The following is a 55,939-nucleotide window of genomic DNA, read 5'->3' as shown; positions in this document are numbered from 1 at the left end:
CGACGATCGAGGATGCCGTGAGGTCGAACGGCGTCTGGGTGTCGCCATCTTCGTGCCAGCCCATTTCGGCGATGTCCAGATTGCTGTCGTCCTCCGATCCCGAAATATTCAGCCGATAGGACTGATAGGCGGTCTCGTTCTGGAATTCATAAAACCGCACCTCGCCGCGCGACCAGCCGGTCTCCGCCGTCCGGCTGTCGAGCGAGATCCAGTTGGTGCCGTCAAAGCCCTGGAAATCCCAGGCCACCGCTGCCCGAGGATTGCCGCTCGCCCTCGCCCTTATCCAGTAAGCGTCGCAGACCTTGGTCGTGGCGCCTGCAAAATCATAGGACACGTCGCCGGTGGTTGCGCCAAAGCTGAGGTTTGTTCCGTTGTCGCGGTCGAACACATGAAAGGCGGTGCCGGCGGTTGCAGCAGCGGTCCCGGTTGGCAGCGTGTCGCTGGTCATTTGCGGATGGACAGCACCGGTCTCGGCGGGCGTCAGCGTGGTGGCGCTTGTGTTGATGTCGTCATACGGCCCGTCGAGAAAGACGAACTCGGCGAGCGTCCATGTGGTGTGCGCCGTGCGGGTGAGAACCTGCGGCAGGTGGTTTTTGTGGGTGATCCACATCTGGTCGGCGGACTGGACGAATTGCAGGTCGAACAGATCGGCTTCGAGATAGGGCGTCGCCACTTCCACCGTGCCGACGCGGGCGCCATAGGCATAAACCCTGATGTAAAGGTTGCCGAATTCGAGCGCATAGGCCTGATCCGCCGAGAAGATGAACGGGATCAGCCGCGTCGCTTTGGCAGAATCCTTCACCTCGGCGCAGAAATAGGTGCCGCCCCGCTTGCGGATGCCACCATGCGGGAGCGTCAGAAAGTTTTCGCAGCGGGAGAGTGCCGCCCGATAGAGATCGAGCGAGGCGCGCGCGTGCAATCGCGGACTGATCTCGCCACGGACGAAGGTGTCCTGGATGGGATAGAGCGTCGGCATCAGGCGCGCCAGTACCTTGTATCGCCGCGCTGGATCGCCCAGGACGACGTTGAAAACCTGCCGCCACGCTGGATGGCGTTGGCGTGGAACGCCGCGTCCAGCGCCGCGCTATAGGCGCCGCGGGCGATGTCGATCATGCCCGCCTTGTGGGTCAGCGGATGCGCGATCTTGACGGCAAGCGCTGCAACCAGCACTTCGGTGAACGTCGCGTCCCAGTCGTTGGGATCGGTGAGGTTGGCGACGTAGCGGATGATCAGCGGCCCCGGCCGGTCGCAATAGATCAAGCCGGCTTCCTGGCGCCACGCGATCGGCACGCCATCCGGCTCGCCATTGTGGGTCAGCGGCAAAACCCGCAGGCAGTCCACGGGCAATCCATAGGCAAAGTTCAGCGTGCCGGCGCCACTGCCGGTATCGGACCCGGCGACGACAGCCGCCAGGATTGCGAACACCCAGCCATGTTTCATCAGCTCCGCCTCGCGCGTCAGGTCGAAATGCAGGTTGAGCAGGCGGGCCGGTTTGACATCCTGGTCAAGGCTGTCGACCGGCGCCTCGTCGAGGACGCCAAGCGCCATGTTGGCGATGTCGAGCGGGGTGATGGCCATGGTTTGGCCTCCATCTGTGTGGATCGGGAACGCGTTGATGGTGGGGGAAGGGAAAGGTCGCGTTCCGTCGCGCCCCCCTCTGGCCTGCCGGCCATCTCCCCCACAAGGGCAGGGCTGTCCGGGGAAAGTTTTGAGTGAATCGAAATGCCACATGTGCATGCCCCGTAAAACGGGGTTTGTCCGTCTTTTCTCTGGTTGTCGAGACTCAGAAAAGGAACGGGGCATGCGCTTTGCACCTAGCATCTTCGGGCAGCTTCTTGAACCCATCGATCGGCGTCAATTCCAAGCAATTGTGGATCGCCACGACGGGGATGCGTACGACAAATCGTTCAGAAGCTGGGATCATCTGGTGGCGCTGATCTATGCCCAGTTCTGCGGCAGCAGCAGCTTGCGTGGCCTGGAAGCCGGCTGGAACGCCAACAGCCAGCATCATTATCACCTGGGCAGCGGTCCGTTGATGCGTTCGACCTTGTCGGATGCCAACAGACGGCGTCCGGTCGCCATCTTTGCCGAGGCGTTCGGTCTGGTGGCGAACCTGCTCGACAGGCAAATGCGGCGCGAGGGCGAAGCAATGCTGCGGCTGATCGACTCGACCCCCATTCCGCTCGGCAAACTGTGCGATTGGGCCAAGTCGAACGGGCGCATTCGCGGCATGAAGGTGCATGTCGTCTATGACCCGAAGACCGACTGTCCGCGCGTCCTCGACATCACCGACGCCAACGTCAACGACGCCCAGGTCGGTCGCCAGATCACGATCGAAGCTGGAGCGACCTACGTGTTCGACAAGGGCTACTGCCATTATGGCTGGTGGACGGCGATCGCCGAAGCCGGATCGATCTTCGTGACGCGGCCCAAATCCAACATGAGGCTGGCGCTGCTGCGTGATCGCCCTATAGCCGAGCCGCAGGGCGACGGCTTCCTGGTTGTGGAAGACAGTGAGGTAAGCTTGGTCAGCAAGGCTGCTTGCAAGCTGCCGATGCGGCTGCGTCGCCTGCGCGTTCAGCGCGAAACGGGCGACACCATCACGCTTTTGACCAACGATCTGGAGCGCTCTGCCGTCGAGATTGGACGGCTTTACAAAGGCCGCTGGCACATCGAGCTTCTGTTCCGATGGATCAAGCAGCACCTCAAGATCCGCAAGTTCCTCGGCAACAACGGCAATGCAATCCGCCTGCAACTCTTTGCCGCAATGATCGCCTTTGCGCTGCTGCGCATTGTCGCGCGCACCCGCCGCGTCACTATTCCTATCTTGAGGTTCACAGAACTGGTCGCTCAATACTTGTTCGGGCGGCGGAAACTGCACACCATCGATAAGCCGCCACCGGTCAATCCAAGCCGACCAAGGGACCGAGCCTCTCCCAATCAGATGGCCTTCATTTATGAATAACTTTCCCCGGACAGCCCTGCCACAAGGGGGGAGATCGGCAGTTCAGGCGTGGCGGCCATTCCTGCAACGTTGGTGGTTGGCGAAAGCGGCAATGACGGCCAATCTCCCCCCTTGAGGGGGAGATGTCCGGCAGGACAGAGGGGGGTCGTATCGCGTAAAGCGTGTCAGCCGAAGTGTGCGCTCGTCGGCCGCCCGCGCGACTTGGCAAAGGCGCTGGCTGGCAACCTTTCGGCGCCTCTCGCCATCGCCACACCCCGCTCAAGCGCATCCTCAAGGCTCGTCGTGTAGTAGGCGGTGTTTTCCAGACCGCTGAAGAAGTTGATGCGGTGAAGTTCGCCCTTTTTGCTTATGACAATGCCGGCTTTTCGAAGCACATCCTGAACTGCCTTGTAGGTCATATCCATGATCACCCTCCCTTGCAAAGACAAGGCAGCATCGCCCTCTTGTGTAACCGTTTGGTGGCGGCGATTGATCACTGTGCAACAACCATTCGACCCCTTCCTGTGACCGTTTCGCTGCCCCTCACCTGCCTGCCGGCATCCTCTCCCCGTATAGGGACGGGGAGAGGGGACGCTGTCATCGACGGTTTCGCCAATCACAAACGTTGCAGAATGCACGCCTGGCTTGCGGCCAGCCCCCTTCTCCCCGTCTCTATACGGGGAGAAGTGCCCGGCAGGGCGATGAGGGGCAGCGCTGATTTTCGACAAATTGGTCTCACCAGAAGCCCACAAACCACCGCTTGCAGCCGCGCGTTCCAGCGCGAGACAGGACTGCGACGCCCCGCCCTCGCCTTATCAGGCCTCGGTCGTCTTCAGCGCAATGAACGTCATGTGCTTGACGCTCGACGCCGTGCGGTCCCAGTTCGCCGCCAGCGCCAGCTCGGCATCGGTGGCGAATTCGCCGGCGGTCGAGGCGTCGAGGAAGCGGGTGCCGGGCACATGCGCGACAAAATGCCGGCGGGCGACCATTTCGGTGACGCCGCCGCCATGGCCCTGGCGCGGCTTGCGGTCGAACTCCAGCGGGCCGCCCTCGCTATTGACCGGCAGCTCATTCCACAGGATTGCCTTGTCCTTGAACATGAACGCCGTGTAGACGCCCGCCGCGACCGGGATGTCGTCGTCGATGACGGCCCGCAGCCCCATATAATAGGGGATCAGCGGCCCGCCCTGCTCGGAAGGCGGCACATAGTCGATGAGGTCGGCGAGCTTCAACGCCTTCATCTGCTTGGAGTGCATCCAGATCGTCTTGAACTTGTCGGCGCGGTCGCCCATCAGATAGGCGGCCTCGATGATGTCGGTGTCGACGATGGAGGCGCCGGTGATGCGGACGAGGTCGCCGGCATCGTTGGCGACGTTGTCGGCCAGCACCCCATTCAGGATGCCGAGCAGCGTCAGCTTGTTGGCGCGCTGCCAGTAGTCGGTCTGGCGGCGCACGATCAGCTTCTGCGGGTCGTCGCCGGCCAGGATCGAGGTCAGGTCCGGAATGCCCCACGCCTGGGCGCGGACATTGCGGGCGGCGACCTCGCGGCGTGCGCCGATCTTCTTCATCTCAATCGAGTCGGCCGGATCGTCGTTGACCGGCTCGGACGGATCGTTGCCGAGATCCTTCCAGCCTGGCATGTCGACGGAACGCCCGCCCATGGACAGCTTCGAGGCGATGGCCGGGTCGGAAAACAGGATCCCGGCCTGGTAGATCTCGAGCGACTGGACGTGCTCCTCGAACGAGTATTGTGCATAGACGGACGGAACGATCGCGTCCGCGATGCGGGTATAGGCGTCTGCAATTTTTTTCTTCCTTCAGGGGTTGTGATTGGCGGTGGCGCCCCTTCACCCGGCCTCCGTTTCGCTGCGGCCACCCTCTCCCCGAGGGGAGAGGAGGTCGCCAGCGCCGGTGCCAGCCTCTTCTCCCCTCGGGGAGAAGGTGGCCGCGAAGCGGCCGGATGAGGGGGCTTCGGATGCGGTTGCCCTATTTCAAAGAGGGTTATTCGGTATCCACAGATCCGGGTTCTCGCCGGCCTCGCGTGCCAGCCGCCGGGCGCGGACGGGGTCGCCTCTGACGAGCGCCGAGATATCGGTCAGGTTGCGTTCGCCGGCGGCGTTGCGCTTGAACGGATTGCCTCCGCTCAGGGCTGCGCCGCCGTCGATCGTGTCTTCCCGGAACATCGCCTCGCCGACCGCGTGGAACGCCTTGGCGATCTGCGGATCGGTCAAGGCGCCGTCAGGCAGAAGGATGCCCTTCGCCTTATAGGCATCGACCAGGCCGAGCTTCTTCATCGCCCGGTTGGCGACTTCCAGTCGCTGGCGAAAGCCGTCGCTGTCAGTCGGTCCCCAATCCCGGACCAAATCGTCGTGAGTGGCCTCGACCGAACGGGCAACGGCGATCTGCTGCGCCTTGGCCTGCTCGGCCATGTAGCCGACGAAGCGGTCGTGATAGGCTTGCGCCACCTTCGGCGTGGCGCCGGCCTCGACCGCCCAGCCCTTGGATGCATTGGCAAGCTCGTCCGAATAGGCGAAGTCCTGGGGAAGCCCGTCGGGGCGCCTGTACTCGACCTTGTCGGGCGAAGTCAGCGGGCGCATCGCCTCAGGCAGCCGGGCATAAAACCTGTCCCAGTCTTCCGCAGCTGCGTCGGCCGCGGGAATGCGCAGGCTTTCGCCCTGCTGCCGTTCCAGCTCGGCATAGGATGTGAGAACCCGGTCGAGGCTTTCAGGCTTGGTCCAGCCCTTGGTTTCAGCGAGCTTGCGGTTGCCTTCGGAAAGACCGTCAAACCAGCTGTTGCCGGCCGGCGGGGCGTTGTCCCCGGCGGCCGGTGGGCCTGCAAGTGGCCCTGCAAGGTTGCCCGCCGATGGCGACGCCACCACGGACCCGGCGTCTGCCAGATCTGTCATGAGAAGATTCCTTCTTGTTGTTTGCAAATGGAAACGAGCACTGGCCAGTTCAGCCAGGCGTGTTATTGGATTGTTGAGGGATCGGCTGGACCCGGCGGAATCGTTGCCGCCGCAGCCTGATTCTTTTCGACAGAACCTGACCCTATCGTCTTGTTCGAGTACGATCTTTCAGCGCCGGAGGCGCACGCACCGTCAAGACGAAAGAAACCATGTCTCATTTCGTGACGAACGGTTGCCGCGGTTCCGCCGCAATGCAACCGCACTTGGCAAACACTTGGCAAAACCAGCCAGTGTATTAGTTCATAGGCTTCAAAGGAGTATCAGACGATGACCATGTACAAAGCCATTGCCGCCCTGCTTGTGACTGCCGCGCTGGCAGGATGTGCGCAGACCGAAGGCCAGCAGCGGGCGACCACCGGCGCTCTGGTCGGCGGCGCCGGCGGCGCTCTCGTCGGCCAGGCGATCGGCCGCGACACCAAGAGCACGGTTATCGGCGCAGCCAGCGGCGCCCTGCTGGGGGCGGTCGTCGGCAGCGCGACCACGCCACAGCGGCGCGGCGAACAGCTCTGCCGCTATCAGGACCGCTACGGCCGCATCTACACCGCCCCGTGCGACGACCGCTACTACCGCGGCAATTATTGATAGCCCAGGCGCTGGTCTCCCCTTCTCCCCTTGTGGGAGAAGGTGGCCGCGAAGCGGCCGGATGAGGGGTGTTCCAGGGAACGCCGACGCCTCATTTCCTCCAGCACCCCTCATCCGTCTCGGCGCTAAAGCGCCGATCCACCTTCTCCCACAAGGGGAGAAGGGAAACACCCTACCTCCCCTCCATCCGCGCCGCCTTCTCCAGCGCCGCCAGCTCCGCTTCGTCCAGCGTCAAAAACCCCATGATGTGCTGCACCACTTCGGCGCGCGCGTTGCTCAGCGCGCTGTGCAGCTCGAAGCCGTTCGGCGTTCTGGTCTTGGCCAGCCACTCGCCGTAGGACGGGCGGCGGTAATAGCCGGTTGCCGCCGTCAGGTCGGCCAGCACCATCTCGCCGTCCTGGCCTGAGAACACCCTCAGATAGGCCCTGGTCAGCGCATCTTGCGCCTTGGCCGGGCCGCCGGCCTGGCGCGAATGGGCGAAGCGTTTGCCGCTCATGCGCCGCCCTCCTGCGGCACCAGCCCGCCAAAACTGTCGAGCAGGCCGCTGTCGCGCGCCTGGACCGCCGCCGGCACCGCATCCCTGGCAATCTTGCCGGCGGTGGCGATCGCCGCCATGCCGGCCTGCGCTTGTTGAGCCCTGGCTCTGGCGTCGCGAATCCCCGCCACCTCGTCCTGGCGGCGAAAGATGCGCTGCGGGCTGCGGCCGGCGCTCTGCACGATTTTTAGCGCCTCGTCACCGTCGATATTGTCCATCACGCTGGGGTCGAACTGCGCCATCTGCATGGCCGTGGTCACCACCTGGATGGTGTCGCGCGCCTCGGCCGAGCGGCGCAGTACGTCGAGCGGGCCGGTGAAGGTCGGCCGCACTGCCTTGCCGGCGAGGCTCGCCGGCGGCAGGAACCGGCTGTCTTCCTCATAAAGTCCCTTGTCCTCGAGGATAGCGAGCTCGCGGTCGAGATTGGCGGCAAAGCCGGCCTGGATGATCGAGCCGGAGGGCCCGAGCAGCGCGCCCTTCTCTTCCTGCCGGATCAAGGCTTCGGTGGCCGTCATCTGCGGGTTCTGGACCAGTGTCTGGAACAGGTTGACGAACATCATGTCGCGGATCTCCTCGGCCCGGCTTTCCGCGTAGTTGAACGCATGGGTTGGATTCTGCCCGGTAACGATCGGCGCAATCAGCGGCCGGCCATTGTCGTCGATCAGGCCGGGATAATTCTCGCCGGGATTGAGCACCGGCACATAGTCGAGCCGTGCCTTCGACGCGGTCGCCGGATCGGTGATCTGCTGCAGCGCCCTGAGGCCCGAGCGGCGCACGGCGTTTTCCTCGCGCACCGTGGTCAGCGCCTCGATGGTCGGCGAGATGCCATAGGGGTCGCCCTCATGGCGGCGCCAGTTGAAGCAGGACACCGGGAACGAGCGGAAACCGCTCTCCCTGACGATGACCTCCTCGTCCTCGATGACGTGATAGGAGGCGAACGCCGTGTCGAGATACTGGTAGGTGCCGGAGAGCCGGTACATCTTGCGCTCGTCGCGCGGCTGGATGCACTGGATCAGCGAAATTCTGGTTTCGCATTTGGCCGGGTCGTCGACCAGCATCTTGATCCGCGCCGGCAGCCTGTCATAGCCGAGCAGCTGCGCCGCCTGCCGTGCCGTGCGCTCATAGCGGCGGTGAAAAATGTCGACCTGGCCCCAGCGGTTGCGCGAGAGAAAACCCTCGACCACCGGGATCGAGGCATAGCGGATCAGCGTGTCGGGCGCAAAGCCTTCTTCGGCATAGAGATAGGCCGGGCCGTAGCGGACCACATTGCGCAGGCAAGCTTGGGTGGCGGAGACAAAATTCGAATTGGCCGAATAGCGCAGCGCAAACAGGAAATCGCGAAGCGCTTCCGCCCATTCCTTCTCCTCGTCGCTCTCCTCGTCGTTCACAGCGGCGGTCGACAGCCCGTGCCATTTCTCCGACTGCGGAATGATCAGGCTTTCCAGCCCCGCAGCCAGCCGGTTGGCGGCCGAGTTGATGGTGTTGGCGTAGACACGGGCGCCGCGCCGCTCTTGCCGCTCGGCCTGCGGTTCCGCGCCCCGGCGCCCACTCCAGACATCGGGCGCGTCGGGGTCGCAGAATTCCGACACCGCCTCCCAGACAGCCTCATACCGGCTGCGCTCGCTCTCCAGTTCCGCCTGTCGCGACAGGATATCGTGGGCGCGGGAATCGCTGGTCATGGCATTTCCTTGTGCTGTTCGAAGCCCCGATATTGCCAAGGCCAGGTCGAATTTTGTTCGCTTTTGCGATGTTCAAGGGGGCGCGGCGGGGATTTAGGAGATCGATTTGACAATGACGGAAAGCCTACCCGGCGCCCTGAAGCGGCGAAGCAAGCAGGTTGCAAAGCGACTGATCGGCTACGATTCCCGCAACTGGCTGCGCATCAGGCAGATCGAGGCGTTCACCGCGTTTCTTGAGGCCGACGGCCGCAAATCCTCTGACGTGATCGAGATCTCGCCCGGCTGGAACCGCCACTGGAAGACGACGTGCTCCAACTATACATCGGTCGATTTTCCCGACTTCGACATCTGCAAGGACCGCACCGACCGGCAATATTCCGTCGTCATCGCCGACCAGGTGCTGGAGCATGTGCAGCGCCCGTTTGCCGCGGCACAGAATATCCACGCCATTACCCGGCCGGGCGGCTGGGCGATGGTGGCGACGCCATTCCTGTTCAGGGTGCATGCCAGGCCGCACGACTACAACCGCTGGACTCCCGCCGGCCTGAGGCAGGTGATGGTCGAAGGCGGCTTCCCGGAATCCGCGATAGAAGTGTTCGGCTGGGGCAACAGAGCCTGCGCCAAGGCCCATATCGGCGGCCCGGTGCGCGCCTACGGCCTATGGCGCGATCTCAGCAACGACGAGGAATATCCGCTGATGGTGTGGGCGTTCGCGCGCAAAATGTAATCTCCCCCCTTGAGGGGGAGATGTCGCCGAAGGCGACAGAGGGGGTCGCCGCGCGTAAAGCGCCAACTTTGATCTGCCGCAGGAGGCCGCGTCCGGTCGCGCCGACCCCCCTCTGTCCTGCCGGACATCTCCCCCACAAGGGGGGAGATTGGTAGCTTCGACGTTTCGCTAGCCTTCCAGCGTTGGTGGTTGGCGAAAGCCGAAGTGACATCCAATCTCCCCCCTTGAGGGGGAGATGTCCGGCAGGACAGAGGGGGGTGTGCTTGGCACTGCCCTTGTTGCCAAATCACACCCCCAGCAGCACCCGGCGCCGGCCGGCGAGCTCGCTCGGCGACAGATCGGTCTTCACCGTTCCGGCGGTTCCCTGGCGCTGCTCGAGCTCAGCCCTGAGTGCGGCTTCGCGCGCCTGCACCTCCTTGTCGGCAATGGTCGGTGTCGGTGGCAGCGGCTTCAGCGGCGGCGGCTTTTGAAAAAGGCACATGGTTCCAGCTTTTCCTTGTCCAGTCGTAGAGCAAAAAATCTTCGCCGTTCTTGCCATAGCCCGGCAGAAGGCAGCGTTGCGTGGCGCCGAGCCGACCAAGCCAGCGCAGCGCCAATTCATTCGTGGCCAGCGCCCGCGCTTCGACCCGCCAGGCGCCGTGCGCGGCAACCTGCGGACCGAGCACGCCGCGAAAGAACTCGGTAATGCCAGGCACGCAGCGCTTCATGCGGCGCGTCCCCCAGCTCCAGGCGATCCACAAGCCTCCGCGCTGTTCGGCGGCGCCAAAGCCGGCTTCCGGATTGCCGTTCAGCTCGGCGACGTAAGCAAACCCCTGCAGCGCCGTCAGCGCCAGCAGCGCCGGCGACCATTCGTCGAACTGGCAGTCGATCTCCGTCCGGTCCTCGGGGCGCAGGTTGGCGGCGATGTAGCTGAGGTCGCGCAGGGTGGCAGGGATGATACGGACGGTCATGCCTACCGGAACGCTCCCAGCGGATCGCTCTGCCCTGCCTTGCGCCGTGCCGTCTTGAACTCAGCCGGGTCAACCACCGCTTCCCTCAGCATCATCACGCCATAGCGTGTCGCCGCCATCAGATCGTCGCGCAGTTTTACCACCTGGCCGTCTTTGCGGTGGTAGAGCCGGAACTCCTCGAACCAGGGCAGAAGCGTCGAGAACACCTTGAAGCGGCCGCTCTGCATGCGGTCGAGCATCTCCATCAGCCCGGCTTCGACAGACACCGAACCGTCGGCGAACTGCGCATGGCTGGAAAGCATGTTCAGCCCATGCGCGGCATATTGCCGGGCAAGTGCGACGCCCGCACCTTCCAGCGTCTCGCGGCGGCCGTCGCGCGGCCACGCCCAGGGCAGCCATTCGCCCCACGGTTTTAGGGTCAGCGCCTGCATGGCCGGCGTTTGCTGCGAGGCGCGGCAGGCTTTTGCGACATAGACGACGTCGGCCTCCGTATCCCAGGCGAGCTCGACAGCAGCGGAAGGGTGGTCCCAGCCGAAATCCAGCGCCCCGAGCCGCGGCCAGTAGCGCGGCAGCCGGAACGGCTCGCAGGCAATCAGTTCCTCCGCCACCGGAAAGATGCGGCCGGAGCCCAGCACCGGAATGCCCCTGGCCCGCGCCTCGCGCTCATGCGCCGGATAGGCCGATACGATCGCGGCGCGCTGCTGCGGCGTGTAATGCTCGGCATCGTCGATGGTCATGAAGGTGACGTGGCGTGTCATTTCTTCGCCCTCGCGGCTTGAATCATTTTGGCAGAGGCGGGACGTATGGTGTTGTTTGGCGAAAGCTTTTGAAAGCTTGGGTTCCTCGTCCCGCGAAGCGGGGGAGAGGTGGCTCGGCGAAACCGAGACGGAGAGGGGGAGGCCCGCCCAGACGGAATGGTCGAAGAAGTTTCGCTTACTGGGACCAGCGCCCTACGAAGGCCCCTCTCCGGCCGCGGAGCCTGTCCTCGGGCTTGCCAAAGGCAAGACCCGTGGGCGGCCACCTCTCCCCACTCTGTGGGGCGAGGAACCAAGTCTTGCCCCCTCACCCCATTCCCGCCACCGCTTCCGCCGACAGGAACAACAGCACCACTTCCGACATGCCGAGCAACGGCGTGAAGGTGACGATGGTGATGCCGCCGGTGGCGTTGGTGCGGGTCAGGCCTTCGGAATAGATGTCGAGCGGTGGTTCCTCGTCGAACCAGACGCCGTGCAGCGTTTCGCCCTGCCACTTTTCGCGGCCCTTCTCAAAACTCTTGAACGACAGCACCGATTCATCGGCCTGCACATCGCCGCCGCCGCCATGGCGCACGACGGCGCTGTCCAGCCCATGCGGCGCGCCGCGCCCCATGATGGTGCTGACAATGGCGTCGGCCGGGATCATGCCGGTGCCCCACGCCGCCGGCTGCTGCGGCGGGCCGATCAAGATGCGCTGCGGGTTGTCGCGCGTGCCCTCGGCGGTGACGCCGGCTGCCCACAGCCGCACGGCCGTGTCAAAAACCTTGCCTTGCCACCACTCGGGATAACGGCCGGTGAGATGCATCGCCCATTCGGCGCCGCCCGCCCTTGTCTTGCCGAGCTGGTTGCCGGCCATGAACAGGCGTTCCCGGTTGATAGCACCGGCGGCATGAAACTCGGCCTGTCGCGGGTAAGGCCGGTAGGCGGCAAGCTGGTTAGTGCGCCGCCTCCGGTCCAATTCCCTGAGCAGGCTCAGATACTCGGTTTCGCCGTCGCGGCCCGGCTTTGCGAGGCCCGGTTTTGCGAGGCCCTGTCTTGCGAGGCTTGGTCTTGCGACGCCCGACTTTTCGAGAAACGGCCGCAGGACGGCTTCGAGGCCGCGGATGCGCTGCCTGATTTCGTCATCGCTAAGTGCTTCCAGACTGTTGATGTTGAGATGCAGATCCTTGGGCAGCACCGACAGCACGATCTTCAGGTACTGATCGGGCTTTTCGCTGCGGACCTCGGCGATGACACCGGCGCCATGCGCCCGGAAATCGGCGCGGATGGCTTCCAGAAAACCATCGGCGAGCGTTTTTTTCGCTCGCTTCGGCCGGCCGGAAGGCCTGGGTCCGGTCACATCGGCCGGTTCGTCGTCATCGGCCGCGACCGGCTCGACACGACCGTTGCGCACATCGGGCGCGCCCTCGAACTCGCCAATGGCACTGACGACCTCGCGGCCGTCATCGTCGGTGATGATCGTGGCGTAACGCTTGGACATGGGGGGCTCTGGTGGTGTGGTGTGCAGGAAGCGTCGCGTTCCTTCGCGCCCCCCTCTGTCCTGCCGGACATCTCCCCCTCAAGGGGGGAGATTAGCAGCTTCGGGCGCATCGCCCGCCTTCAAGTGTTGGAGATTGGCGAAAGCTAATGCGACATCCAATCTCCCCCCTTGAGGGGGAGATGTCCGGCAGGACAGAGGGGGTCTGTCCCGCCGACATCTGAGTATCGGCAACACAGGCACAAAGGTTCGAGAAGGCTCGGCATAAAAAACCCGCCTTGGCCGGCGGGTCGTTGGCGCAACTCAGCACCATGACTATATTCCTAGCATAGCTGCCGTCACAAAGCAAGCGAAATCCGCGGGCCGGCCTAAAATTCGGCCGCCCGCCGCGCTATGGTGCAGCTGTCCGGATCGGAACCGGCGCTCGCGCGTTTGCAATTTTGCCAATGGGAGCAAAGCCATGAATGTCGCCAATCTGCAACTCGAGGGCCTGCTGATGGCCGTCGCATCGATCAATCAGGTGCTTGTCCGCAAGGGCGTGCTGACGGTCGAGGAGATAGACATCGCCTTGCGCAAGGCCGAAGCCAGCGAGACCAACGAGGAGCGCTCCGAAGGCATGTCGGCGTCGAGCCGCGATGCCGTCAACTTCCCGATCCGGCTGCTGGAGTTGGCGAACCAGTGTCAGCCGGAGGCTGACATGCCGTCCTTCTCCAAACTGGCGCGCATGGTCGGCCGGATGAAGGAACCCTACAACGACCAGATGTGACGTCGCGATGGCCCACCGTCCGGTCGGAACGCCGCTTGCCAGCCGAGCTTACGATCACTTGGCCGATGCAGGCTTCCAGGTCAGCACACGGCCCGGGCCATGCACGGCTGCAAACAGCAGCCCGGCCAGGAAGGTAAAATGATCGACGAAAAAGCCGAACTCAGCCTGGTTTCCAGCCCAGTGCGACGGGCCGTGGAAGGCAAAAGCGAGGAACAGCACATAGGCGCCGGCGACGAGAGCGGCCTGCGAGAACAAGACGCCGGTCAGGAAGCACAGGACGAGGACGACTTCGAGCAACGCCGCGCACCAGGCCAGAACCAGCGGGAACGGAAATCGCCGGCGGCGGCGATGTAGCCCGCGGTGGCGCCCATGTCGATGAATTTGAAGGTCACCGCCATCAGGAAGACGGCTGCGAAGATCAGGCGGCCAATCAGGATTGCCGCGGTCTGCCACGGCGTTTGAGCGGGTGATTGAGCGGGTTCCAACGACATGACGTCCTCCAGGGTTGCGACGGTTTTCGCCCCAAGGACGGACGGAATGCGGTGATCCCGACATCAGGACTCGAATAGCTTTGCCGGGGAGAGAGGCGGCGGGTCGCATTAGCAGGACCGGGTTCCACGCCATGCGTGACTTTGGGCACCGCCGCGTTCCTTCGCGCCCCCCTCTGTCCTGCCCCTCTTTGCCAAAATGGTGGCATCTCCCCACGAGAGGGGAGATTGGCAGCTTCGCGGACAGCGTCCCTTTTTGCAAGGTTGGTGGTTGGCGAAATCATTGATGAAGGCCAATCTCCCCCCTAGTGGGGGAGATGTCCGGCAGGAGAGGGGGGCGCTGTCCTGGGCGCTGTCCCTCCGCGATCAAAAGGTTCTGCACCGCAGCAGCGCTCCGAGGTAGAGTAGAGTTTCCAAACAGTCTCTAAGGCGTGTAGCCCAGCGCGACCAGCACCGACAGCCCGGCAGCCAGGCCAATCGCGATAACAATGCCGAAATGCCGTTCCAGGAATTTGCGCCCCTGCCAGTCGTATCGCATATCTAAAACTCCGCCGCGTAATCTGGGGCAGCGTGTTCAGGCGTCAAGGCCGGTCTTTTGCAAGAATGCTTTGGGACGAGATACGCCTGAAATTTCTCGCGCTAAAGCTGAGCTTCGATGGCAGCCTTGTCTACGACAGACCATACTTCCACAATTGTTTCGTTGCGAAATTCATAGATAACATTCTCGGCAAAGGAAACTCTCCTCCCATTTACAGGGAGGCCGAGGAACCTTTCTTTCGGCGTGCAGTCGAACCCTAGCCGGCTCGCTATATAGGGCGGATCGGAAATCAGCATCTGGACGTTGAAATAAAGGTCCGGAATTTCAGCAAAGTCTCTCTCCAGCATTTTGCGATAACCTGATAGACCGAGCCGCCGACCGTTGTGGATCACCTCATCATCGACGAACTGTCCCAGCTTCGGCCAATCCTGCTTGTTCAGGCAGGCAATGTAGTCGCGGTAGACGTCGCAGAGCTCGGTTTTAATCACGGCGATCGCTCCTGTCTCTACGAGCCCTGCTGAAAAGGCAGTGTCTCACATGCTCAAGCAGATGGCGGCATGAAGTTGCTTCATACGCGGATGAGAAAATGGTAGACAGCGCCCACTTCCTCTATTCCCGCTTCGTCTAATGGTAGGACAGCGCCCTTTGAAGGCGTGAATCGTGGTTCGAGCCCATGAGCGGGAACCAGCAACGCCCGCGCCAGGCAACCGATCGGCCCGGTATACCGTCCTTTCACCGGCAAGGTGGTCGGGCGGACCAGGCAACCCTATAACCAACAGATATGACGGAGGACGACATGGCCGACGACAAATCCAAGGGCAAGCAGGACCGCAAACCGGCCGCCGGCGAGGCGCCTTACGACGTAGCGGCGTTCGCGAGAAAATACGGCATACCACCCAGCGAGGCCGCGACCATCATCAAGCGGTACGGGCCCTCGAGAAAGAAGCTCGACGCGCATATGGCGAGCCGCAACGCCTGATCCGCATCCGGCGGCGGCTGCAGGATAGGTGTTGCGATTATATTAGCCTGAGCGCATATTTTGTCAGCCGGTGAACCAAGCCGGTCAGGCTCGGCGCCAGCCCCCCTCGATCCCCTCGACGCCGAGCCGCTGGGGGATCGGCGGCTCTGGAGGCGAACCATGCCCATGTATCTCTCACGATTCAGCTATACGCCCGAGACTTGGGCGCGCCTGATCGAAAACCCCGAGGATAGACGCGAGGCAGCCCGCACCTACATCGAATCGGTGGGCGGAAAGCTGCACGGGTTCTGGTACGGCTTCGGAGAGCACGATGGCTGGAACCTGTGGGAGGCGCCCGACAACGTTTCGATGGCATCTGTCATGCTTGCCATTGGTGCGGGAGGAGCGCTCAGCTCGTACGAGACCACCGTTCTCCTGAGCGTCGAAGAGACGATGCAAGCCCTTGGCAAGGCAAAGTCGGTCCGCTATCGCCCGCCGGGAAAGCCCTGACCAGTCTGCGGCTTGCGCGGCTAGGCACGCCGTCCGGCTGGCGCCTGCCGGCTCGCCCCTGTCGCGCTCGCCCCCGTCGCGCTCGCCCGGATCGCGATTGCCCGCGCCACGATCGCTTGCAGCGGTTCCGGCCGGTGCAGCAGAAATCCCTGGCCGAAGGCAATGCCCATATCAGCGAGGATGTCGAGCGCATCCTGCGCTTCGATCTTCTCCGCCACCACCGAGCAGCCGAGGCTCCTGGCGATGCCCGATATCGCCGAGACGATTTCGCGGTCGAAGCGGCTGTCCACAATATGCTCGATGAACGAACCGTCGATCTTGATCGTGTCGACGGGAAAGCGCCGGAGATATTCGAACGAGCTCATCCCCGCTCCGAAATCATCGAGGCTGACGCGGCAGCGCCGCTCGCGCGCCTTGCCGACGAACTGTTCGGCAGCAGTGAAATTGGTGACCGCGGCAGTTTCGGTGATCTCAAAGCCAATGCCGGAATGCGGCGCCCCGGTCTCAGCGATGACGGCGTCGACGAAATCCCAAAGCTGCGGGTCGCTCAGCGTCTGCGCCGACAGGTTGAAGGCGAGCGTCAGCGCCCCTGACTTCAGCGCCGGACCATGAAGCGACAGCGCCGTCCTGATGATCCAGCGATCGAGCCGCGAGGCGACGCCGAACCGCTCCGCCGCCGGGATGAACTCGCCCGGCGGGATCAGCCGCCCGTTGCCCCCGGCGAGCCGCGCCAGGACCTCGACATGGCGGCTTTCTTGCCAGGGTTTGCCGAGCTGGTGGATTTCCTGGCCGAACAGTTGCAGCCTTCCGTCCGCCATGGCGTCGACGGTGTCGGCCGCCAGCCGCGCCGCATTGAGGCCGCCGGACCCTGACGTCGTCTCAGGCGAGAACACAGCAAAGCGATTGCGCCCGGCGGCCTTGGCCGCGTAGCAGGCGTCGTCGGCGCAGGCGAGCGCGTCGGCCACCGCGGTATTCGCATCGGCGACAAAGGCGATGCCGATGCTGGCCGCAAGCTTGCGCGACGTCACCGTCGAGCCGAGGTCGGCATCGCGAACCGCCGCGAGAACGGCGCCGGCGAGACGCTCGGCTTGCGCTGCGTCGCAATCAGGCACCAGCAGCGCGAACTCGTCGCCGCCGAGGCGCGCGGCATGCACCGGCGGCGGCAGACAGCCTACAATGCGCTCGGCGACGCGCTTCAGGGCAAGGTCGCCGGCGGCGTGGCCGGCGAAGTCGTTCAGTGCTTTGAAGTAGTCGAGATCGACGTAGAACACCGCGAGCCGGCGCGCCGTTGCGATGTGCTCGGCCAGCAGCCGGTCGAAAGCGGCGCGGTTCAGAAGGCCGGTCAGCGCGTCGTGGCGGGCGGCATGGGCAAGTTCCTGCTCGCGTTGCTTCGCCTCGGTGATGTCGCGCACCGTGCCCAGGATCTGGCCCGACGACCGGGCATCGGCGATGAACCGTATCAGCGATTCGACATGCCGGATTTCGCCGTCGCGCTTGATGATGCGGTATTGCACGGCGACGACTTTTTGGCTTTGCAGCGGCGCCAAATGGGCCCGCTCGGCGTCGGCCCGGTCGTCCGGATGCAGATAGCTGTGCCAGAGGTCTGGCGACACCTCGTCGGTGTCGGCGACAAGCCCGTAGATGTCCCGCGTGCGCTTGTCCCAGTAGCTTTTGCGTGCAGCGAGATCGTGGTGCCAGATGCCGGTGCCGCTGGCCGCCAATGCCAGGCGAAAGCGGACGTTGACCTGTTCGAGCTCTGCTTCTGCTTGCTTCTGCTTGGTGATGTCGGTCTGGACGCCCATCAGCCTGACCGGCCGGCCTTCGGCGTCGCGTTCGACCACTCCGCCGCGATCGAGAACCCATACCCAATGACCGGACTTGTGCTTCAGCCTGAGCTCGGTCTCGATCGAATCGGTCAGGCCGGCAATGTGGCGTTCGCCGCTGGCCACCGCCCGCTCGCGATCGTCGGGATGCGTCAGCCGCAGCCAGAGATCGCTTGTCTCGGCAAGCTCGCCCTCGCCATAGCCGAGCATCTGCGACCACATCGCCGAGTAGAAGCAGTCGCCGCTCCTGAGATCCCAGTCCCAGACGCCAAGATGCGCGCGTTCGAGCGCCAGCTCCCAGAACTCCCCGTCGCGATTTTTCTTTTCGGCCATGTCCCGCCCGCCTCGTCGCGGCCCCCGCCTTGTCGCGGCCATTGTGCGGCAAAAGCAAAGAAGAAACCGTTACTGCGCAGCGGCCGGGGTGGACTGCCAATTTCTCTCGCCCTGACACCCACGAGAACTTTGCGGCAATGGCAGCCACAGAAGCGACGACGCCAGCCCTCACCTCTTGCCTTGCGGGTAGATCGTCTCACCGCGCTTCAGCATCTCGACGAAGGCGGCGATCTTCTTCTTGCGCCCAGCCTCGGTCTTCAAATTGTGGATGCGGAAGGCGAGCGCGAAGCGGTTCTGCGCTGAGCCTTGCCAGCATCGCCTTGGCCTTGGGCTCGGCGTCTATTGCAGCTTGCAAATCCGCGGGGATTTTCATGTCCTTGCCGCTTCCATAGGCGCGCGCCCAGCGGCCGTCGGCCTTCGCCGTCTCGATCTGTTTGAGCCCATGCTCGGTCATCCGGCCCGCCTCGATCAGCCGGGCGACGTTGTCGACGTTGATCTGGCTCCAGATGCTCTTCCTGCCGCGCGGCGCGTAGCGCTGCAAATAGCTCTTGTCGTCGAGCCCCTTGCGCACGGCATCGATCCAGCCCCAGCACAGCACGACGTCTATGGCCTCCTTGGGCGTGATCGAAGCCAGTCCCGATCCGACCTTGTGGATCTTGATCCAGATTTCTGTCTCGGTGTCGTGATGCTTGCCGAGCCAGGTGTAGAAGCTCTCGGCATCGCTGAATTCGCGGACCTTGGCGGGGTCGACCTCGACCGGCGCCATCAGCGGGTCTCGCTTTTTGCGGTCATCATCGTTCCTCGTCGTCGCTGCTCAGTTCCGATCGAATGGAGCAACGCCAACCTCGTTGCAAGGCTGGCGGGACAGCAAAACAGCCAATCTCCCCCCTTGTGGGGGAGATGTCCGGCAGGACAGAGGGGCGCGCTGTCCCGCGGCGTTCCCAGCTATCCCAGCCTCACTGCAGCTGCGGTTTCTTGAGAAAGCTGTTGCGGTCGGCCGACTTGACGCGCAGCCAGGTTTCGCGGCCGTCGCGCACAACCCGCAACGGGATCTCCGCGCCCGCCGGGTTCTGCCACAACTTGCGGTAGAAGTCGGCGAGCCCGTCGACTTCGCCGTCGCGGACATCCGAGATGATGTCGCCCTGGCGCAGGCCGGCTTCGGCGGCCGGGCTGCCTTCGGCGACGCTCATCACCACGACCTCGCCATTGCTTTCGGCGGAGAAGGCGCCGAGCCACGGGCGCGGTGGCTTGGCAACCTGGCCGCGTGTCAACAGGTCGTCGAGAATAGGCGGCAGAAGGTTGATCGGCACCACCATGTTGATATCGGCGATCTCGCCGGCGCGGCTCATCTGCAGACGCAGCGAACCGATGCCGAGCAGCCTGCCGTCCTGCCCGATGAGTGCCGCACCACCCCATGACGGGTGAGCGGGCGCGGTGAAGATCGCCTCGTCCAGCAGATACTCCCAATAGCCGGCGAATTCCTGCTTGGTGACGATGTGTGCGCTGACCGCCTGGCCGATGCCGTCGGCGAGCACCACCGGGTCCCCGGCCATCGCCCTGGCCGCGTCGCCGAAAGCCACCGCGGGCAGGCCGAGCGGGGCCAGCGCCTGCACCAGGCCGAAGCCCGTTTCCTGATCGTAGGCGAGCGCGTGCGCGGGAATCACGCGCCCGTTGTGGTCGGTCAGCCAGACTTCTTCCGCCTCGGTGATCAGGTAGCCGATGGTGAGCACCAGGCCGTTGTCGCGAATGACCACGCCGCTGCCTTCCCGGCTGGTGCCCAGCGCATTGGCGGTAAAGGCATCATCCGGAATCGAAGCGCGCACCGTCACGATGGACCGCAAAATCGTATCGATGGTCATGCTTTCAATCCTGGCCATGGTCACGACCGGCGTCAGAGGCCCGATCTTATCTATAGGTATGGCGCACGTGACGAGGCGCAAGGGCCGAACAATCGCGCAGGCAGGCCGGCATCGACGATAGTTCAATACAAGTTGAACTTCCCGCAGCCCGCACTATTTGTATCTATGCAAGCTGATCCTCCTCAAGCCCCTCCCCGCTCACCTCAAAGGCCTCCCGAGATGAACCAATACACACCGCCGAAAGTATGGACCTGGAACAAGGAGAATGGCGGCGCCTTCGCCAGCATCAACCGGCCGATCGCCGGCCCGACGCATGACAAGGAGCTGCCGGTCGGCAAGCATCCGCTGCAGCTTTATTCGCAGGCGACACCAAACGGCGTGAAGGTGACGATCATGCTGGAGGAGCTGTTGGCGCGCGGCCACAAAGGCGCCGAATATGACGCCTGGCTGATCAGGATCAATGACGGCGACCAGTTCGGCAGCGGCTTCGTCGAGGTCAATCCCAACTCCAAGATCCCGGCGCTGATGGACCGCAGCGGGCCAAAGCCGATCCGCGTCTTCGAATCCGGCTCGATTCTGCTGCATCTGGCCGAGAAATTCGGCGAATTCCTGCCGACCGAGCAGCCGGCGCGCGCAGAAACCCTGTCATGGCTGTTCTGGCAAATGGGCTCGGCGCCCTATCTCGGCGGCGGCTTCGGCCATTTCTACGTCTATGCACCGGAAAAGTTCGAATATGCCATCGACCGCTTCGCCATGGAGGTGAAGCGCCAGATGGATGTGCTCGACCGGCGGCTGGCGGTAAGCGAATATCTCGGCGGCGACGCCTACACGATCGCCGATATCGCCGTGTGGCCTTGGTATGGCGGGCTGGCCAAGGGCCGCATCTACAACGATGCCGGCGAGTTCCTGTCGGTGCAGGAATACAAGCACGTGCAGCGCTGGGCCGACGCGATCGACGCACGGCCGGCGGTGCAGCGCGGCCGCATGGTCAACCGCGCCTTCGGCGAGCCGGCGATGCAATTGCACGAGCGCCACGACGCCAGCGATTTCGACACCAGGACGCAGGACAGACTGGCGGCGGAGTGACCAGAGCGACGGAACTGGAGCGGATAGGCGCTGCGCAGTATCGGGCATATGCGCTCGGAGATATGTACTGGTTGACTAAAGTAACGGAACGTCCAATGCACATTCCCAGAACCGAACATGTCCGCTTTTAGGGGATTTAGACCATATAGTCTATCTGATGAACATCATGGTCTAGGCATGTTTATATTTGTGCGGGCTGACACTGAATCTCGAAGCTGCATGCCGTCTCGACGGTCCAGTACTCCCGGGTCGCGGTCACTGTGTGTCTTTCGTTCGGCCCTATAAATCAGCCGGACGACGGACAAAAAATATCCAACCTGCAGAACGATCAAGGCAAGGACGGTCCAACCGAGCGCCTTCCAGATTGAACCCGTTGCCAAAAAAGTCGAGAGCGCCACGACGAACGACGCGGCCGTCATCCCCACCAGGAACTGTGGAAAATTCATCGCTTTTCGAGGCCGCCCCGGAGCTTCTAACAGCCGCGACGACCACCCTTGCCCATTTACCCCGGACCAACGTTTTCACCCTTTGGATGGTTGCGCAAGTGGCAAATGGATGAGAGGTGTGCGCATGCTTAACGCAATCTATGGTTGAGACGCTTCCCGGCTGGTGATGTTCGATTCAAAACAGAGCTGATCTATAGCGGGAAGGCACAATGGAAATTTGTTGCGCGCGGGGCGCGCCGGGCGCAACGTAGATATCAGCATGGGGAGAATGGGGCGAAGGGGGGATGACATGGCGCTCAAGGTAATCGGCGCGGGATTCGGACGAACGGGCACATGGTCGACCTTTGCCGCGCTGAACAGGCTCGGCTTTCCCTGCTATCACATGCAGGAAGTGATCCTCAACAAGGCCAACAAGGGCCACCTCGACTTCTGGCGCAAGGTAGCGAACAGCAAGCCCGGCACGCCGCACGACTGGGACCGGGTGTTTGCCAACTACACGGCGACGGTCGACAATCCCGGCTGCTGCGTGTGGCGGGAGCTGCTGGCCGAATACCCTGACGCCAAGGTGCTGCTGACGCTCCACCCGCGCGGCGCCGAAGGCTGGTACGACAGCACGATCGACACGATCTACTTCACGGAGAACCTCTGGCAATTCAAGGTTTTGGAGTGGCTGACGCCGTTCGGCCGAAAATTCGGCGACATGTCGCGCAAGTTGATCTGGGGCCGCGTGCTGGCCGGCGTGATGGACGACCGCGAGCGGGCGATCGCACGCTACAACGCCTACACCGAGGAGGTGAAGGCAGCCGTTCCGCCGGAAAAGCTGCTAGTGTTCACGGTGACCGAAGGCTGGGGGCCGTTGTGCCGCTTTCTCGGCGTGGCGGAACCGCAGGAGCCGTTCCCGAACCTCAATGACCGCTCAAGCGTCAAGAAGGTGATCCGCGACGTCATCAAGGGATCCTACATCATGCTCGGGCTGTCGATCGCGGGGGTGGTGGCGGTGCTGGGCGGGGTTTTGTGGTGGCTGGGGTAGTGGCCAGGGGGACCTTGACGCCGGCGCGCCGGCGTCAAAATTACGACAGGCGCAACACCGCCGCTCAGGCCGACATGGCCAGCGGCCTTGCGCTCTTGTTGGGGATCTGGATGTCGATCTCCAGCGTCGACATCGTCTCGCCGCGATCCATCGAGACCTGCAGATAATCCTGGTCGATCTGCACATGCCTGGCGATGACGGCCATGATCTCCTCGCGCAGCACCGAGACGAGATCGGGCTGGCTGCGGTTGCGGCGCTCATAGGCGAGCAGCACCTGCAGCCGCTCGCGCGCCACCGGCGCGCTGCCGCGCCGCTTGAAGAGGTCTAACAGGCTCATGCTGCCCTCCTTCCAAAAAGCCGATCGAGAAAGCCCTTGCGCTCGAACGGCACGACGACCGGCAAGTCCTCGCCCTCGAGCCGTTTGGCCGCCTCGATATAGGCGCGGGCGGCGGAGTTGGTCGGATCGCTGAGTGTCACCGGCGATCCGAGGTTGGAGGCCTTGAGCACGTCCTGGCTCTCGGGAATGATGCCCAGCAGCGGCGTCGACAGGATCTCGAGCACGTCGTCGATCGACAGCATTTCGCCGCGCGCCGCGCGCGCCGCATCATAGCGCGTCACCAGCACATGCTTGGCGATCTGCTCGCCCCGCTCGGCCTTGACGGTCCTGGCGTCGAGCAGGCCGATGATGCGGTCGGAATCGCGCACCGAGCTGACTTCCGGGTTGGTGACGATGACCGCCTCGTCGGCAAAGCGCATGGCAAGCTGCGCGCCGCGCTCGATGCCGGCCGGGCTGTCACAGAAGACGTAGTCGAACACCGAGCTTAGCTTTTCGATCACCTCGCCGACGCCCTCCTCGGTCAGCGCATCCTTGTCGCGCGTCTGCGAGGCCGGCAGCAGGAACAGCGTCTCGACCCGCTTGTCGCGGATCAGCGCCTGCGACAGCTTGGCGGTTCCCTGGATGACGTTGACCAGGTCGAACACCACCCGCCGTTCGGCGCCCATGATCAGATCGAGATTCCTCAGACCCACGTCGAAGTCGACCAGCGCCACCCTCTTGCCGGTTCTCGCGACGGCGGCGCCAAGGGCGGCCGTCGAGGTCGTCTTGCCGACGCCCCCCTTGCCCGAGGTGACCACCACAACTTTGCCCATCTATGCCTCCTTATTGTTGTTGGTATTGTTAAGCGTTTGATTTATGCGATGCGCTTAAGTTTTTGTTTTTATTCCAAATCTCTGTGTATACATTCGGGCGACTGCATTAGCTGAACGGCGCTATGCGCAGCGTGTCGTTTTCCAGGAACGCCTGCACCGCTTTTCCGCGCAAGGCCGGCTCCATCTCCTCGGCGGTGCAATACCAGCCATCGACCGACAGCAGTTCGGCCTCGTTTTTGCGGCAGAAGATGCGCGCCGCCGAATGGCCGAGCACACCCGCCGACGCCCGCCCGCGCAGCGTGCCGTAGACGTGGATCGAGCCGGCGGCGACGATCTCTGAACCGGAGGCGACGGAGCCGAGCACGATGACATCGCCATGCGCGTGGAAGATCGACTGGCCCGAGCGGATCGGCGACTTGACCATCAGCGTGGCCGGCGCGTCGGGCACCCTGTCTTCTGGTTGCCTGTCTTCCGAGTGCTTGCCCGGTTCCGCCCTGCCTGCCGCCGCCCTGCCCGCCTCTGCCGGCCTGCCGGCAGCCTTTTGGTCGGCCTGCATGAGCAGCCCGGCTGTGGCTTCCTTGGCGCCGATCAGCACAGGCGGCAGATTGGGCTCAAGCGCCGTGTTGCCGTCGAGTTCGATGGCATAGATGCGGATGCCGCGCAGGCCAAGCTCGGCAACCAGCGCTTCGATCTGGCTGACCGCGGGCTTCAGCGTGTTGAGGTTGAGCACCACCGGCCGGCCGGCAAAATAGCCGGGAGAATTGCCGATCCAGCGGTCGAGGCTTTCCAGCCACTCCGAAAGCGGCGTCTCCGGGGTGAGCGTGAAGGCGACGAAGGAGCGGGCGCGAAAGCGAATGGATTTGGTCTCGACGGGGGCGGCGAAGGTCACGGACAGCGATTCCTTACTGATAGGTAAACGCTAGCCAGCCATGGTTAACGAAAGGTTAACGCAACGGTGTTTGCGGTATCTGGAAAGCTGTTACTGACACACCCGGCGGTGTCGGCAGCCAGCCGACAGCGTTGGAAATTGCCAGCCTTTCCTCGACGCCTTGCTGGCTAAATGCCCTTCGCAGCGTCCTCGATCAGTTCCGCCAGCAAGGTAGAGAACCGCTCGTCTGCCCTATCGCCTATGTTTCCCACTTCTCTCGCCACCATACCGGGCGAAGAGACCGACACTTGCCCACTCAGCTGAACGTCGACCGTGAACGTCCTTCCGGCTACCTCCTTTTCCGTTCCCCGCTTCCTGTAAATTCTGAAGCGAATCGACGGTGTCGATGCTTTGGCCTGGCGGCGAGGCGCGGTGTCCATCTCGACGGCCACCTCGCCTGCTACGTCAGCCTTGGCGGTTTCCAGCGACGCAACCACGACGTCGTTCAGCCAGGCCCTTGCCTGCGCGCCGAAATCCGGCCCCTCGGCCTTCTCCTTGCCGACCTTCCCCTCTTGCTCACGGCGAGCTTCCTTGCCGCGGTCAAGGGCATCTCTGAACTTGGACATCATGGTTTGCCTCCGATTGTGAGCGCATGAAACCAGCCGCCATCATGCTCCTCCTAATCCATAGAACGCACGCGAGCGGTGTACGTTGCGTAAGCGGAACCCGTGGTTGGCCGCTGCGCGGCGGTATCCTTCTGCCGCGGTCGATCGTCGGGGCGGTGATCGCGGCGCTGTGGGCTGGGGTAGCGTGTCAGCAGCCGAGCCGACAAGCGCTGGAAATTACCTGCCCTTTCCCACAAGATACCTGAACTTCCCTGAGGGCTCGATATGTGCAACCTCTACAACATCACCACCAGCCAGGAGGCGATACGCCAGTGGACCCGCGCCTTGCGCGATAGTCTCGGCAATCTCGAGCCCTCCATCGATATCTACCCCAACCAGCCCGGCCCGGTGGTGCGCAACGCGCCGGACGGGACGCGCGAGCTGGCCAACCTTTTGTGGGGCATGCCGACGCCGATCGAGCGGGTGAAGGGCAAGGCCGACTACGGCACCACCAACATCCGCAACCCGCAATACGGCCACTGGCAGCAATATCTCGGCGTCGAGAACCGCTGCGTGGTGCCGCTCACCAGTTTTGCCGAACCGAGCCCAACGCCGGGCGACAAGGATCCGGATACCGGTATCCAGAAAAACTACTGGTTCGCGCTGAACGAGGCGCGGCCGCTGTTCTTCTTCGCCGGCCTGTGGACACGCTGGCAAGGTGTGCGCAAGGTCAAGGACGGCCCCGGCGAGTTCGAGCTCTACGGCTTTCTGACGACCAGGCCAAACGCCCTGATCGCGCCGATCCACGAGAAGGCGATGCCCGTGATCCTGACGACGCAGGAGGAAACCGAGACCTGGCTGAGCGCGCCGTGGTCGCAAGCCAGGCACCTGCAGCGCACGGCATCCGACGACGCGCTGGTGATCGTCGACAAGCCGGCGACGCAGATAAAGTTTCCGCCGCAGGCGCCACAGGCGCCGCTACAGGGTTCGCTGTTCTAAAGCTTGAATTTCTGCAGCACCCAGATGTAGCCTTTCGGCGGATGATCCTGGTCGATGAACTGGGTCTTCACGGTCGTGTCGGTTCGGCTGCACCGCTTGCACCTGAATCGAATGGTCTCCAGCGGCTTGTTCCAGCCCACCACCTTGGCCACGTCGTTGGCCCGAAAACGCCCGACATGGTAGCAGTGGCCGCACTCGACGATCAGCAGCATGTTGGCCTTCGCGGCACGTCCAACGCTGTCCATCGGCCCGGCCATGGCTCATTTCCGGGTCAAATAGTCCTCGGGAAGCGGAAGCAGGCCAAGATCCGGCATCCGGAAATCGGGCTCCTTCTCCGCTACGCTGGCCATCACCTCATGCAATCTTTCGACAAGTCCGCAAAGCTGCCAAAACAGCTCGCCATGCGCCTTCAGATGCAGTTGCGACGAAAGCACAGTCCTGCGCAGACTGAGAGCGTCCCTGATGATCGCCTCCGCATGCCTCGCCGACAGCCTGTCGAACCGGCTTTTTCGCCTGCCCATCGCGGCTCTCCCCAGTTTGTGAGCAACCCGGCCCACCTCAGACAAATAGGAAGACATTCCTCGCGGAGTCAATTCACACTTGGTAGTTTTGTTCCCGTTTTGTTCGGCTTGGACAGAAACGATTGGAGGCATCGCTATGGTCGTGACGCTGGACAGCCGCCAGGAGGCCGGTATTGCCCACCTGTAGCCAGCCCGTAACTACCAACCAGATCCATCGGGGACAGGCAAAAAAGACCGGCCCCCGACCCGATGCGGACCTTGTGGCATGACCGAACGACGGACGGCTTAGGGTCACAAGCAGAACAGCGGCCCCTACGGCTCGTCCCTCTCATCGCGCAAATTAGACACAACGCGGCGGTTCTGCGACCTGCAGGCGGTGTCGGGGCAGTCGCGGACGAGCCTGTCCTTGCCGTAGCCCTTGGCCCACATGCGGTTGCGGTCTATGCCGCCGGCGGCGAGGTAGTCCATCACCGCATCGGCGCGCTGCTGCGACAGCGCCGTTTCACTTGCGCCGGGATCGTCGGCGAAACCCTGCAGCTTGAGCAGCCAGCGCGGATGCTTTGCTAACCAGGCGATCTGGGTGTCGAGGGTGGCCTTGGCGACAGAATCGAGCGCGGCCGAACCTTGCGTGAAATAGGTGCGGCGGCCGACATTGAGGATAAAATCCTCCTCGCTGCCCGGCTGCACGTTCTGGAAGCCGGCAACCTCCGTGTTGGTGATGTCGGGCGTGGAAGGGGCCAGCGTGTTGCTGGTCGAGCAGGATGCGGCCAGCACTAGCAGGCCGGCGGCGAGCAGCCGGCGCGTGTTTTCAATCATGCGGTTCATGAGGCGCCAATCATTCGACGGAAGCGGGCGCCTGGTCGGCGATGTGCGGCAGGACCTGCACCGCGGTGCCGATTGGGCAGCGCTGGTAGAGGTCGATGATATCTTCCGGGAACATGCGGATGCAGCCGCTGGAAGCGTCGGTGCCGATGCTCCATGGCTCCAGCGTGCCATGCAGGCGGTAGCCGGTGTCGGCGCCGTTGCGGTGCAGATAGAGCGCGCGCGGCCCGAGCGGATTGTTGGACGCGCCGCCTGCGATCATGTGCGGTAGGTCCGGCTTGCGCTTACGCATTTCGGGGGGCGGGACCCATTGCGGCCACAGCGCGCGGCGGTCGATCGTCGCGCGGCCGTACCATTTGAAGCCGTCCTTGCCGACGCCGACGCCGTAGCGGATGGCAGTCTTGTTTTCCATGATGACGTAGAGGAAGTGGTGGCGGGTATCGACCACGACGGTGCCGACCGGCTCGCTGCTGAAATACTTGACGATCTGGCGATGCCATCTCTTGTCGATCTTGGCGAAATTGGTCTTGCGATAGACAAAATTGTTGTCGCTGGCGGTACCGGCGAAAAAGGATTTTGCCGCCGCGGCTTGAGCAATATTGCTGGTTGCACCCACCGCGACCAGCGCCAGGCCGCCGAGCACGACACCCCTGCGTGATAAAACCATCGGCAATATTCCCCCCTGCAAAAGCCTGGCGACCATAGTTGAGAATTACTTCGCCTCAAAGTGGAAAATGCTGCGTTGCTTCAGTCCGCCGTGTCCGGACAGTCGGCAATTTGGCGGCGAATGACCACATTGTGACAATCTTGCCGGGGTCGGGGCGGAATCCGGCCGGCGCATGATTTGTCCAGCCCACAGTATCTGCCATGTCGCATGCCAAGGTCTCATTGTCCCAGCGGCGGCGAGTCGAACTGATCCCGAGTGATCACGGCGCTGGCCGATCGTTACCTGCTCGCAGATCGTGATTCAGTGGCTCGTCGCTCCACGACTGCGCAACAATGACGTCGTTCCATTCACCCCTTGTGCGGACGTTGCAGCGCGATGTCAGGAAGGTCGTTAACGGGTCAAGTTAGGACCGAGCCTGCGCCGAGCTGAATGTCTGCTCACTTACATCTCACATTAGAAGCCGCCCGTCCGCTTTGGCCCCAAGGCTGGCGGGCGGCAATGCGCCCCTTCCTGGACATTATCAAAGCAAGACCACGGGGAATTCTGACCCACTTGCCGAACTGCATAGCCTTCGCCTCGCTGGAAAGTCTAACGCGACTCCGTCATGATCTCCCAGCCCTGTCGATCGACGCTGCCCCAAGCCCGTGGTGCCGACGCAGGTGATGAGGGCAGGCTAGATCAGTGCAGCGGATCCACCCGGCGACTTTCCTTTTTGCGGCTCGAGCCTTGCGCGATATGGGGGACGGCTTCGTGGCCGTTCTGTTGCCGGTCTATCTCCTCGCATTAGGCTTTGCACCTCTGCAGGTCGGCGTCATCGCGACCGCGTCGCTTCTCGGTTCCGCGCTCTTGACCATCGGTTTCGGACTCCTTGGCGCCCGGTACGATCACCGCCAACTCCTGCTTGCCGCCGCAAGTCTGATGGTCGCCACGGGTGCGGCCTTTGCTGTGGTCCACGATTACGCGCTGCTTTTGGTGATCGCGTTCGCAGGCACAATCAACCCATCGGCCGGCAGCGTCAGCGTCTTCGTGCCCTTGGAGCATGCCGCGCTCACACGTGAGGTCACTGACGCCGCGCGGACCAAGATGTTCGCGCGTTACAGCCTTGTGGGTGCGCTCGCAGGCGCAGTTGGCGCGCTCGCTTCGGCAACCCCTGATCTTCTGGCTCCAGTCGGCCTCGACCAACTCACCGGTATCAAGGCGATGTTCGTGCTCTATGCATTGCTCGGCCTGTTCGGGGGCCTCCTTTATGCGCGGATCCCGCGGCGTCGTCCGACGTCGGACGCCGGCACCGCGTCCGCGCTCGGGCCCTCGCGCAATATTGTTTTCAAGCTTGCGGCACTTTTTAGCCTTGATGCTTTCGCCGGCGGCTTTGTCGTCCAGTCGCTGCTTGCTCTATGGCTTTTCGAAAAATTCGACCTGTCGCTCTCGGAAGCGGGCTTTTTCTTCTTTTGGTCGGGCCTACTTTCGGCGTTCTCATTCCCCGTTGCAGCTTGGCTGTCTCGGCACATCGGACTCATCAACACGATGGTGTTCACACATATGCCGTCCAGCATCGCCCTGATGCTGGCGGCGCTTGCGCCGACGCTATCTCTGACACTGGCCCTGCTGCTGGTCCGCGCTGCGCTTTCGCAGATGGACGTCCCGACGCGCTCGTCTTACGTCATGGCCGTTGTCACGGAAGCGGAGCGGGCGGCGGCCGCGAGCTTCACATCGGTCCCGCGCAGCCTGGCCGCCGCAGCCAGTCCCGCGCTGGCAGGCGCTCTGTTCGCTGCCTCGTTCCGGGCTTGGCCCCTCCTCATCTGCGGTGCACTGAAGATCGCTTACGATCTGCTGCTGCTGATGCAGTTTCGGCACCTCAAGCCGCCGGAGGAGCGGTGATGCAGCCGCACCGGTTTGGGGTGTTTAACCAGGATGGGACGGACGATCGATGCGCCGCTCATAGAGCTTCCCCGCAAGCTCATGGTGCCGTTGCTCCAACGCCATCCACCGGGCGAGGTCAGTCCGAACGTCGATCGCGGATAGTTCGGCAAGGATTGCCTTGATCTCGGCTATGATACTCTGGGCTTCTTGGTCGTCGCTGGGAATGATCATGCTCGCCTCCTAGATGGGCAGCAAACCACGGAATGCCCCATTTCGATAGTCCGTCGGGGAACCAAAGGAAATCAAAATGACGCGCTCGGCAGGGTTCGAACCTGCAACCTACGGATTCGAAGTCCGGTGCTCTATCCAGTTGAGCTACGAGCGCATGGCGGGTTGGGAATCGAGCGTTCCGGTGGGCCGACGTGAACAACCCGAGAGAGGGCGGAGGCGATGGCGCAGTTCTGATCACCCGGTCGCTATGGCGGGTCGTAGGTAGTGACGGTCGGCAGCAAACCGTATCTCGCCCTTATTCTCGCCCGCTCAAGTGATTGCCGCCTCGTGGAAACCGGCTGTTTTCGAGGCTACCCGTTGAAATGTTCTGCATATCTGGAAGTACCCGCAGTCAGAGCAGTCGAACTCCAGATAGTGACCGGCAGTTGTGATTGTTTCGCCGCCTTCCTGCAAATCGGGCACGGAGCCGAAAGCTTTGCCATTCCATGTCCTCCCAATACGCTTGAAAGAAACCATACGCGGCACTCACGCACAAGCAGCGCTATTGCATTGATGGAGTTCTTGATCGGCGACTGCCCTTGGCTACCAAGCGCAACGAACGCCGGCGGAAGAAAGAGGCGGCTTAAGGAAGTGACTTGGCTAGATCAACCGATGCCGCTCCTTAGATTCGTTTGCCCGTCGCCTCGTGCCACTGGTGTCATTGGTTTTAGCTCGCTGCGCCGCGTCGCTTTGAGCCCGATCTGAGTTCTTCTTCCTTCCGCTAGCGCCGCCTTCATTCTCCCATCGCTCGATCGCCCTCCGTTCGAGCGCCTTACGCGTCTTAAGCACGTCGAACTCAATGCCGACGCCAGCCGATAGAGCTTCACTCGCGATGGCGTCGGCAAGATCGGCGTCGGAGATTTCCATTTCAGGAAAGATCTGTCTTATTGCTGCTAGGGCTTCCGAAAGAGCAAATGGTTTCGGGTCTCTTTGGACCTCGTTGAGGAAGGCGCTAATTGCGGCGCGCACTTCAGGCTGAATTCGGTGGGTCGGGTCCGCGCTATTCATGGCGATTCTCCCTGGCAATCGTCTTAACGATGCATACGCGTTGAGGGTTCCCCCACGCGCGGGCAGCAGTTCCGTTCGGGGACGCTACCACCGAAGGGAAGATTTATTATATTCAGCGGGTTAATCAGAATTTGGTAGAGGGAAGGGCGCTGGAAACCAACCTCCTGCATTTTCGGCAATTCGCCAACCGTCGCGATCTTGCAATCATCCTCCAGTTACTCATAGCCTGTCATCTCGAGATAGCCGCGCCCGGCATGGGTGCCCTCAAATCGGATCGGGCCTTCCCAATAGGGAAAGCGCGTGTCCATCCAGGCTTGCGGGTTCAGCGCCCGCGTGGTCACATCTACCCCTTTTCCCGGCAATTGCACCCTCCAGCGGATCGGCACGCTGCGTCCCGCGACTGCCGCCGTTTCGAGCGGCGTCACTCTTAGCGCGCCGGGGGCCTGCGGCTGCGGCCTGCCGTCGGCCTTGATCCATGTGGCCGATGTAAAGCCCGCCCCTCCGTCGCGCAGGCGAAAGCCCATCATCTTTTCGCCGCTGTCGAAATGCAGCGAGAACCAGTCCCACCCAGTTTGATCCTCAGCCAGTGGCTGCGAGGACCATTCGTGGTCCAACCACGCCTGACCGGACACCGCAATCACGCCCGCCGGAAGGGTCAGTGTACCGGTCACGTGGTAGAATGGTTGCGAGTAGTAATAGCTCGCCTGCCCCTTCTCGGATTTCACCGAATAGCCCTGCACTCCCTGCGGCACCAGAGGGCCTTTGGCGTCCAGCGCCAGTTCGTAGGAAAACGCCTGTCCCGCCGCACGCAGATCAAGCGCCGACAGCGCATCCGCCTCTGGCAGGGCCCGGCCTGCCATCTGCCAGTTGTCAATCCAGGCCGCAAAGGGCGCAGCCGAAACCCCCGCCTGGCCGATGCCGCCCCGTGCCAGCCGTTCGGCCACGAATTGGTGCGTTCGCGTCGTCAGCCCGGCATGGCCCATCCAAAGCTGCGGACTGGACCAGCCGGACCGCTCCACCGGGGCCAGGGCGGATCGGAAAAGAGTCCATTGCACGCCATAGTCCGTTCCATCCGCAGCTTGCAGGTTGGCGGTCAAATACCACCATTCGATCCGGTAACCGGGGTGCGGGCCATGGTCTGCCGGAAAGTTGAATGCAGTCCCCGGCTGCGGCGCTGAAAACCCGTCAGCCTCTGTGCCAAGTCCAGCAAAACCTTGGCCAAAGGCAGGTGCGGCAAAGCACATATAGATCAGCAATGCTCTAACGCTCATTCGCAAATACCTTCAGCAAATCCGATGGTGAAAAACGCGCCAGGCGCCAGGCAGGCACGGCCACCGCGAATCCGGCCGCCAGCAGCGCGAGCATCCCCAGCCTCGCCCAGTCACCGGGAAAAAGGTGCATCGGCAGGCGCCAGCCAAAAGCCTCCACATTCACCACCGCCAGCAGAACAAAGGCGAGCCCGATACCTACAGGCAGAGCGGCCAGCATGGTCAAGGCTGCCAACAACAAGCCGCGCCAAAGCTCCAGCCATACGAGGTGGCGGCGGGGCAGACCCATGGCCCAGACCGGCGCCAGTTGCGGTAGGCGCATCCCCGACAGGGTCATGAGGCTCGCAAACATCGCCAGCCCCGCGACTCCCAGCGTCAGCACATTCAGCGCGGCTGTCACTCTGAATGTGCGCTCAAACACTTTGAGCGAAAAGACCTTGATCCCGGCCTGGTCAATCACGTTCTGCGCGGGCAGCCCGAATTCCGCCCGCAAAGCCGCAGCCAGTGCTTCGACCTTGCCGGGGGCAATCCGAATGGCATAGCGCAGGCGGGAGACCTCCGGATAGCGCGCGGCCAGAGTGTCGATCCCAATGATCACCTGGCCCATAGGATTGCCATAGTCGGAATAGACGCCGACGATGCTGGCCCGCCAGCCACCGGGCAGCGTGATCTGGTCCCCCAGACCCAACCCTTGGCGCCGCGACAGCTGTTCGTTGATCAGTGCGCCCTCGCCTGTGGCGATCCGGTCCCACACCTCCGGCACTGCAGAGAGGATCGGCCAGTTGTCGCGATAGGTGGCATGATCGGCCACGCCGTATATTGCCGCGGGCTGGCCTGCGACCCGGCCCTCAATGCTCCAGATCGGCAGGACCGCGTCGCTGCGCTGGGCCAGCCAGTCGCGTATCGCCGTGGCCTCTGCTTCGGTGCGGGCGGTCACGTAAAGCTCTGAGGCGAGACGCTGATCGAGCCAGCCGGTGAAGGTCAGCCGAAAGCTCGACACCATCGTGCTGACGCCCACATTGACGGCCAGCGCAAGCAGCAGTGCCATTAGCGCCAATGACAGGCCGGGAAGCTGTTGACGCGTGTCGGCCCAAAACCATTCAGCCAATGGTCCACGCGCCAAGCGGCCGCCAAGGTGCAATATCCCCGTCAGCACGAGCGGCAGCGCCAGTGCCGCCCCCAACAGCAATGCCGCCAGAAGCGCAAAGCCCGCCTCGAGGCTGGATCCGAAGTGTGCAATTCCCGCCGCCGTCAACACGAGCACTATCGCAGCCACGCCCTGCGCGCGCAGTGCCCGCTCCGAAGCCCGCGCCCAGGCCCGAGGCTGGCCCGGCGCAAGCAATGGCAGGTGCCATAGCCGCCAGAGGCTTTGTGCGGCCGCCACCAGCGTGCCGATTACCGCGATGGCCAGCCCCGCTGCCCACACTGCGGGGCGGATCGACAGCGTTCCCGGCACATCGGCCCCGTAAAGCCCGCGCAGGGTGGCGGCGACATCGGGCAAGAGGGCCGAGGCGACTACATAGCCAAGTGCCACGCCCACCAGCCCCGCAAGGAGGGCGAAGGTCAGCAGCTCGGCGATCAGCAAAAGGACCAGCACGCGGGCCGGCAAGCCCAGTGCGCGCAGCGTGCGAAACACCGGGCGGCGCTGTTCAAAAGCCAGACCGATGGCGGAATGCACGATGAAGAGCCCCACCGCAAAGGCAAGAAAACCGAAAGCCGTCAGGTTCAGGTGAAAACTGTCGGTCAGCCTGGCAAGATCCCCCGCTTCACTCGGCTCGCGCAGGGTCAGGCCGGGGGCTGTCACCTCTAGAGGGGCACGGCCAATCGGTTGGTCCGGCCAGAGCAAAAGACGAGAGATCTTGTCCTTTGCCCCAAGCAAGACCTGCGCCTGCCCGATGTCGGTGAGGACTGTGCCAGGCGGCAAACCCTCGGCCACGCGCACGGGAGGTGTTGCTTGCTCGGTTAGTCGTGCCGCGGTTTCCGGAGCTGCATAGAGCACCCCGGGCGCCGTGATGAACGGCAATAGCTCATCACCCACCGCAACATCCACCTGCTGCGCCTGCGGCGGCAAAGTCAGTGGGTCAATGCCGAGGACGCGCAACCGCACATCCCCCAACCGCATTTCACCTTCAATTACCGGCGAAGCCAGCCAGCCTGCTCGCCGTAATCTCACAAACACCTGTTGATCCATCCGAGCCCCGTCCTCACGCACCAGTTGCGCGAGCCGGTCCTGCCCAAGGATCGCCGCTGCACGGTCATAGCTCGCCCGCGCCTCACCGTTGATCGCCTGAATCGCTGACCACAGCGCCGTTGCCAGCGAAAGCCCCAAAAGCAGCATCGCCAGTTGGACAGGACGCCTGCGCCAATGCGACAAGAGCGCTGACAACCCGGTCCACACCATCAAGCCAGCCGTCCCGCGTGCAGGTGAACGTGGGCGTTCAGCCGGTTTGCCAGACGGTTGGAATGGGTAACCATTAACAGGGCGGCACCCGTTTCAGCCACCAGCGACAGCATAAGATCGAGTACAGCGTCCCCTGTTGCCTCATCGAGATTGCCCGTGGGTTCATCGGCCAAAACCAGCCGGGGCCGGGCGGCCAAGGTCCGGCCTATTGCCACCCGCTGTTGCTGCCCGGCCGACAGTTGTTCAGGGTAGCGCGTCAGGACCTCGGCCAGGCCCAGCCGTGCGGCAAGAACTTTCAGCCATGCCGGATCAGGGTGGCCGGCAAGTCGAGCCTGAAAGGCAAGGTTGGCCGCCACATCAAGCGAGGGGATCAGGTTGAACTGTTGGAACACAACTCCAACTGTTCCTCGCCGCAGGGCGGCAAGGGCTGTATCGTTCAGCCCCACGATATTCTTACCGCCAAGGTGGATTTCTCCCGCATCAGGACTGTCGAGCCCTGCAACGAGATGCAGGAGCGTGCTCTTGCCACTGCCAGACTCGCCGGTAAGCGCAAGGCTCTTGCCCGCTTCCAGCGACAGATCGATCCCGTGCAGCACCTGCAACGGCCCCTCAGCCGTGGGATAGGACTTGTCGATCTGGTGCAGCCTCAGCAGCATGTTAACTCCCGAAGGTCCGCGTGCATCTACCACGGCATGCCGGTGAAATCGTGCCGAACAGCGACCTCTTTCATACAGCCTCCAAACCCACTGCCTTAATTGGACAATGGTTTTTTCAGAGGGCTCGCGTTTTGCATCTAACGCGACCTCCACTCGGAATTCGATGTACAATTACGAAGTAGAGCGGTTCTCAGCTAGGCGGGCGGCACGATCAAGCTGACGCTGACGAAGGCCGAGGGTTGCGGCACTGAAGAGAAGAAGGCAGCGCCGGCTGCCAGGGCGCCGCCAGCACGAAGAAAAGGAACGGGTGAAGTACCGCCCGGCCAGTGGAAGACGACCTCGCAACGTTCCCACCAGGGCCGCAATATGAAACGGCCGTTCTGCCACGAGGTCACCTGGCCCCTCTTGGCTAAGCTCCACTGCGAGGCGCTCGCTCGGGCAGGCGTCGACCCAAGGAGTTGGACGAGGTGATCATTGGCCAGGTGCTGACGGCGGGCAGGGGCAGCGTCGATGGGTCAGATCCGCCCGCCAAATCGATCGTTCACCTGGGAACCCTCGCCGCGTGAAAGCCGACGTCCCTGTTGAGGACGTTCCGGAACTACGGCAAGAGATCCGTCACAGCGCGCCCACTTCCGTCCATTGCCATAGGGAAGCTGGCATGTTCGTGGATGATTTTCCAAGAACCGGCGATGCGCCTTAGCACGATGGTTCGCCGGCTCCAGGAGTCAACCTTTGTGCCGTCGGTCTTAATGCCAGTCATGCGCGACAGCCCGAAGGCCACTGCAAGATCGCCATTGATCATGAGCCGCGGGTCAGCCATGTGAACGGTGACGCCGTTGCGCCAAGTTGCAAACCAAGCATTTATCCCTTCGATGTCGCGTGCCTGTTCGCCTCGATAGGCAAGCGGCGGCGGCAGATCGAAAACCACGACATCCGGGTCCATGGCATCGACGTTGGCGCGGGCGTCCCTCCTGGCAATTGCGTCTTCCTGGCCCCGGATGACAGCCAAGACTTCCTTTTCAGACATGTCGTTGCTCCTTCATTTTCTGGAAAGACGAGGCCGGGGCGATCAATCCGACATCGACATCATAATAAATATGGCCGGCCCTGGCTGCTGTTGCATCGTGGTATCAAGAGTGATGAGCCCCTCATCTGCCGGACATCGCATCATCGGGGGCTCTAGTGGCCCACCACGAGTGCCAATACGACTAAGAGCCCGACCAGCAAAGATGCCGCACAGCGGTCGTGCTGTTCCTTCGAAGCAGTGGTTGCAGGAGGAATACCAGACCTCGCCCGGTCAGGTGCTCACGAGGCCGGCTTTGCGAAGGCCATCCACGATCAGCTCGAAATCCTTGCTCGACGCGCCCGTCGTGGCCACCCGGCGTGGAGATGTAGGGTCCAGAGGCAAGTGGCAACCTTCCATTGTCCTGCACCGCATCGTCGCATATGCCTATGCCGCGCGTGTGTGTTCGCGCCTGGATTTCCGCGCCTACTGGAAACTTCAAACGGCCTCCCGCCGATTCTGATCTCCGTGAATTTGGCCCCGAACCTCCGGGACTGAACCCCTTCAATCATACATGTGATAACCGCTGACATCGCGCAGTCGATAGCCGTCTCTCAATAATCGATCGAACTCCTCCTGGTACCCATCGGCTAGCATCTGGTGCCGCGCTTGCCAGGCCGGCCCGTCGGTTTTCTCCCAGATCGCTGCGAAACGAGGCTCATTGCCGGCACGCCAGCCACTGACCTTAACGACGCGATAGCCTTGGGCAGCCAATTCGTTAAATTGTTGCTGATATTGCGCTGTGGTCAAACCATGACGGGCGACCCAAGGGAGCGAGGGCCGCTTTTCCCAGATTGCAGCGTAGCGATCCTGTCCGTTGACGTTGTACCCGCTGACCGTAACAAGCCGGTATCCTTGGTTCGTCCAGCGGTCAAACTCGCTCTGATATGTCGCGGCGTCGATGTTGTGTCGAGCAGCCCAGCCTTCAGAGCGGGACTTTTCAAAAATCGCGGCGTATTGAACCTGCCCGCCGACAGTGTACCCATCAACGTGAACCGGCTTGAAACCGGCGCCTGTAAGGCGATCAAATTCTTCTTGGTAGCGTGCGCCCGACAACCCGTGAAACGCGACAAATTCAGGAGCAGAGCGTTTTTCAAAGATGGCTGCGTAGGTTGCCAGGCCGCCAACGCTGTAGCCGCTCACGTCGACTGGACGGTAACCCTGAGTCGTTAGCTCATTAAAGGTCTGCTGATATTGCGCCGCATTCAGACCGTGGCGGGCCTGCCAGGCCACTCCTTCAGACTTGTCCCAAATTGCCGCGAATAATGACAGTTTCGGGTTTGTGGTGAGTGCTTGCCTTGCCGAGCCCGTGGTGGCAGCACGACAGCACCATTTCTTGCTACCCGTCACGCACGAATTTCCGCTTGGGATGCCCGGCGGCGGTGCCGCTGCAACCTCGCCGGGGCGGCACTCACCGTCGCAGAACGGCGCCGTGCCGTCCCAGCGGCATTCTGAGCCCCCTGATGCAGGACAACACAGCGTCTTCGTACCAAGGGCGCACGGCTCACCAAAGTTTGTGTTCTGTATTCCTGGAAAAGCATCTTTCCAGTGTGGTGGGAGATCAGATGCGCGAAATACTTCGGTTTCCCCCCCGCCACATGCGCCGGCGCACCAAGGCGCCGTCCCGTCCCAGCGACACGATTGCGCCAAAGACGACTGCGGAACCAGGATTATTGACGATACGATGAGAACGGCTTTAAGCGATTGCATGATGACGTCCCTCTGAGTGATGTAACAGATGGCATTGGTCACTGAGCTTTCGGCAAGGCCGGACGCGCCACGGAGTGCGGCCGGTGATGGGATTATTGTTCAATTAACCGACGCTTTCCAGCGTAATGAGCGAGCGCGTTGGACGGCCCATTCGTCGCTACTTCGAGCGGCGGCGCTTCTTGGAGACAAAAATGCGCCGGTGATGGAATAGAAGAGAAAGGTGTTCATCCCAGCTTCTACGACGATCTTCCAATTCCCATCGCGGCTCATCATGGTGACTTCACTCGCCATGATCGCTCAGTCAGGCACGTTGGTCGGCGGTTCGGTGACTCTCGGATTTAGGTCGCGGCTTTGACTTCAGCTGCGTCGTCCTGTTGCGCGGGCTCCCGAAGCAGCTGATTGAACAGCTCAGGCTGATGTTCCTTCATCAAGGCCGAGACGCGAACGACCGTGTCGGTCCTCAACACGTCTCCAGGCCGGATTGCGGTCAGAATCGGATTGATCGGCCCAGGCTCTGCGCTTTCGCTGAACCGCTGGTTGAACTCGGCAACCTTTCCGAAAAACTTCTGGCGAGCTTCCTGCTCGCGATCGAAGAAGCTCTGCGGCACGAAAGTCAGTTGGCCGTTCATGTGAACCGGGGCGGCCGTGTGGATGACGGTGCCGCTAACGAGCTTCTCCTCGACGACGAGGTAGACGACGTAGTTCCGATTGGAGGGCTTGTTGCGAAGCGACACTCGCAGGGAATCCTCTTCCCACGAGGCGCTATACTCGACCTCGACCATTTCCTCCTTTGGTTCGCGACGCTGTCCCTCCCAATCCTTCCGGCCGGGCTCCCACGCGAGGTGGGGAGCGACCTCGTCGAACAGGTCAGAAGATTGGAAGCCAGCGAGTGGCAATACGGCTGGGCCGCCGGCTGTCGCGTTCCAGCTCTCGTCATCGCCCATCCAGCCCAGTGCAGCGAGTTCGGCCTTGACCTTGCGAAGATCGTCCCAGACGCCGAACGCAGGTTTGAGCGGGATCCACCAATCGAACGTATGCGCCTTAAGCTCCACTACGCTGGGTGACTTCCGGATAAGGTCCTCGGGGCTGTTGCCTTCGAACAGCAATTCTTCGTCAAGCGCTGCGGTTGTCTGCTGGAAGACGAGTTTGAGGAAGTCGTCGTCTGGACTCTCGTCCTCATATTGCGGCCAGCGGAAGCTGGCGTAGCCGCGGTCGTCCCAGCGTCCCGAACTGATAGCGTGCAAGGTGCGGAGCTTGATCTTGTAGGAAGGCTGATACAGCCGGCTCGGCGGCTGTGTTCTGACGTGTACCAGCGCGAGGCATTTCTGCGGCTCGCGGGCGGCCTGCGACGTGATGACGCCAGTCATCGGAATGTTGTCGCTCTGCACGGTTACCGTGATCTGCGACTCAGCCTGACGCAGGAGCGTCGGATTCCAGGCGTGCACCGTCTGACTTTGGCTGGGCTCCATGGCCTCGTTCCTGAACAATGCCGCCAGCCTCACCAGCTCCGTGTAACCGCTCATAGAGACGAGATCGGCATAGTCCTTCTCGGCAGCCTCGTTCGCGGCCTTTGCGCACTCATCGGGGTTCGTGATCGTCCAAGTGCCGTCGAACGGGCCTGGGACAAGATTCGCTGGCGGAACCCACCGGAACTCCATCCCGCCATGCTTCGTAGGATGCGCTTCTCCTCGGACATCAGCGATGAAGAGGCTGTCGAGGAATGGACCGAAGAACGCATTGTCGTGATAGCGAAGGTCGAGGGCGCCCACCGGGAAGCGGCTGCATTTTTTCGACACCTTGGGAAACTGGCCCAGGAACGTGTCGACTTCATAATCTGTGAGGTAGACGGATGGAAACGCAAAATGCTCGCGGCGATAATACGTGCGACCCAGGCAGTCGCTGCGCATCTTCTGCGCCAGATCGTCAAGATGCCTGGATAACGTCCTGAGCTCTTCGCGAGCGAAGCCGGTGCTCCGGTACTCCGGCTCGATCGCCCGCAAGACGGTGATGTAGGCCTCCGCCGCGAAGCACGCCAAGGGCACCATCAGACGATGGTCGAATGCGATATTGTCGGGCAACGGGACCCGCCACGGCGCCGCGCCTGGTCCGTGCGGCATGGTGTGGATGAGGTCCTGCATCCACCACCAGACCCGCGTGTGATCGTCCCGATCGAAGTTGGCGACGTAGGTGTGCTGGGACATCAGCTTGTTGAAATTGTCGTTCTCGATGATGGTGTCCTTCAGTGTCTTTTGATCGCCCTGAAGCTCTTGAAGGGACGCCTGCTCACCCCTGACCTTCAACGTGAAGTCCTTCGCAAAATCGAGAAGCTTCTGGACTCCGTTCCTGGCATCGCCCAGGCGATGGGTCTCGATCATGATCTTGATGGAATCGACATTGTTCTCGAGTTCCTCGAACCGCTGCTTCACGAGAAGTTCCAAGGCCGACGGGCCTTCCTTGAAGACGCCGAGCACTTTCAGGACGTCGTAGGCGATGGCCACGGCTGCGAGCACTGGAGCGACCATGCCGGCGATTTTCGCGACGCCCGAAAGAATGTCCAGAATCTTGGTGTCGAACCCAAACTCTAGAAATTTCGCGAGGACTTCTGGATCCTTGTTGATGTCCTTGAGCGCCTTTTGGACGCTCTTGACCGCATCCCGGGCTTTCGCCGGATCGATCGGAAGCCTGAACGGCGGAGAATAGGCCGGGATGTCGGGGAGCGGGCTCTGAAGCACGTTCCCGTCGCTATCGAGATAGATGCCGTTCCCTAGACAGATTGTGAAGGCAGGCTGGGTCATGTGCGCTCCCCCTCATGCTGTTGTGAGTATCGACCTTCAGCAGTTGGGCATTCTAGCAGGGACACCCGTGAAAGGGGAGCCGTCTCTCGATCGCGAGAGCGCCTGCGGGCTGAAACCGGCCGCTTTCAAATGACTGGGCGCGCCTCCGAAGCTGTGCGCCGCAGTCCGCCCGAACCTGTGGCCGATGATACTCTTCCGGCCGCGCGGTACGAACCGCTTCGGGGTTCAGCCTGACGGAGAGGGCCGATCATGTCGATTTTGTCCGGCGGGAGGTTTCTTTTCCAGAGCACATCATGCGATAGGGGCATTTTCGAAGTCGTCATCCCGGGCCCCGAGTTCGGCTCTGGCATTACTGGCGCGACAACGATGACAGTGCCCTTCCCTGGCACGGCCCCAAAAAGTTCGCTGAAGAGTTTCGCTTCACCAGTGTGAGCGTGTGCGAAAGCGACTTAAGAACCCACGGCAATGACGAGCCGGGCAATTTCGAGCTGCTGGCCCGCCGCCGCGACGGGGTCCAAGGACGAAGCCGCTCGCGCGGCAATGGCGCCCGAGCGGCTTCGTCCTTGGTGAAGGTCACGACGATACCACGTCAACCTGGATGTCCGCTCTTGAATATTCGCAGCCCAAGCTGCCGGTCTTCTCCCGGCCCCGCTCCAGTCATCAAGGCGCCGCACAGCGGTCGTGCTGTTCCTTCGAAGCAGTGGCTGCAGGAGGAATACCAGACCTCGCCCGGTCAGGTGCTCATACGAGGCCGGCTTTGCGAAGGCCATCCACGATCAGCTCGAAATCGTTGGGATCCTTGTAGGGCAACACTTTGCGGCGATGTTCCAGAGAATATTGGGGGTTGACGCGAAACACTTCCTGCCACTCGCGACGGGCTTCTTCGAACCGACCCAGATGGCCGTAGCTCGCCGCCAGGAGCACGCGTGAGACGTCGGTGGAAGGGTTACGGACAAGTCGCCGCCTCAGGATCCCAATTGCCTCTTCGTACCTGCGCAACTGGAACATCGCTTGCGCCTGGAAGTGAAGGTACACGTCCGGATAATACGGGTTCAAGGCCATCGCCCTGTCGAAACACCGGAGTGCGTCCTCAGGCTTGCCGGAATAATAAAGTGCGTAACCGAGATTTTCGTGTCCCTCGGCAAGATTTGGCGCAAGAGCGATCAAGCGTTTCGCCGAGCAGATGGCCGCCTCATGCCGTCGCGAATACAATTCGACGATGCCCAGCGCCCAATGTGCGTAAGGATATCGATCGTCGAGCGCCACTGCCCGTGCCGCGAACATTTCCGCTTGTGCCATTGCGTTCGACCACGACGAGCTCCACTGGTTTGCATAGTCCAGTATATTTGCGAACGCGAGGAACGCGTAGGCGGGAGCGAATTTCGGGTCGAATTCGACGGCGCGCTGCAACAGCTCCCGGCCCTTGATGTTTTCCGTTTTCGTGAACCGCCATAGCTGCTCTCGGCCATGAAGAAAGCAGTCATACGCGTCCAGGTTGCCGGTTTGCTCGGTCGCGAGCCGCTGCTGGTCGCCCTTTGGCAGGTTGAGCGCCAGCGCGTCGACAATTTGCTGCGTAACGTCGTCCTGTACGGCAAAGATATCGGTCAGGTTGCGATCGAAGCGCTCCGCCCACAGATGTCCGCCCGTGGTCGCGTCAATAAGCTGCGCGGTGATACGTACCCTGTTGCCGGATTTGCGGACGCTGCCCTCCAGCACGTAACGCACGCCGAGGTTCCGGCCCACCTCCTGAACGTTCACGTTCCTGCCCTTGAAAGTGAAGGACGAATTGCGAGCGATCACAAACAGCTGCGACAGCTTTGAGAGAGCTGTGATGATGTCTTCGGAGATTCCGTCGGCGAAATATTCCTGCTCGGTATCACCGCTCATGTTGGCGAAGGGCAGCACGGCGATCGATAACTGAGACGGTGCCGCTTTCGAAAGCAGAGCTTCCGAAAGTTCGGGGGTCACAGGCGCCTTTGCGTGAGCCGCGGTGCCGACTCGGAGCGAATAAACCCGGATCGGCTCGGCAATGTTCTTGAGCTGGGTGTCGCCGAGATCACTGACCGAAACGTCTAGTCTCGTCTTGACTTGCCGATAGGCATCTTCGGACAGGCAGATGGTGCCCGGGGCAGCGACGCCCTCCAGACGCGAGGCGATGTTGACGCCGTCGCCCATCAGGTCGCCGTCGCTTTCTTCGACCACGTCGCCCAAATGTATCCCAATCCGAAACTCGATGCGGCGGTCCTCGGGCACGCCGGCGTTGCGCTCGACCATGCCATTCTGCACTTCTATGGCGCAGCGCACGGCATCTACCACACTGCGGAATTCGACCAACGCACCATCGCCTGTGCGCTTGACCATTCGACCGTTGTAAACGGCGATGGTCGGGTCAATCAGGTCGCTGCGAAGTGCCCGCAACCGGGCCAAAGTACGATCTTCATCCGCGCTCGCCAGCCGGCTGTACCCGACCACATCAGCGGCAAGGATCGCGGCTAGCTTGCGGCTCTCGCTCACGGGACAATCTCCTCGTATCCACAATAACACGAAGAGGCAGGGAAACATGAAAGTTCGCTGTCCCCATCAAAGCGGTATCCTGCGCTCGCTAGAATTCTACACCCTACGCCGAAGTAAGGCGGCTTCCGGCGCGGCTGCCTGGCAAGGGACGGCCATCGACACCCCTCAATGCCTCTTGAAATACTGCACCTCGCGTTCGTGCTTCTCCGCAGCCTCGCGGCTGTCAAACGTCCCGAGATTGCGGCGCTTGCCGGTCTTTTCGTCCTTCTTGCGCGAATAGAGGCGGTATTTTCCGTCTTTGAGCTTTCTGATCATCTGTCACTCCCCGAGCCGCTGCTTCCCCTTCAGGTTGCGCGCGGCTTGTTCGATCGCCGCCCGGTCGTTGCCCAGCCTGTCGATCAGTTCCTGCGCCTGTTCGCCCGATATGCCGGTGCGCACCGCCAAGGCCTCCACCGTCAGGACGTCGGAGCTCGCGATCTCGCGGGTTTCCGGCAGGGCATCGCCTGCCGTCAGCGGCAGGGCTGCCTCCCTGTCGATCTCGGCCTCGGCCCGGTACCAGTGCCGCTCGGGATCGCCATGGATCCCGCCTTCGCGTTCCCAGATCTGGTATGCGCGCTCACGAATCCTGTCTTCCCGGTCGTCGCCCATGTTGATTCCTCCTTTTGTATCGGATGAACGCCGCGCCAACCCGAACGATCCAAGAAATCTGCGTGATCGTTGGGGAGTCGCACAGGCGCCATCCACTGCGGCCGCCAGCCCGCCCTGCCCTCGCCTAATGGCACTGCCGGCGCGGGCCGCCGGAATAGGGCTGGTAGCTGTTGTCTTCCGGCCGATAGGAGCGGTAGCGGCTGAAGCAATATTCCACGTGGTCGGGTGGAAGCCAGGCGCCGCCGCTTTCATCCAACGGAACGTCATCCATTGGCGACATGTCGGTCGCCTCGACATAGCTGGCGCCATCGTCGGCAGGCTGGGTGGCGCGGTCGGCCGCACCGGCATCGAGATAGGGCGAGATGCAGGGACGCTGCTCTCCGCTGTAGGATGTGTAGTGGTCGTCGCTTGGCCTGTAGGAGCGGTAGCGGCTTGCGCACCATTCCACATGGGCGGCGGGCATCGCCTGCTGCTCGTCGGTTGCCGGCGGTGTCGGCTTGATGGAGGCGGTAGCGGTGGTATCGGGCGCCGAAGCTGCGGCATCGCCAGATTTCGCCGTGCGATCAGCTGGGGCCTGATCAACTGGGGCCTGATCAAATGGGGCCTGATCAGTCGGGACCTCTGCAACCGCTGGGACCTCTGGGACCACTGGGACCTTTGGGATCTCGCGGGCGGGAAGGCGCTCAAACTGCTGCGAAGCGGGGTTCACCTTCCGCGGCTCCCTCGGCCACAGTTCAGCAACGCTGGAAGTCGGGGCGACCGGCCGCACCGGCTCGGCAGAGAGAATCCAGAAGGCGAAGGCCAATCCGCTGGCGAAAACCGTCAGCGTCAGCACGAAGCCGCCAAGTACCGCCGATAAAGCTTTCACCTTGCGCTCCTTTTGCCCCGTCCTCTGTTAAAATGCGAGGCATTCGATCCGGTTCCAAGGAGGCGCGGCAGCATGAACTTCCGTGCGCAAAGGAAGCCCCCTCTCCGTCTCGGCTGCGCCGAGCCACCTCTCCCCGCTTTGCGGGGCGAGGAACCAGGCTTTCAAAGGTCTCCAGCCACCTCCGTATACGCCCTCATCTCACCGTCCTGCCCGCGAATCCGCCACGTCTTGCCGTCCTGCGCCTCGACATGGCACGGGCCGAGCGGTACTTTGCCGCCGCCGTCCGGCAGGTCCAGCACGTAGACGGGGTTGCAGATGCCCGACAGGCGCGCCCGCAAGGCGCTGACCAGCGCCCGTCCCTCGGCAATCGTAGTGCGCCGATGCGCCGTGCCGCGGGCGAGGTCGCCGTGGTGCAGGTAATAGGGTTTGACGCCGAGGCGGTACATCAGCTCGCGGCACAGTTCCTCCAGCACCTCGACCGTGTCGTTGACGCCTTTCAGCAGGACGCTCTGGTTGAGCAGCACGAAGCCGCCCTGCCGCAACGCGCGGCAGGCTTGTTCGGTGGCCGGCGTGATCTCCCGCGCGTGATTGAAATGGGTGACGACCGTAACCATCAGCCGGCCCTGCAGCGAGCGAACCAGCCCTGACGTGACGCGCGAGGGCAATGCGACGGGCACGCGCGTGTGGATGCGCAAGAGCCGCACATGCGCAACCGCCTCGAGGCGGGCGCGGATTTCCGCCAGCGCCTTGTCCGGCAGCGACAGCGGATCGCCGCCAGTCAGGATCACCTCGCGGATTTCGGGGTGGGTCTCGATATAGGCGAAGGCCGGCTCCAGCGCCTCGCGCGAAAAACCGCGGCCGATCGAGCTCAGCGACTCCTTGCGAAAGCAGAACCGGCAATAGACCGCGCACTGGTAGGTGGCAAACAGGAGAACCCGGTCGGCATGGCGATGCGTCAATCGCGGCACCGGGCTGAAGGCGTGATCGGCGATCGGATCGTCGAGCTCGCCTTCCTGCTCGGCCAGTTCTTCGGGCGACGGGATGACCTGAAGCCGGATCGGATCGGCGGGATCGCTCCAGTCGATCAGATCGAGATAGGCTTTTGGGATGCGAACCTTGTGGCGCGTGGCCGCAGCTTGAGCCGCCGCGCGCTCGGCCGGCGACAGCGGCAGGGAATCCAGATCGCGCACCTGCCGCACGCCGGCGCGAACATCGCCTTGCCACGTGGTGTCGTCATCGGCCGCCATGCCGGCGTCGGGGGAGTCGAGGTGAGTCATCGCAGGCTCCTTGATTTCAGGGTTGGATACAGCATTGGAGCCGAGGTGCGAACCCTTGCCGGACGCGCACGAGAAGGCTGTGCTCGCGAAAGACCCCCTCTCCGTCTCGGCTTCGCCGAGCCACCTCTCCCCCGCTCCGCGGGGGCGAGGAACCCAGGCCTTCGAGGGCTGCCACTCGCCATAGGCAATCTTCTTCATGGTGGAGGTGGTGATGTGGAATAGGCGCCGCCTTGCAGAACCTGGGTTCCTCGCCCCACAAAGTGGGGAGAGGTGGCTCGGCGAAGCCGAGACGGAGAGGGGAAGCCCACGACGTAGGTTCGTTTGAAACCGATCAACGCCCGCCTGATTTCTCAGCCCGCCCATCCGGCTTCATGATGATCTCGCGATGCGGATAGGGGATGTCGATGCCGTTTTCCCTAAAAGTGTCCCACAGCGCCAGCAGCACCCTGCCGCGCACGTTGGTCAGGCCTTGCTGAGGGTCGTGGATCCAGAAGCGCAGGACGAAATTGAGCGAGGACTCGCCGAAGTCGGTGAGCCAGCAGACCGGCCGCCGGTCGGCTTCGACCCGGCCGACGCTCATGGCGGCCGCTATCGCCAGTTCACTGACCTTATGCGGGTCGGCGTCGTAAGAGACGCCGAAATTCACGTCGAGCCGCACGAGGTTGTCGCTGAACGACCAGTTGATGACCCTTTGGGTGATGAAGTCTTCGTTCGGGATCAGGTACTCGCGGCCGTCGCGCGTCACCACCGAGACAAATCGCGCCCGCAATTCGCGTACCCAGCCGAAAGTGCCTTCGAGCGAAATGGTGTCGCCCGGCTTGATCGACTTGTCGAGCAGGATGATCATGCCGGAGACGAAATTCGAAACCACCTTCTGCAGACCGAAAGCCAGGCCGACGCCGACGGCGCCGGAGAATATCGTCAAAGCGGTCAGGTCGAGACCGACGGAAGACAGGGCGATAACACCCGCCACCAGCACGAGGCCGACCTTTGCGACCTTGCCGACGAGGACGCGGATCGACGGCGTCAGCTCTTCGGAGATGCGGACGCGCTCGTCGATATACTTGCCGACGACGACCGCAAGCCAAACCGTGGCGATCAGCAGCAGCGCCGCTTTCAGCACCATGAGCGCCGAAAGGCGCACCGCGCCCAAAGGTATTGCGAGGCCGTCCAGGAACGCCGCGGTGTCGTCATCGATGCCCAGGATGACGAGGGCCGCATAGATCCAGGTCAGCCAGCCGAGAGCCCGCGCGACAAAGCGATTGCGGATGATGCGCGACAGCACCGACGCAAACAGCCACGCAAGCGATAGCGAGAGCGCGATATAGATGAAATGGCTCCGGCTTGGCCAGGTGACGGCGCGCATGAGAACGAGCGCGGCAAGCAGGAAGACCGTGAACAGGATCCAGTCGGTGCGCCGCAACAGGGCAACGACGACCCTCAACAGTCCGGGATGCCCCTTAATCTGGCGTGCCCGGTTCTCCACGAGCGGTTCGATGCGCTGCGCCGCGAGCTTGGCGACCAGGAAGAGCGTGACGATGATTGCAGCCTGATAGAAAAACCACGGCGTGACGGCGTAGTCGAACCATCGGCTGGCCCAAGCCAGCGATTCATCGATGGCGTTGCGAAAATCCATTCCCACACGACCGTTATGGACTGGCGACCAGCACAATGTCGCCGGCCTGGTGAACGGTCAAGCCGGCGCTCTGCGCTTCAGCCCCGCGCCACCGGCGCCTCTTGGCCGGTGCGCTCAACAATCAGGTATAGCCGCCACTATAGGAGCGACGCGCGCGGCCAGGAAGCGGCCGCCAGAAACATCAACTGATTGGAAACAACCGCTGAAAATCGCCAACGCGCAACATTGAATCACTGTTACATTAGCTTGCACTTAAATTAGATTTAGCGTATGTATTCAGGTGGCCGGTGATCTACCCCCCAACCGGTTAGGCTCGGCGCCAGTCCCGCCCCCCTCAGGCCAACGACGCCGGGCCGCTCGGCCTTTCTCGCGGCAGCTCAGCTCCGCAATCCAGGCGCCTCCTGCCCCGTTCGCTCGACATACTCCGTATAGCCCCCGCCATAGGTGTGGACGCCCTCGGGCGTCAGTTCCAGCACCCGGTTCGACAGTGCCGCGAGAAAATGCCGATCGTGCGAGACGAACAGCATGGTGCCCTCATACTGCGAAAGTGCCGTGATCAGCATCTCCTTGGTGGCGATGTCGAGGTGGTTGGTCGGCTCGTCCAGCACCAGCAAATTGGGCGGGTCGAACAGCATCAGCGCCATCACCAGCCGCGCCTTCTCGCCGCCCGACAGCACCCGGCATTTCTTCTCGATCTCGTCGCCGGAAAAGCCGAAGCAGCCGGCCAGCGCGCGCAGCGGCGCCTGGCCTGCCTGCGGAAAGGCGCCCTCCAGCGTCTGGAACACGCTGCGTTCGCCCTCCAGCACTTCCATGGCATGCTGGGCGAAATAGCCCATCGTGACGCTGGGCCCGCGCGCCACCGTGCCATTGTCCGGCTCGGACGCGCCGGCGACCAGCTTCAGCAGCGTCGACTTGCCGGCGCCGTTGATGCCCATAACGCACCAGCGCTCGCGGCGGCGCACCTGGAAATCCAGCCCCTCGTAGATCGAGCGGCTGCCATAGCCCTTGTGGACGTTCTTCAGCGTCACCACGTCCTCGCCGCAGCGCGGCGCCGGCTGGAAGTCGAACGACACTTTTTGGCGGCGCTTGGGCGGCTCGACGCGGTCGATCTTCTCCAGCTTCTTCACCCGGCTCTGCACCTGGGCGGCATGTGACGCCCGCGCCTTGAAGCGCTCGATGAAGGCGATCTCCTTGGCCAGCATCGCCTGCTGGCGCTCGAACTGCGCCTGCTGCTGCCGGTCGGCGATAGCACGCTGCTGCTGGTAGAATTCATAGTTGCCGGAGTAAGCGGTCAGCGAGCCGCCATCGATCTCCACCACCTTGTCGACGATGCGGTTCATGAACTCGCGGTCGTGCGAGGTCATCAGCAGCGCGCCGTCAAAGTTCTTCAGGAACTGTTCCAGCCAGATCAGGCTTTCCAGGTCGAGATGGTTGCTCGGCTCGTCAAGCAGCATGGCGTCGGGCCGCATCAGCAGGATGCGGGCCAGCGCCACGCGCATCTTCCAGCCGCCGGAAAGTTTTCCGACGTCGCCGTCCATCATCTCCTGGCTGAAGCCGAGGCCGTCCAGCACCTCGCGGGCGCGTCCATCCAGCGCATAGCCGTCGAGCTCCTCGAACCGCGCCTGCAGATCGCCATAGCGGGCGATGATCGCGTCCATCTCGTCGGCGCGATCGGGATCGCCCATGGCCGCTTCGAGCGCGCCCATCTCGGCCGCCACTTCGCTCACCGGCCCGGCGCCGTCCATCACTTCGGCAACCGCGCTGCGACCCGCCATGTCGCCGACATCCTGGCTGAAATAGCCGATGGTGACGCCGCGATCGACTGAGACCTGGCCCTCGTCGGGCTGCTCTTCGCCGTTGATCATGCGAAACAGCGTCGTCTTGCCGGCGCCGTTGGGGCCGACCAGCCCGACTTTCTCGCCCTTCTGCAGGGAGGCGGAAGCCTCGATGAAGACGATCTGCCGGCCGTTCTGCTTGCTGATGCTTTCCAGTCGGATCATGCTTTTCACGCGCGCCCAAGGGAGTTTGCCCGCGCCAATACGCCATAGGCGGCGCCTGCGGAAGCCCGCAAAGCAATGGGAATACAACGCCACATTCGAAGTTCGAACTGAATTAGCGGAACCTCAGATAGTGCCGGCAGTTTAGAAAGATGACCTCAAAACACCGAAAGGAGGACGAGATGAAGACCCTAACCGCTATTTTGCTCGCCACCTCTATGATCGGGCTGACGGCCGGCACGGCAAGCGCCACCTGCCATGAGACGACCGCATCGATCGAAGCTCAATCAGGCGTCGCAAAAGACGCAACGCGCGCGCCCCTCGAAACCGAAGCGAATACTGGTAACAGGGTAGAGGGCGGCCCGGCCAACAAGACCGGCAACACCATGCCGCTTGCCGAGAAGGAAGCCGGTGGCGATAAAAACCTTGCCACCTCGCAGCAGGATGTCGAGGCGCAGCAGGAGGGCGAGATGACAGCAGCGGCCAAGGCCGACCCCTGCAAGCCGAAGTGACGCGAATTGAAAGGCTGTTTGCAGACGGCGCGCCGTAGCACACGCAATGGTCACCCGATCCCGCCGGTCACCATGTAGGCGCCGGCGGCGCGTCCGTCTTCAAGACGCACGACAGTGCTGACGATCGAGCCGTAGGAGCCGCGCCAGACGCTGTGGCTCCTGTGGTGCTCTTTGGCCGGCACGACCGCACGCCCGGTCAAGCGCGCGCCGATCCGCTGCATGGTGACCGGCTCACCATTGACATGCACCTTCACATGGGTTTCGGTTCCGGCCTCGCCATCGACATCGAGCATGATGCTTATCTCGTCATGGTCTCCCGCACGGCGCGTCTCGGCGGCAAGCGTGACGGTCAGCGGCGGCGCCTCGCCGGGCTGGTCTGCGGCAGGCCGGGCGAAAAAAACATCGTCGGGAAGTTCCGGCGTGCGCGGCGGGCGGCTGCGGCGCTGGCCAGAACGCTCGAAGTCGCCGGCCAGCCGCAGCAGCTTCGTATCCGCATAAGCCTTGCCGGCGAAGGTCAGGCCGACCGGCATGCCGATATCGGCCATCGTGCCCATCGGCACGGTGACGGTCGGAATGCCGAGATGGCGCGGCACCAGATTGCCATTGGCGACCCAGGTGCCGTTGCGCCAGGCAAGTGCCGCGGACGCCTCGTCGACATCCGCATCGGCCGGCCCGACATCGGCGACCGCGGGAAACACCACTGCGTCGAGCCGTTGCGCGTCGAGCCAATCCTCGAAATCGATGCGCCGCGTCGCCTCCAGGCCTTTTAAGCCGGCCTCCAGCTCGGGAATGGCCAGGAATGGGGTGACGCCGCGCTTGGCCCGCTCGACATATCCCGCCACATCAAAACTGTCCTCATAACGGTCCGGCAGCGTGCCCGGCGGCTGCGGAAAGATCTTTGCGCCGTCGACCGACGCGAGATCGGGGATGGCAGGGTCGGCATTGGCGCGCAGGAAATCGTCCCAGGCGAAGACGCACAGGTCCCAGATCTCGCGCTCGGCGAATCCTTTGGGAATCAGCCCGCGATCGACCATGTTTTTTGTGCCCGGCCGGTCGCGCTCGTAGTTGGAGACGACGGGAAAATCGACCTCGACCACATCAGCACCGAGCCGCCGCAGATCCGCTGCCGCCTGCTGCCACAGCTCCAGCACCGAGGCGCGGGTCTGGATCGGCACATCAGCCTCCGTATCGCGGCCGATATACATGCGGGGCACGCCAAGCCGCATGCCTCGCAGCGCCCCCTCCAGCCTGAGGCCGGTGTAGCGCGACGGCCGTACGTCCGAGCTTTTTGGCAGCGCCACCCAGGGCTGCGCGCGCCAGAAATCGCCGGTGGTGTCCGGGTCGTCGGCGACGATCACGTCGAGCAGTTCGAGCATGTCGGGCACGCTGCGCGTGTGCGGCACCACCACGTCCATCGTCGGCACCAGCGGCCAGTTGCCGCGCACCGAAATGACGCCGCGCGACGGCGTGTAGGCGACCAGCGCGTTGTTCGACGCCGGCGCCCGGCCCGACGACCATGTCTCCTCGCCGAGCCCGAAGGCGGCGAAGCTGGCGGCGGTCGCGGTGCCGGAACCATTCGACGAGCCCGACGCAAAAGCGGCGGTCAGGTAATCGGCATTGTAGGGGCTTTCCGCCCTTCCGTAGACGCCGCGCTGCATGCCGCCATTGGCCATCGGCGGCATGTTGGTCAGCCCGATCAGCACCGCGCCGCCGGCCCGCAGCCGCCCGATGGTGAAGGCGTCCTCGTTGGCGACGAGATGCTCGAACGCCGGCGAGCCGGCGGCCACCCTCAAGCCCGATACCTTGTAGCTGTCCTTGGCGGTATAGGGGATGCCGTCCAGCGGCCCGAGCGTCGCACCACTCCGGCGGCGCCAGTCGGACGCGGCCGCCTCCTCGAACATTTTCGGATTGAGCACGGGCACGGCGTTGAGGGCGAGGCCATGGCGGTCGTAATGCGCAATCCGGCGCAGACAGGCGCCGACCAGCTCGACGCTGGTGACGATGCCGGCCTCCAGTGCCTGCCGCAGCTCTGTGATCGATGCTTCGACGATGTGGAGATTGGTCGTCATGTTCGGTTCCAACGCTTGGTCGAAGCGGTATTGGCCTCGAAAACCGATGCCGTAAAGGGGTTTTGCGAAGGCGGATGTGGCAGCCGATCTCCCAGGGGGAGATTGGATGTCACTCCTGTTTTCGCCAATCTCGAACGCTGAAGGATGGACGGTAAGGCCAAAACCGCCAATCTCCCCCCTTGTGGGGGAGATGTCCGGCAGGACAGAGGGGGGCGCTGTCCCGCCGGCCTGTCAACCATTCATAGTTACCCCAGCTGACTGGTTCCTCGTTGAGAACGAGTTAGAGCAAGGTTGGCGCTCTACGGCGCCCCCCTCTGTCCTGCCGGACATCTCCCCCACGAGGGGCGAGATTGGCAGCGTCGGCGATGGCGTTCTTTTCCGTAACGTCATCATCACTCCGGCGCTCCGGCGAAAAGCACCACCCCGTCCCCGCCTGCCGCCGGCCAGTCGCGGATGGTGCGGTCGTAGCCGCCGGTGAGCACTGTGCCGTCGGCGGCGAACGCCACGGCGTAGACCGGACCGGAGCGGCTGTCGAACAGCGCGGTCTCGTTGCCGGTTTCCAAGTCCCACAGCCGTGCCGTTCCGTCGAGCGAGCCGGAGAGCAGCCGCTTGCCGTCGGCCGACAGCGCCAGCACATAGACCGTGCCCGAATGGCCCTCGAGGCGGCGCACTTCCTTGAAGGTGTCGAGATCCCAGAGCTTGATCGTATAATCACCGCTGCCGGTGATCAGATGGCGCCCGTCGGCCATGAACACGATCCCATAGGGGCCGCGCTCATGCCCGTGCCAGCTGCGCAGCTGCTTGCCGGTGGCGATGTCCCATAGTTTTAGCGTGCCCTCGATACTGCCGCTGATCGCGCGTGTGCCGTCGGGTGAGACGGCGACCCCGCTGATCGACCAGTCGTGCCCCGGCATCACACGCAGCACCGAGCCTTTCTCGATATCCCAGACGATGACCCTGCCGGTGTCGTGCCCGCTGACCGCACGTTTGCCGTCGGGGCTGATCGCCAGCTTGTTGACGCCGCCGTTCTGGCCTGAAGAGAAGACGTGCAGCACCGCGCCATCGGCGAGCTGGCGCAGCACGATCTCGCCATCGTCGCCCGCCGTCAGCGCCCGCGCCCCATCGGGCAGGAAAAGCGCTGTCCGCGCCATGTCCTTGTGGATGCCGAGGGTGCGGATCAGGCGCTTGCCTTCGATATCCCAGAGCTTGATCGTGCGGTCGGTGCTGGCGCTCAGGATCGAGTGCCCGTCGGGCGCCACCGCCAGCCAGACGACAGGCTCGCGGTGGCCATCGGGCTGCGTCGGCTGCGATGGCGGAACCTGCGGCAGCGGCGCGACGGTCTGCGGTGGCGCAGCCGGAGCTGGAGCAGGCTCCGGCGGTGAGACAGGCGGGGGGAGCGCGACCTCGGATGGCGAAGCAGGCGCCGGCGGCTGTATCGCTTCCGGTTCCGGGGCCGGTGCGCTGGAGACGTCTTGGCCTTGCGGCGCGCTCGGCGCCGGTTGCTCGGCGATCAGGCCTTTGCCGGCGTCCTGTGGCTGCCGCGACCAGGGGCCGAGTTGGTCGGCCACCAGAGCGAGCACGGCGAGGAACGGAACGACGGCAAAGAGCCGCCGCAGGCGTGGTCGTCCGCCGGGTTGCGTTTCGGCGCCCCTGCCGAACAGAGGAGTCTTCGGATCGTGCGTCGAGCGGCCCGGCAACAGGCCGGCCCAGAACAGCAGCGCTGCAAGGGCTGAGACAACGCCCGCTATCCCGAAGAAAGCCATGCGCACCGACGCGAAGCCTTCGCCGGCGCCCCCCAGCGCGAAATACACGCGTGTGAAGCAGAGCATGCCGATCGCCAGCAGCAGCATTGCCAGCACCCTGTCGACAAACCTGTTCATCGGCTCCCCCCGGGTCGCTGTTCGCTTTGCCCGCAATGATGCCGGTCGAGGCCGGGTTTGTCGATGTCCCGGTTCAATTCCGCAGATTGCCAGCGAACAGCAGCACAAAAACGCTCGCCTGCAACAAGCGCTGGATGCCCCCGGGGATCTCTTGGGTCGCCGCAATGTTGCCCGGTCGTGCGCTAGGATCGCTCAGCAGTGCTCAAGACCGATCGAGGCCAGATGATGGATGAGTGGAAACTACCCTGGGACGGCGGCTGCCTGTGCGGCGGGATACGCTTTCGCATAAGTGCGCCGCCCTTGCTGACCATGGCCTGTCATTGCACCGGCTGTCAGAAGCTGAGCGCGAGTGCTTATTCCCTGACCATGGCGGTGCCAACCAACGGCTTTAGCGTTACGCAAGGCGAGCCGGTGGTCGGCGGTATGCATGGGCCGCACCGGCAACTCTACTGCCCGCACTGCAAGAACTGGATGTTCACGCATCCGCACGGCCTGGACTTCTTCGTCAATGTCCGCGCGACCATGCTCGACCAGCATCATTGGTATGAGCCCTTCGTCGAGGTCTTCACGTCGGAAAAGCTGCCCTGGGCCACGACCGCCGCCAGCCACAGCTTCGCCACTCAACCCGACCTTGAGGGGTATGCACCTTTGATCGAGGCTTTCGCCCGTGAAGGCGCGCGACCGGTGTGAGGGGTTGTGCATGAGGGATCATCTTTGATTTCGCCAATCGCCAACCTCGAAAAAGAGGCGCTATCGGCGGAACTCCCCCTTGCGGGGAGATGGTCTCCGCCCTCACCGCAACTCAACCCAGACCGGCGCGTGGTCGCTGGCGCCGGGCTCGCCGCGGACGTTGCGGTCGATGCCTGCCCCGGCCAGCCGGCGCGCCAGTTTCCTGGACAGCAATATATGGTCGAGCCGCAGGCCGGCGTCGCGCGGCCAGCGGTTGCGGCGATAATCCCAGAATGTGTAGAGCGTCTCCTTCGGATGTTTCTTGCGCAGTGCATCTAGCCAGCCCTGGTCGAGCAGCGCTGCGAAGGCGGCGCGGCTTTCCGGCTGCACCAGCGCATTGTCGTCATAGGAGCGGGTCGGATAGATGTCGCGCGGCTCGGGCACGATATTGTAGTCGCCGGCGAGCACCACCGGCAGCCCGGTGTCGAACAGTTCCGCCGCATGCGCGTTCAGGCGTTCGTGCCACGCCAGCTTGTAGGTGAATTTCGGGCCGGGCTGCGGGTTGCCGTTCGGCGCATAGAGGCAGGCGATGACGATGCCGCTGACCGCCGCCTCGATGTAGCGGGCCTGGTTATCGCTGTCGTCGCCGGGCAGCGCCTCGCGGGTCAGCACCGGCTCCGAGCCGCGCGAAAGAATGGCGACGCCGTTCCAGGTCGGCTGCCCCACCCAAACCGCGCCATAGCCGGCCGTGGCGA

Annotated in this window: 53 protein-coding genes, 2 tRNA genes and 2 pseudogenes (2 of these 57 cut by a window edge); 13 read left to right on the top strand and 44 right to left on the bottom strand. The window is 63.1% G+C overall.

Annotated features, from left to right (window positions below):
* Both JG739_RS13545 and JG739_RS13540 read right to left on the bottom strand, forming a co-directional pair.
* On the bottom strand, positions 1-976 hold the beginning of the coding sequence (locus JG739_RS13545) for a hypothetical protein (RefSeq protein ID WP_202366878.1). It extends 1,466 nt beyond the left edge of the window; the window shows 976 of its 2,442 coding nt (coding positions 1-976); the start codon lies at positions 974-976; its stop codon lies off the left edge, out of view.
* A complete protein-coding gene (locus tag JG739_RS13540) occupies positions 976-1,578 on the bottom strand; it encodes a hypothetical protein (protein WP_202366877.1) in 603 nt (200 codons plus the stop codon). Before JG739_RS13540 ends, JG739_RS13545 begins: the two co-directional genes overlap by 1 nt.
* Before the next feature lie 223 nt (positions 1,579-1,801).
* Here JG739_RS13540 and JG739_RS13535 point away from each other — a divergent pair, with 223 nt between their 5' ends.
* Positions 1,802-2,965: an IS4 family transposase gene (locus JG739_RS13535; RefSeq protein WP_199202850.1), complete on the top strand. Its 1,164-nt coding sequence runs from the start codon at positions 1,802-1,804 to the stop codon at positions 2,963-2,965.
* Positions 2,966-3,129: 164 nt separating this feature from the next.
* Here the strand turns inward: JG739_RS13535 and JG739_RS13530 are convergent, their stop codons facing one another.
* The 3 genes from JG739_RS13530 to JG739_RS13520 form a co-directional block, all read right to left on the bottom strand.
* The gene (locus JG739_RS13530) at positions 3,130-3,369 is read right to left on the bottom strand and encodes a hypothetical protein (protein ID WP_202366876.1); all 240 of its coding nucleotides are present in this window, start codon (positions 3,367-3,369) and stop codon (positions 3,130-3,132) included.
* A gap of 390 nt (positions 3,370-3,759) precedes the next feature.
* Complete coding sequence (locus tag JG739_RS13525; protein ID WP_244749887.1) at positions 3,760-4,605, bottom strand: Coat protein; 846 nt, start codon at positions 4,603-4,605, stop codon at positions 3,760-3,762.
* A gap of 330 nt (positions 4,606-4,935) precedes the next feature.
* On the bottom strand, positions 4,936-5,850 hold the full coding sequence (locus JG739_RS13520) for a hypothetical protein (protein WP_202366875.1): 915 nt from the start codon (positions 5,848-5,850) through the stop codon (positions 4,936-4,938).
* Between the two features lie 327 nt (positions 5,851-6,177).
* Between JG739_RS13520 and JG739_RS13515 the strand changes: the two genes are divergently transcribed.
* On the top strand, positions 6,178-6,492 hold the full coding sequence (locus JG739_RS13515) for a YMGG-like glycine zipper-containing protein (RefSeq protein WP_202366874.1): 315 nt from the start codon (positions 6,178-6,180) through the stop codon (positions 6,490-6,492).
* Between the two features lie 172 nt (positions 6,493-6,664).
* Here the strand turns inward: JG739_RS13515 and JG739_RS13510 are convergent, their stop codons facing one another.
* Together JG739_RS13510 and JG739_RS13505 are read right to left on the bottom strand one after the other, a co-directional pair.
* Positions 6,665-6,988, bottom strand: a complete 324-nt coding sequence (locus JG739_RS13510; protein ID WP_202366873.1) for a Bbp19 family protein — start codon at positions 6,986-6,988, stop codon at positions 6,665-6,667.
* A complete protein-coding gene (locus JG739_RS13505; RefSeq protein ID WP_202366872.1) occupies positions 6,985-8,706 on the bottom strand; it encodes a portal protein in 1,722 nt (573 codons plus the stop codon). The genes JG739_RS13510 and JG739_RS13505 overlap by 4 nt, the downstream gene beginning before the upstream one ends.
* 112 nt (positions 8,707-8,818) lie before the next feature.
* Here JG739_RS13505 and JG739_RS13500 point away from each other — a divergent pair, with 112 nt between their 5' ends.
* Positions 8,819-9,433, top strand: coding sequence for a methyltransferase domain-containing protein (locus JG739_RS13500; protein WP_202366871.1), 615 nt, complete (start codon positions 8,819-8,821; stop codon positions 9,431-9,433).
* A 380-nt stretch (positions 9,434-9,813) separates the two neighbouring features.
* Here the strand turns inward: JG739_RS13500 and JG739_RS13495 are convergent, their stop codons facing one another.
* The 3 genes from JG739_RS13495 to JG739_RS13485 form a co-directional block, all read right to left on the bottom strand.
* Positions 9,814-10,383, bottom strand: a complete 570-nt coding sequence (locus JG739_RS13495; protein WP_202366870.1) for a hypothetical protein — start codon at positions 10,381-10,383, stop codon at positions 9,814-9,816.
* Positions 10,384-10,385: 2 nt separating this feature from the next.
* Entirely contained in the window at positions 10,386-11,141 is a 756-nt protein-coding gene (locus JG739_RS13490) for a phage terminase large subunit family protein (protein ID WP_202366869.1), read from the bottom strand.
* Between the two features lie 304 nt (positions 11,142-11,445).
* The gene (locus JG739_RS13485) at positions 11,446-12,618 is read right to left on the bottom strand and encodes a terminase large subunit domain-containing protein (RefSeq protein WP_244749885.1); all 1,173 of its coding nucleotides are present in this window, start codon (positions 12,616-12,618) and stop codon (positions 11,446-11,448) included.
* A gap of 457 nt (positions 12,619-13,075) precedes the next feature.
* On the opposite strand from JG739_RS13485, the gene JG739_RS13475 reads away from it, so the two are divergent.
* Positions 13,076-13,381, top strand: coding sequence for a hypothetical protein (locus JG739_RS13475; protein WP_202366868.1), 306 nt, complete (start codon positions 13,076-13,078; stop codon positions 13,379-13,381).
* Positions 13,382-13,435: 54 nt separating this feature from the next.
* On the opposite strand, the pseudogene JG739_RS13470 reads toward JG739_RS13475, so the two are convergent.
* Together JG739_RS13470 and JG739_RS13465 are read right to left on the bottom strand one after the other, a co-directional pair.
* Positions 13,436-13,872, bottom strand: a pseudogene (locus JG739_RS13470) (DoxX family protein).
* A gap of 636 nt (positions 13,873-14,508) precedes the next feature.
* On the bottom strand, positions 14,509-14,895 hold the full coding sequence (locus JG739_RS13465; protein ID WP_202366867.1) for an ester cyclase: 387 nt from the start codon (positions 14,893-14,895) through the stop codon (positions 14,509-14,511).
* A gap of 125 nt (positions 14,896-15,020) precedes the next feature.
* Between JG739_RS13465 and JG739_RS13460 the strand changes: the two genes are divergently transcribed.
* The 3 genes from JG739_RS13460 to JG739_RS13450 all read left to right on the top strand — a co-directional run bounded on the left by JG739_RS13460 (position 15,021) and on the right by JG739_RS13450 (position 15,875).
* Positions 15,021-15,094, top strand: a tRNA-Gln gene (locus JG739_RS13460).
* A gap of 109 nt (positions 15,095-15,203) precedes the next feature.
* Entirely contained in the window at positions 15,204-15,386 is a 183-nt protein-coding gene (locus JG739_RS13455; RefSeq protein WP_202366866.1) for a DUF3606 domain-containing protein, read from the top strand.
* Between the two features lie 159 nt (positions 15,387-15,545).
* Positions 15,546-15,875: a GYD domain-containing protein gene (locus tag JG739_RS13450; RefSeq protein WP_202366865.1), complete on the top strand. Its 330-nt coding sequence runs from the start codon at positions 15,546-15,548 to the stop codon at positions 15,873-15,875.
* Between the two features lie 20 nt (positions 15,876-15,895).
* Here the strand turns inward: JG739_RS13450 and JG739_RS13445 are convergent, their stop codons facing one another.
* The 3 genes and pseudogenes from JG739_RS13445 to JG739_RS13435 form a co-directional block, all read right to left on the bottom strand.
* A complete protein-coding gene (locus tag JG739_RS13445; protein WP_202366864.1) occupies positions 15,896-18,031 on the bottom strand; it encodes an EAL domain-containing protein in 2,136 nt (711 codons plus the stop codon).
* A 168-nt stretch (positions 18,032-18,199) separates the two neighbouring features.
* A pseudogene (locus tag JG739_RS13440) lies at positions 18,200-18,797 on the bottom strand (YdeI/OmpD-associated family protein).
* Between the two features lie 190 nt (positions 18,798-18,987).
* Entirely contained in the window at positions 18,988-19,890 is a 903-nt protein-coding gene (locus JG739_RS13435) for a S1C family serine protease (protein WP_202366863.1), read from the bottom strand.
* 219 nt (positions 19,891-20,109) lie between these two features.
* Between JG739_RS13435 and yghU the strand changes: the two genes are divergently transcribed.
* Entirely contained in the window at positions 20,110-20,976 is an 867-nt protein-coding gene (yghU, locus tag JG739_RS13430; RefSeq protein ID WP_202366862.1) for a glutathione-dependent disulfide-bond oxidoreductase, read from the top strand.
* Between the two features lie 164 nt (positions 20,977-21,140).
* Here the strand turns inward: yghU and JG739_RS13425 are convergent, their stop codons facing one another.
* Positions 21,141-21,395, bottom strand: coding sequence for an exopolysaccharide production repressor protein (locus tag JG739_RS13425; protein ID WP_244749946.1), 255 nt, complete (start codon positions 21,393-21,395; stop codon positions 21,141-21,143).
* A gap of 316 nt (positions 21,396-21,711) precedes the next feature.
* Here JG739_RS13425 and JG739_RS13420 point away from each other — a divergent pair, with 316 nt between their 5' ends.
* Positions 21,712-22,452 (top strand): sulfotransferase family protein, encoded by a 741-nt coding sequence (locus JG739_RS13420; RefSeq protein ID WP_202366860.1) that lies wholly within the window; start codon positions 21,712-21,714, stop codon positions 22,450-22,452.
* A gap of 64 nt (positions 22,453-22,516) precedes the next feature.
* Here JG739_RS13420 and minE read toward each other — a convergent pair whose 3' ends face one another.
* From minE to JG739_RS13400, 4 genes are all read right to left on the bottom strand, one after another.
* A complete protein-coding gene (gene minE, locus JG739_RS13415) occupies positions 22,517-22,789 on the bottom strand; it encodes a cell division topological specificity factor MinE (RefSeq protein ID WP_023803855.1) in 273 nt (90 codons plus the stop codon).
* On the bottom strand, positions 22,786-23,601 hold the full coding sequence (gene minD / locus JG739_RS13410; protein WP_023803856.1) for a septum site-determining protein MinD: 816 nt from the start codon (positions 23,599-23,601) through the stop codon (positions 22,786-22,788). Before minD ends, minE begins: the two co-directional genes overlap by 4 nt.
* A gap of 106 nt (positions 23,602-23,707) precedes the next feature.
* Positions 23,708-24,490: a septum site-determining protein MinC gene (minC, locus tag JG739_RS13405; protein ID WP_202366859.1), complete on the bottom strand. Its 783-nt coding sequence runs from the start codon at positions 24,488-24,490 to the stop codon at positions 23,708-23,710.
* A 167-nt stretch (positions 24,491-24,657) separates the two neighbouring features.
* Positions 24,658-25,098 carry a hypothetical protein gene (locus JG739_RS13400; protein ID WP_202366858.1) on the bottom strand — a complete coding sequence of 147 codons (441 nt, stop codon included), beginning with the start codon at positions 25,096-25,098 and terminating at the stop codon, positions 24,658-24,660.
* 261 nt (positions 25,099-25,359) lie between these two features.
* Here JG739_RS13400 and JG739_RS13395 point away from each other — a divergent pair, with 261 nt between their 5' ends.
* Positions 25,360-26,073 (top strand): SOS response-associated peptidase, encoded by a 714-nt coding sequence (locus tag JG739_RS13395; protein ID WP_202366857.1) that lies wholly within the window; start codon positions 25,360-25,362, stop codon positions 26,071-26,073.
* Here JG739_RS13395 and JG739_RS13390 read toward each other — a convergent pair.
* The 4 genes from JG739_RS13390 to JG739_RS13375 all read right to left on the bottom strand — a co-directional run bounded on the left by JG739_RS13390 (position 26,070) and on the right by JG739_RS13375 (position 28,083).
* Positions 26,070-26,330, bottom strand: a complete 261-nt coding sequence (locus JG739_RS13390; protein ID WP_202366856.1) for a hypothetical protein — start codon at positions 26,328-26,330, stop codon at positions 26,070-26,072. The genes JG739_RS13395 and JG739_RS13390 overlap by 4 nt on opposite strands.
* 3 nt (positions 26,331-26,333) lie before the next feature.
* Positions 26,334-26,594 carry a hypothetical protein gene (locus JG739_RS13385; protein WP_202366855.1) on the bottom strand — a complete coding sequence of 87 codons (261 nt, stop codon included), beginning with the start codon at positions 26,592-26,594 and terminating at the stop codon, positions 26,334-26,336.
* A 312-nt stretch (positions 26,595-26,906) separates the two neighbouring features.
* On the bottom strand, positions 26,907-27,419 hold the full coding sequence (locus JG739_RS13380) for an OmpA family protein (RefSeq protein ID WP_027155108.1): 513 nt from the start codon (positions 27,417-27,419) through the stop codon (positions 26,907-26,909).
* Positions 27,420-27,429: 10 nt separating this feature from the next.
* Entirely contained in the window at positions 27,430-28,083 is a 654-nt protein-coding gene (locus JG739_RS13375; RefSeq protein ID WP_202366854.1) for a L,D-transpeptidase, read from the bottom strand.
* A 735-nt stretch (positions 28,084-28,818) separates the two neighbouring features.
* On the opposite strand from JG739_RS13375, the gene JG739_RS13370 reads away from it, so the two are divergent.
* Positions 28,819-29,961, top strand: coding sequence for an MFS transporter (locus JG739_RS13370; protein WP_244749945.1), 1,143 nt, complete (start codon positions 28,819-28,821; stop codon positions 29,959-29,961).
* A 24-nt stretch (positions 29,962-29,985) separates the two neighbouring features.
* Here the strand turns inward: JG739_RS13370 and JG739_RS13365 are convergent, their stop codons facing one another.
* The 17 genes from JG739_RS13365 to JG739_RS13285 all read right to left on the bottom strand — a co-directional run bounded on the left by JG739_RS13365 (position 29,986) and on the right by JG739_RS13285 (position 50,057).
* Positions 29,986-30,174 carry a hypothetical protein gene (locus tag JG739_RS13365; RefSeq protein ID WP_202366852.1) on the bottom strand — a complete coding sequence of 63 codons (189 nt, stop codon included), beginning with the start codon at positions 30,172-30,174 and terminating at the stop codon, positions 29,986-29,988.
* Positions 30,175-30,254: 80 nt separating this feature from the next.
* A tRNA-Arg gene (locus JG739_RS13360) sits at positions 30,255-30,328 on the bottom strand.
* 485 nt (positions 30,329-30,813) lie between these two features.
* Positions 30,814-31,221 (bottom strand): hypothetical protein, encoded by a 408-nt coding sequence (locus JG739_RS13355; protein WP_202366851.1) that lies wholly within the window; start codon positions 31,219-31,221, stop codon positions 30,814-30,816.
* 215 nt (positions 31,222-31,436) lie between these two features.
* The gene (locus JG739_RS13350; RefSeq protein ID WP_202366850.1) at positions 31,437-32,492 is read right to left on the bottom strand and encodes a lipocalin-like domain-containing protein; all 1,056 of its coding nucleotides are present in this window, start codon (positions 32,490-32,492) and stop codon (positions 31,437-31,439) included.
* Complete coding sequence (locus JG739_RS13345) at positions 32,482-34,890, bottom strand: ABC transporter permease (protein ID WP_202367453.1); 2,409 nt, start codon at positions 34,888-34,890, stop codon at positions 32,482-32,484. The genes JG739_RS13350 and JG739_RS13345 overlap by 11 nt, the downstream gene beginning before the upstream one ends.
* The gene (locus tag JG739_RS13340) at positions 34,890-35,546 is read right to left on the bottom strand and encodes an ABC transporter ATP-binding protein (protein WP_202366849.1); all 657 of its coding nucleotides are present in this window, start codon (positions 35,544-35,546) and stop codon (positions 34,890-34,892) included. The genes JG739_RS13345 and JG739_RS13340 overlap by 1 nt, the downstream gene beginning before the upstream one ends.
* A 598-nt stretch (positions 35,547-36,144) precedes the next feature.
* A complete protein-coding gene (locus tag JG739_RS13335; protein WP_202366848.1) occupies positions 36,145-36,573 on the bottom strand; it encodes a YybH family protein in 429 nt (142 codons plus the stop codon).
* A gap of 540 nt (positions 36,574-37,113) precedes the next feature.
* Entirely contained in the window at positions 37,114-37,959 is an 846-nt protein-coding gene (locus JG739_RS13330) for a hypothetical protein (RefSeq protein ID WP_202366847.1), read from the bottom strand.
* A gap of 459 nt (positions 37,960-38,418) precedes the next feature.
* Positions 38,419-38,610 carry a hypothetical protein gene (locus tag JG739_RS13325; RefSeq protein ID WP_202366846.1) on the bottom strand — a complete coding sequence of 64 codons (192 nt, stop codon included), beginning with the start codon at positions 38,608-38,610 and terminating at the stop codon, positions 38,419-38,421.
* Positions 38,611-38,657: 47 nt separating this feature from the next.
* The gene (locus JG739_RS13320; RefSeq protein WP_202366845.1) at positions 38,658-41,114 is read right to left on the bottom strand and encodes a hypothetical protein; all 2,457 of its coding nucleotides are present in this window, start codon (positions 41,112-41,114) and stop codon (positions 38,658-38,660) included.
* Between the two features lie 741 nt (positions 41,115-41,855).
* Entirely contained in the window at positions 41,856-43,628 is a 1,773-nt protein-coding gene (locus JG739_RS13315; protein WP_202366844.1) for an adenylate/guanylate cyclase domain-containing protein, read from the bottom strand.
* Positions 43,629-43,793: 165 nt separating this feature from the next.
* Positions 43,794-43,943, bottom strand: coding sequence for a hypothetical protein (locus tag JG739_RS13310; protein ID WP_127204769.1), 150 nt, complete (start codon positions 43,941-43,943; stop codon positions 43,794-43,796).
* A gap of 3 nt (positions 43,944-43,946) precedes the next feature.
* A complete protein-coding gene (locus JG739_RS13305) occupies positions 43,947-44,276 on the bottom strand; it encodes a DUF2934 domain-containing protein (RefSeq protein ID WP_202366843.1) in 330 nt (109 codons plus the stop codon).
* A gap of 124 nt (positions 44,277-44,400) precedes the next feature.
* Positions 44,401-45,144 (bottom strand): BA14K family protein, encoded by a 744-nt coding sequence (locus JG739_RS13300; protein ID WP_202366842.1) that lies wholly within the window; start codon positions 45,142-45,144, stop codon positions 44,401-44,403.
* A 161-nt stretch (positions 45,145-45,305) separates the two neighbouring features.
* Complete coding sequence (locus tag JG739_RS13295; protein ID WP_202366841.1) at positions 45,306-46,421, bottom strand: KamA family radical SAM protein; 1,116 nt, start codon at positions 46,419-46,421, stop codon at positions 45,306-45,308.
* 331 nt (positions 46,422-46,752) lie between these two features.
* The gene (locus tag JG739_RS13290) at positions 46,753-48,057 is read right to left on the bottom strand and encodes a mechanosensitive ion channel family protein (protein WP_202366840.1); all 1,305 of its coding nucleotides are present in this window, start codon (positions 48,055-48,057) and stop codon (positions 46,753-46,755) included.
* A gap of 377 nt (positions 48,058-48,434) precedes the next feature.
* Positions 48,435-50,057 carry an ABC-F family ATP-binding cassette domain-containing protein gene (locus JG739_RS13285; RefSeq protein WP_202366839.1) on the bottom strand — a complete coding sequence of 541 codons (1,623 nt, stop codon included), beginning with the start codon at positions 50,055-50,057 and terminating at the stop codon, positions 48,435-48,437.
* Positions 50,058-50,236: 179 nt separating this feature from the next.
* Between JG739_RS13285 and JG739_RS13280 the strand changes: the two genes are divergently transcribed.
* The gene (locus tag JG739_RS13280; RefSeq protein WP_202366838.1) at positions 50,237-50,566 is read left to right on the top strand and encodes a hypothetical protein; all 330 of its coding nucleotides are present in this window, start codon (positions 50,237-50,239) and stop codon (positions 50,564-50,566) included.
* 50 nt (positions 50,567-50,616) lie between these two features.
* Here JG739_RS13280 and JG739_RS13275 read toward each other — a convergent pair whose 3' ends face one another.
* Positions 50,617-52,635: an amidase gene (locus JG739_RS13275; protein ID WP_202366837.1), complete on the bottom strand. Its 2,019-nt coding sequence runs from the start codon at positions 52,633-52,635 to the stop codon at positions 50,617-50,619.
* 392 nt (positions 52,636-53,027) lie between these two features.
* Positions 53,028-54,515, bottom strand: coding sequence for a WD40 repeat domain-containing protein (locus JG739_RS13270; RefSeq protein ID WP_202366836.1), 1,488 nt, complete (start codon positions 54,513-54,515; stop codon positions 53,028-53,030).
* Positions 54,516-54,740: 225 nt separating this feature from the next.
* On the opposite strand from JG739_RS13270, the gene JG739_RS13265 reads away from it, so the two are divergent.
* Positions 54,741-55,205 (top strand): GFA family protein, encoded by a 465-nt coding sequence (locus JG739_RS13265; RefSeq protein ID WP_202367452.1) that lies wholly within the window; start codon positions 54,741-54,743, stop codon positions 55,203-55,205.
* A 102-nt stretch (positions 55,206-55,307) separates the two neighbouring features.
* Here the strand turns inward: JG739_RS13265 and JG739_RS13260 are convergent, their stop codons facing one another.
* Positions 55,308-55,939, bottom strand: the 3' portion of a protein-coding gene (locus JG739_RS13260) for an exodeoxyribonuclease III (RefSeq protein ID WP_202366835.1). Its footprint extends 139 nt past the window's final position; the window shows 632 of its 771 coding nt (coding positions 140-771); the start codon falls outside the window, past its right edge — the gene reads right to left on this strand; its stop codon occupies positions 55,308-55,310.

It is taken from the genome of Mesorhizobium sp. L-2-11 (assembly GCF_016756595.1).
Taxonomy (GTDB): Bacteria; Pseudomonadota; Alphaproteobacteria; order Rhizobiales; family Rhizobiaceae; genus Mesorhizobium.
This window is presented reverse-complemented; position numbering and strand designations above follow the sequence as displayed.

What these genes read in the sequence shown, in the direction of transcription:
- JG739_RS13275 (WP_202366837.1), bottom strand. Translation starts at nt 52,635, where the DNA reads ATGACGACCAATCTCCACATCGTCGAAGCATCGATCACAGAGCTGCGG.
- minE (WP_023803855.1), bottom strand. Translation starts at nt 22,789, where the DNA reads ATGAGCCTGTTAGACCTCTTCAAGCGGCGCGGCAGCGCGCCGGTGGCG.
- JG739_RS13475 (WP_202366868.1), top strand. Translation starts at nt 13,076, where the DNA reads ATGAATGTCGCCAATCTGCAACTCGAGGGCCTGCTGATGGCCGTCGCA.
- JG739_RS13505 (WP_202366872.1), bottom strand. Translation starts at nt 8,706, where the DNA reads ATGACCAGCGATTCCCGCGCCCACGATATCCTGTCGCGACAGGCGGAA.
- JG739_RS13310 (WP_127204769.1), bottom strand. Translation starts at nt 43,943, where the DNA reads ATGATCAGAAAGCTCAAAGACGGAAAATACCGCCTCTATTCGCGCAAG.
- JG739_RS13525 (WP_244749887.1), bottom strand. Translation starts at nt 4,605, where the DNA reads ATGGGCGGGCGTTCCGTCGACATGCCAGGCTGGAAGGATCTCGGCAAC.
- JG739_RS13305 (WP_202366843.1), bottom strand. Translation starts at nt 44,276, where the DNA reads ATGGGCGACGACCGGGAAGACAGGATTCGTGAGCGCGCATACCAGATC.
- JG739_RS13350 (WP_202366850.1), bottom strand. Translation starts at nt 32,492, where the DNA reads ATGAGCGTTAGAGCATTGCTGATCTATATGTGCTTTGCCGCACCTGCC.
- JG739_RS13510 (WP_202366873.1), bottom strand. Translation starts at nt 6,988, where the DNA reads ATGAGCGGCAAACGCTTCGCCCATTCGCGCCAGGCCGGCGGCCCGGCC.
- JG739_RS13370 (WP_244749945.1), top strand. Translation starts at nt 28,819, where the DNA reads ATGGGGGACGGCTTCGTGGCCGTTCTGTTGCCGGTCTATCTCCTCGCA.
- JG739_RS13385 (WP_202366855.1), bottom strand. Translation starts at nt 26,594, where the DNA reads ATGGGCAGGCGAAAAAGCCGGTTCGACAGGCTGTCGGCGAGGCATGCG.
- JG739_RS13500 (WP_202366871.1), top strand. Translation starts at nt 8,819, where the DNA reads ATGACGGAAAGCCTACCCGGCGCCCTGAAGCGGCGAAGCAAGCAGGTT.
- JG739_RS13540 (WP_202366877.1), bottom strand. Translation starts at nt 1,578, where the DNA reads ATGGCCATCACCCCGCTCGACATCGCCAACATGGCGCTTGGCGTCCTC.
- JG739_RS13515 (WP_202366874.1), top strand. Translation starts at nt 6,178, where the DNA reads ATGACCATGTACAAAGCCATTGCCGCCCTGCTTGTGACTGCCGCGCTG.
- JG739_RS13490 (WP_202366869.1), bottom strand. Translation starts at nt 11,141, where the DNA reads ATGACACGCCACGTCACCTTCATGACCATCGACGATGCCGAGCATTAC.
- yghU (WP_202366862.1), top strand. Translation starts at nt 20,110, where the DNA reads ATGAACCAATACACACCGCCGAAAGTATGGACCTGGAACAAGGAGAAT.
- JG739_RS13340 (WP_202366849.1), bottom strand. Translation starts at nt 35,546, where the DNA reads ATGCTGCTGAGGCTGCACCAGATCGACAAGTCCTATCCCACGGCTGAG.
- JG739_RS13455 (WP_202366866.1), top strand. Translation starts at nt 15,204, where the DNA reads ATGGCCGACGACAAATCCAAGGGCAAGCAGGACCGCAAACCGGCCGCC.
- JG739_RS13420 (WP_202366860.1), top strand. Translation starts at nt 21,712, where the DNA reads ATGGCGCTCAAGGTAATCGGCGCGGGATTCGGACGAACGGGCACATGG.
- JG739_RS13485 (WP_244749885.1), bottom strand. Translation starts at nt 12,618, where the DNA reads ATGTCCAAGCGTTACGCCACGATCATCACCGACGATGACGGCCGCGAG.
- JG739_RS13325 (WP_202366846.1), bottom strand. Translation starts at nt 38,610, where the DNA reads ATGGCGAGTGAAGTCACCATGATGAGCCGCGATGGGAATTGGAAGATC.
- JG739_RS13530 (WP_202366876.1), bottom strand. Translation starts at nt 3,369, where the DNA reads ATGGATATGACCTACAAGGCAGTTCAGGATGTGCTTCGAAAAGCCGGC.
- JG739_RS13390 (WP_202366856.1), bottom strand. Translation starts at nt 26,330, where the DNA reads ATGGCCGGGCCGATGGACAGCGTTGGACGTGCCGCGAAGGCCAACATG.
- JG739_RS13495 (WP_202366870.1), bottom strand. Translation starts at nt 10,383, where the DNA reads ATGACCGTCCGTATCATCCCTGCCACCCTGCGCGACCTCAGCTACATC.
- JG739_RS13535 (WP_199202850.1), top strand. Translation starts at nt 1,802, where the DNA reads ATGCGCTTTGCACCTAGCATCTTCGGGCAGCTTCTTGAACCCATCGAT.
- JG739_RS13355 (WP_202366851.1), bottom strand. Translation starts at nt 31,221, where the DNA reads ATGAATAGCGCGGACCCGACCCACCGAATTCAGCCTGAAGTGCGCGCC.
- JG739_RS13365 (WP_202366852.1), bottom strand. Translation starts at nt 30,174, where the DNA reads ATGATCATTCCCAGCGACGACCAAGAAGCCCAGAGTATCATAGCCGAG.
- JG739_RS13395 (WP_202366857.1), top strand. Translation starts at nt 25,360, where the DNA reads ATGTGCAACCTCTACAACATCACCACCAGCCAGGAGGCGATACGCCAG.
- JG739_RS13445 (WP_202366864.1), bottom strand. Translation starts at nt 18,031, where the DNA reads ATGGCCGAAAAGAAAAATCGCGACGGGGAGTTCTGGGAGCTGGCGCTC.
- JG739_RS13295 (WP_202366841.1), bottom strand. Translation starts at nt 46,421, where the DNA reads ATGACTCACCTCGACTCCCCCGACGCCGGCATGGCGGCCGATGACGAC.
- JG739_RS13400 (WP_202366858.1), bottom strand. Translation starts at nt 25,098, where the DNA reads ATGATGTCCAAGTTCAGAGATGCCCTTGACCGCGGCAAGGAAGCTCGC.
- JG739_RS13425 (WP_244749946.1), bottom strand. Translation starts at nt 21,395, where the DNA reads ATGACGGCCGCGTCGTTCGTCGTGGCGCTCTCGACTTTTTTGGCAACG.
- JG739_RS13520 (WP_202366875.1), bottom strand. Translation starts at nt 5,850, where the DNA reads ATGACAGATCTGGCAGACGCCGGGTCCGTGGTGGCGTCGCCATCGGCG.
- JG739_RS13320 (WP_202366845.1), bottom strand. Translation starts at nt 41,114, where the DNA reads ATGACCCAGCCTGCCTTCACAATCTGTCTAGGGAACGGCATCTATCTC.
- minD (WP_023803856.1), bottom strand. Translation starts at nt 23,601, where the DNA reads ATGGGCAAAGTTGTGGTGGTCACCTCGGGCAAGGGGGGCGTCGGCAAG.
- JG739_RS13375 (WP_202366854.1), bottom strand. Translation starts at nt 28,083, where the DNA reads ATGGTTTTATCACGCAGGGGTGTCGTGCTCGGCGGCCTGGCGCTGGTC.
- JG739_RS13285 (WP_202366839.1), bottom strand. Translation starts at nt 50,057, where the DNA reads ATGATCCGACTGGAAAGCATCAGCAAGCAGAACGGCCGGCAGATCGTC.
- JG739_RS13345 (WP_202367453.1), bottom strand. Translation starts at nt 34,890, where the DNA reads ATGGTGTGGACCGGGTTGTCAGCGCTCTTGTCGCATTGGCGCAGGCGT.
- JG739_RS13280 (WP_202366838.1), top strand. Translation starts at nt 50,237, where the DNA reads ATGAAGACCCTAACCGCTATTTTGCTCGCCACCTCTATGATCGGGCTG.
- JG739_RS13265 (WP_202367452.1), top strand. Translation starts at nt 54,741, where the DNA reads ATGGATGAGTGGAAACTACCCTGGGACGGCGGCTGCCTGTGCGGCGGG.
- JG739_RS13450 (WP_202366865.1), top strand. Translation starts at nt 15,546, where the DNA reads ATGCCCATGTATCTCTCACGATTCAGCTATACGCCCGAGACTTGGGCG.
- JG739_RS13380 (WP_027155108.1), bottom strand. Translation starts at nt 27,419, where the DNA reads ATGAACCGCATGATTGAAAACACGCGCCGGCTGCTCGCCGCCGGCCTG.
- JG739_RS13335 (WP_202366848.1), bottom strand. Translation starts at nt 36,573, where the DNA reads ATGTCTGAAAAGGAAGTCTTGGCTGTCATCCGGGGCCAGGAAGACGCA.
- JG739_RS13270 (WP_202366836.1), bottom strand. Translation starts at nt 54,515, where the DNA reads ATGAACAGGTTTGTCGACAGGGTGCTGGCAATGCTGCTGCTGGCGATC.
- JG739_RS13435 (WP_202366863.1), bottom strand. Translation starts at nt 19,890, where the DNA reads ATGACCATCGATACGATTTTGCGGTCCATCGTGACGGTGCGCGCTTCG.
- JG739_RS13290 (WP_202366840.1), bottom strand. Translation starts at nt 48,057, where the DNA reads ATGGATTTTCGCAACGCCATCGATGAATCGCTGGCTTGGGCCAGCCGA.